This window comes from Advenella sp. FME57 (assembly GCF_014897675.1).
Classification (GTDB): domain Bacteria; phylum Pseudomonadota; class Gammaproteobacteria; order Burkholderiales; family Burkholderiaceae_B; genus Advenella.
Genome location: NZ_JABUXU010000004.1, coordinates 230,685 through 279,687, shown reverse-complemented (window position 1 = coordinate 279,687; position 49,003 = coordinate 230,685). Strand labels below are relative to the sequence as shown.

Genomic DNA, 49,003 nt, shown 5'->3' with positions numbered 1-49,003 from the left:
CCCAGGCCTGCTACGCTGGCGGGCCCGACAAGTTCCGCTACCTGCTGTACAAGGACGTCAATCGGCACATGAACCTGACACTGGGCGCGCCGCGGTAAGCGCCGACGCGCTACTGGGCCGTGCCCTGGGCAACGTGCCTGTCGGGTTCGGGTATGAAGCGACCTGGGGGCGCAATGTCTGCGGGTGTACACATTCAGAATGACTATCCGCGATCACGATTGTCATTGCCGCATGCCCTGCGACGCCCTGCCTTCATACCGGCGCATTTGTCTGAACAGCCGCATTCGCGGCAGAAGATGCGTTAATCGATTAAGGCTCGATCTCGGGCAGGTCTGCAGCCAGAATGCTCAACCCGGTGCGCAGGGCCTTATCGTAGCGGGCCCGCTCCACGGCAATCTGCTCTGGTGTCCAGTCGTAAAACCCCTGACCCGACTTCATGCCCAACTGGCCCTGGCCGGGCTTGTCGGCCAGCACCGGGGGCGGTTCGCTTACATTGGAGAGTGTCGGATAGATCGTAGCGGCCGCAGCAGCGTGCACATCCAGGCCTGCATGCTCTTTTTGCATGATCGGGCCAGCCGCGATGTAGCGAAAGCCAAAACCGAACCGCACCGCATTGTCGATGTCCTGCGGCGTGACGATGCCTTCCTGTATCATCGAAAACGCTTCGCGACCCAACGCATGTTGAAGACGATTGGCGACAAAGCCAGGCACGTCCTTGCGAACCATGATCGGCACCGACCCGCAACGACGCATCAGCGTGGCAAGGCCGTCGGCAACCTGCTGATCCGTATCGGGACCCAGTACGACCTCCACCAGCGGCACGATGTGCGCCGGCATGAAAAAATGCAACCCGATCATCCTCTCCCGTTGCGGCAGGCCTTCAGCGATCTGGCTGATGGGAAAGCTTGAGCTATTGCTGGCCAGCACCGTATCCGGCCGCGCAAGGGCCGACAAAGACTTGAAAAGTTCACGTTTGTAATCGAGTTTTTCCGGGATGCATTCGATGACCAGTTGAACATTCTGCCAATCCACTGCCTCCAGCGTCGCCACCATGGTCAGCAGTTCCAGATTGCCGGCGCAGTTGATTTGCTCCAGATTGGCGGCAATGCGTTTCCTGATCTGCTGATGAGCCTGGGTACGGGTCTCGATAAGATGCACCGGGCAGCGTGCGCGCAGCAGCACGACAGCGACATCTGCCCCCATGGTGCCGCCTCCTACCACTACCGCTGGTGTTGACGATGGAGCGCCGAGCATAATGCCGTTTGTCATGAAATCTTCCTGTTAACGTTAACTCAAAACAAGCATCATAATCGGTAGCTCGCGTCGTATCAAGATAGGCTGGATTTGCCATTGCATCGTGTCATGTAATGTTGGCGATTTATAAACCTGCAGTAGTGCGCGGCAACATATGACGATAGCGATACAAAGGAAAGGAAAGCGAGTATCAGGCACCTGGCGATGTGATTACCTGTCAGCGGTTCAATAATCTGTTCAGAAATTTGTACATGCCTGTCCTGGGTCGCGAACCCAATAAACCGCTGAAAACACTCCTCAGATCTCGTTTGCACTTTGCCGGCCTGTTGCAAATTTCCTTCCCGCAGTAAGGATCGGGTAATAGAAATAGCCAGACAATCTGCATTCCAAGTTGATCAGGGGAAATATATGCAACCGCGAAACGCTCGCACAACACGAATTCTGACAGCCGCTTTGCTGGCCTGCGTCGGCCCGGCAGCGGTTCAGGCCCAAGGCCTGCGAACCCCTGACTATACGCAGGAAAACGAATCGCAATGGAGCCTGGGCGCCGGCGTTGGCATAGAGCGTAGTCCGTATCGCGGCGTGGGAAATGATACCAGCGCAATCCCCCTGCTGGGATTTCAGAATCGATACGTACGGCTTTTTGGCACGACCTTCGACGCCAAACTACCCTCTGCCGGCCCCGTCGATTTTTCGATCCGGGCCAGATACGCGTTGGGCGATGGTTATAAATCATCTGACTCTTCCTTCCTTTCAGGTATGGACAAGCGCGAAGGGGGGTTATGGCTGGGACTGGGCACCACATGGCATAGCGGCGTTGCCGATGTTTCACTCGAATGGATGCGCGCCCTGGGCAAGAGCAAGGGGAATCGTATTAAACTGGCGGTGGAACGTTCGTTCGAAGCGACCAATCAAATTCATATCACGCCTTACGCCGGTGTTCAATGGTCCGATAGCAAGGATGTGGATTATTACTTCGGTGTCAAAGACAGTGAAGTCAATGCAGAGCGCGCTCGTTACGAAGGAAAATCCAGCACCAATGTCAACGCGGGTATCAGAATAGATTACGCCCTCACCAGACATCAGAATCTATTCCTGGACGTTGGGGTAAAGCGTTGGGGTTCCGGTGTAACCGATAGTCCGCTGGTGCGGCGCAGTACCTCTCCATCTCTACGAATGGGCTACCTGTATAGATTCTGAAAAAGACATGTCATCGAACCGTATTGCAATCCTGGAAGACAATCCGCGCATGGCCGTGCTCATGTGCAAAGCCCTGGCGGCTGCCGGCATTGAGGCAGACGTTTTCGAACGCCTGGACTCCGTCTGGCCAGCCATGGCACCTGGCTTATACGGCGTATTCGTGGTTGATCGCAGTGTGCCGGATGGCGATGGCCTTAACCTGGTCAGGCGCCTGCGTGCCGATGGCAATGCAACGCCCTGCCTGATGGTCACGGCAAGGGATGCCATTCATGATCGCATTGAAGGACTGGAGTCGGGTGCAGACGACTATCTTCCCAAACCCTTTTCGTTAGAGGAACTGGTCGCCCGGGTGCGCGCACTGATGCGTCGTCCACTTATATTGGCAAGCCTCGAGCCGGCATTTGCCGGTATTTCCGTACACACGGCGCGCGGCTGCATGAACTACGGGAACGTGTCTACGCCTCTGGCCCCGGCAGAACTGCAGATCCTGCTGGCATTAGTTCAGGCTGCGGGCCAGGTGGTCCAGCGAAGCCGTCTCGAAGCGGCCGGCTGGGGCCTCGGAGAAGGCGTCACACCCAACGCACTGGATGTCGCGGTACATCGTCTACGCCGCAAAATTCTGGCGGCGGGGTCCTTCACGCAAATTGTAAATCTGCGCGGCAAAGGCTTTGCCCTTCAAAAGACTGACGATGAAACTCGATAGCCTGACCGGAAAGCTGCTTTTTACCACCACCATTGCACTGATTATCACAACAGCATTTGTCGCAATTCTTTCTCACGTAGTCATTACCTATTTCCCGCGAGTGATGCTGGAAGCTGATTTTGCCGGAAACGAACGGCAACTGACTGATAGCCTGGTCTTTGACTCTGCAGACAAACCGATTGCAGTCAACGTAAATCCAGGCTTATCCAGCGTTTTCGAGGTTCTGAAAGATGATGCCGTCTATCGCGTGGTTGATGCGCAAGGTAAAGTGCTGCTTGCATCGGACGACGGCGCCCATGCGTTTGCGCCCACTGGACAGCCTTTTAACCCGCAGTTAAAAAGATTTGACCTGGCGCCGGACAGCAATTTACTCCATGTAGCCACATTCGCGCTCACCAGGCCTGGTCCCCAATATTATGTGCAGGTTGCCCGCAGCGAGCGCTTTCAGCAGGCACTGACTCAAAATGACGGCGGTACCGTGCGCCTAACAACGCTGATCATGACCCTCGTTGCCTTGTTAATTTTCAGTGCCATCGTACTATGCACCATCTGTCGCCTGATGAAACCGGTACAAAAGGTATCGCTGGCCGCATCGCGTATCAATCCCGGAAATTTGCAAGCCAGACTGGCGACCGAGAGTCTGCCCTGTGAGCTGGTGCCGCTGATCACTGCGTTTAATGGCGCCCTTGATAGACTTGCCAACGGCTATCGCGTCCAGCAGGAATTTCTGGCCACCACTGCCCACGAACTCAAAACGCCGCTGGCACTGATGCGTGGCACGGTCGAACTGGGCGACTCAAGCGACCGTGCACAGCTACTTTCCGACATCGACGCCATGTCACGCCAGATTCAGCAGTTGTTGCAACTGGCCGAATGCAGCGAACCCCATAATTACATCATGGCCGAAACAGACCCGGCCATGGTGGCAGCAGACGCCATCGCCAAGCTTGACCGGCTGGCCGACAGTCGTGATGTGGCGATCAATACCAATGCGCTGGCAAAACCGATGCTGATCAAAGCCGACAGTGCAGCACTGACCATTCTCATCCGCAATCTGCTGGAGAACGCCATTCAGCAAGCACCACCCGGAACCAACGTACAGGTTCTGCATGATGAAAACGGGGTTACTGTGCGTGATTACGGGCCTGGCATTGATCAAAATGACTTACCCATGGTATTCCGTCGGTTTTGGCGAGGTGCAGACAGCGATGGTCGATCAGGGCTGGGACTGGCCATTTGCCAGCAGATTGCCCAGGCGCATGGCTGGACCATATCGGTCGATGCAGCCAATCCTGGTGCGGTTTTCCGGGTTATTTTTGATGGTTCCGGACGGCCGTCGCCCGACCAATATCACTTGACACCCTCATCTGATCTGAGCGGTATTGGCGAACACGCAACCTCATATAGGTAGCAGGCTGCCATTGCCGCATTTTTTTAACGCAATCGTTGCAGAAATAGCACCGTTTCAGTATGTACAACACGATGAAAACTTATCTTGATCTGATTCCCCTCATGGATACACCTTCTGTCGCCAGACATCCGGGGAGTACGAAGGCGCCGGACTTGCCTGGTTGCACGCATTCTCCGATGTCCTTGCCAAAGAACGCACAAAGCGCCACCGAGTCCCATGTACCCCAGGTAGAAGGCCTGTGCGAACGCACTGTGTAAAACCATAGCGCAACGCACCGTATCATTGCACTTTGGGCACCAGTCGCATGATCAGCACGTACGCAACAATCGCCCCCGCCCCCAAAGCCATGGTGATTGCCAGCGCCCACTGAATGCCAATATTGATCATCCCGAATGCCAGGGCGAAAGGCGCGACGGCGGAAACGGTCAAGCGTGCGGACGTGATTTTCCCCTGCAATCTGCCGTAGCCCTGGCTGCCAAAAAGCACCAGTGGCAAGGTACCTGCAACGATACTGAACAAGCCGTTGCCCAGGCCGAATAAAATTGCAAAAGTGATCGCGCCGGCGACACTGGGCGCACTGCTGTTAAGCACGGCGATGGCAGTACACATGAGCGCAGAGGCAACGGTGGCAAGCGTCACTGGCGACAGATTGCCGCCAAAGACCATATTGGTGAGCCGGCTGAGCACTTGAGCGGGACCAAAGAGCGTGCCCACCAGGGCAGCCGTTGCGCCCAGTCCCAGGCCTGACAGCAGCGGCACCATGTGCACCAATATGGCCGATGCAACCAGCGATTGCAGCGCGAACGCGATCACCATCAGCACAAAGCCGGTGTGCCGGGCCGGGCCCACCAGCCGGCCTGACAACACTTTTACTTCGGATTCTATTCTGGCCTTGCCTTGCCGGGCGCCACGCGCCAGCCAGGCATGGATGGGCAGGCAGACAAGCAGATTGATGGCCGCAAAAATATAATAAACATTCTGCCACGATAGCTGCGCATGCAACGCCGTTGTGATGGGCCAGAAAATAGTGGAGGCAAAACCGCCGATCAACGTCAGGTAAGTTATGCTGCGCTGAGCCGTCAGCGGATACTTCTGCACCAGTAGTGCGAATGCTGCCGCGTACTGCACCAAATTTGCGGTTATTTCAATTGCGATCAGAGCAATCACAAATACAATATGATTCGTGGCCGTTGCACACGCAATGAGCGCCACGGCGGCCAATCCCGAGCCCAGCGTCATGACGCGTCCTGCTCCGAACCGGTCTATCCATATGCCTATCCAGGGCGCCATCAAGCCGCCAGCGAGCAGCGCCGCAGACAGGACGCCAAAAACCCACTCAACCGACCAGCCCAGGTCTGCAGCCATATCCGATGCGAGAATACTGAAGGCATAGTACAGGGTGCCATAGCCGATGATTTGTGTCAGGCCAAGCGAAGCAATAACCGCCATCAGATGACGATCCCATTCCCTTGTTTGTCCAGGGAGGGCCAGTTTTATTGCCATGGGAATGAATCCTTGCTGCCGTTCGCGTCGGTATCGGCTGGGCTATCTGATTCAGCCCGGTCAGCGCGCCCCCCGACGTGGGCAACGCGATGATTGGCAATTTAACACTATTTTTGCTCGTACCAGTGCTTTGTCCGATTCATGATGCGCGCAACCAACAACATGCTGGCTTGACGCTTTGCAGAAGGATCCAGGGCTTATGACATCTTGCGCTGCGCGACGGGCGCATGTGCCGCCATGAGCTGTGCAACCCAGTCAATAAACACGCGCAGCTTCGCACTGACATGCCGATTGGGTGGATAAGCGACATACATGGGCATCGGATCCAGCTCCCATTCCTGCAACAAGGGGATCAACTGGCCCGTTGCCACATGCTCGCGGGACATGTAATCTGGCAGCCAAAGTGCTCCCAGGCCGGCCAGGCCGGCTGCCAGGTAGGCATTGCCATCATCAACGGAAAGGATGTACCGACCCTGTATGGTGACGCGTTCATCGCGATAGCGCAGGGTGGGCGACAGCGCCTTGCCAATGCGAGCCCACAGGAACGCCACGACGTGATGGTCCGGGGTATTCAGTTCCTGCGGATGCTGCGGTACGCCGACCCGCGCCAGATACTCCGGCGCGGCATAAATACCAAGTTGCAAGTCGCCTATATGCCGGGCCATCAGGGACAGATCGGTGAGTTCGCCTCCACGGACAACACAATCGACATTGTCATCAATCAGATCCACCACACGGTCGCTCACGCCCATATCGAGCTGTATATCAGGGTACCGGGCATGAAATGCCGGCAGCGCCGGCACCAGCACCATGCGTGCAAACGGACTGGGGACATCGACTCGCAGCCGCCCCCGGGGCAATGCCGCAGCACTGGACAGGCTGGTTTCAGCATCGTCCATATCGGCCAGCAACCTGATCACGCGCTCGTAGTAGGCAGCGCCATCGGCGGTCACGTTGACCTTGCGTGTGGTCCGGTTAAGCAGACGGACACGCAGCCGCGCCTCCAGCTGCTGCACCAATTGCGTGACGCTGGTTCGGCTCATGTGCAGCGTCTCTGCCGCCTTGGTAAAACTGCCGGTTTCCACCACTCGGGCAAATGCCCACATCGCATCGAATCGGTCCATGTATGTTCCCAGGTAATAGGATTGTTTGTATTTTACAAACAGTGATGGACAGATTTGCCTGTTTATCCGTCAAACCGGAAAACATAGAATCACTTTATTGTTGTTGTCGAGTCTGCCGGACTCATTAATGGAGAGAAGCTATGACAAAACGCGATGTCGTTTTTCCGCCTGGGCGTCAGGCACTGTATGACAGAAATCACTATTCACCAGCGATTCGGGCCAATGGTTTTTTATTCGTTTCGGGTCAGGTCGGCAGTCGGGAAGATGGTTCACCTGAACCGGATCTGGAGGCGCAGGTGCGCCGCGCATTTGATAACCTGAACGGTATCCTGAAGGCAGCGGGCAGCAGTTTCGAAGACGTGATTGACGTGACGGTTTTCATGGTCGATCCGCAATCGAAATTCGAAACCATCTGGAAAGTCGTACCGGAGTATTGGGGCCAGGCCCCTTATCCGACACTGACTGCCGTTGGCGTCACCTGGCTCTACGGCTTTGACTTCGAGATCAAGGTCATTGCAAAGCCGGCGCAACCGGCCGATCAATAACCCGATAGACGGCGAACCGTTTGGCCAGCGGCTATATCCCTGGGTCGAAAGCAGAGGCTGGTGGCCCCGGAAAGCCACCGATCGCGCCGGGATATCCCGCCAAAAGCAATCAGCGAGGAGTGCCGGAGACTGCAGAACCCGCTTTAGCGGCCAGTTCCTGCAGGCTCATTTTCTCGGCATTCAGCGTGATTTGTTCTTCTGGTTTCATGGCCGAATCGTAAGCGATATCGCTGCTGATCACATCGTTCTCGAGTTTTCCAAGGCCCGACATCTGTGCCATGAGCCCAGCCATGCTGGCAAGATCATCCCCTTTCTTGTCGGCCGCTTCCTTGTCTTTTACTCCGCTGACCTGTGCACTGCCCGAGACCACATCACGGATCAGATGGGTGTCGGCTTTCAGAGCAAATTGCACTTTTTTCAGCGATTCGGCCAGAAACTGGCTGTCTTCCATGGTCTGTCCCTCAGGCTGGCCAGCTCCATCAAAATTGGCGGAAGCCTCCAGTGAACCTTCCCCGTTTACTGTCTTCCATGAGAAAGGAGAAACACGTACTTGCAGCTTCTGGCGTATCAGGGTGGTGAACAGTTCTGCATAATACTGTTCAATTTGCTCGCCCTGCTGCTCAATGTTCTCTGGCGTAAGATTGAGCGAGCCAGCCTGTTGCCTGAATTTTTCCACGGCCTGGCGGTCAAGATGATCGAAGGCTACGTTTAACTTGATGGCACCAAAATCGACATCGTTTACCAGTATGTTGCCAAGATCGTAGCCGACGTTCAGGTTCAGGAAATCATCCACTTCTTCCGTTTTCACATCGACCTTGAAATCGGCTATTGACAGCGTTTTATCGTTCTTTCGCTTGATTTCAAGCCTGCCAATATTCAACACTGCCGGTCCAACGAACAGTCCTGAAGCAGTTTTGCTGGAACTGCCCTGGCCCGTCACGTTTTCCAGAGAAAAATCGACGTCGGCGTAGTTAAGCTGGGTTGCCCCTGGCATATCGAACGTCATGTCAACCTTGGTAAAGTCCTTGTTTACGAACGTTGTTGCCGTAACCGGCTGGGATTTCACAACAGTCTTTCCAAATGTCGCATCCAGTGCCTCTAACTTGGCGATGGAATGCACATTTCCGGAAAAATCAATGCGATCGCTTTGCGCGTAGGGCTCTTTGCCGCCTGCTGCGTCATACAGTGGCTTGGTCTTTTCGTCGTTGACCAGCGTTGTGGAGGCGGTTGCGTATCCGGTGACAAATTCGCCCCGCAACAAGGCACTGAGCGATATCGGCCCATGTTCAATGTGGCTGTTGAGCAGAACTTCCTGTGGCAGGGCTGACATTTCCGGAAAGGTCATATTGACTGTATATACCGCGTCAGACGAGAAAACGCCCTTGTCATAACTGACCGCTTCTACACTGATTCGTCCTTCGCCTTCTTTTTTCAGATAGTCGTTGGTTTTAACCAGATAGTCGTCAAGCCGCTCCTGGATCTGCGTACCCAGATACCAGCTTGATCCAGTCCAGACTGCGCCGGCAGCAATGACAACACCGGCTACGATTGCGGCTTTACTCATCGAATTAATCCCTATAGATCGTGAACTGCGAATGGTTGGAAATGTCGGCACAATTATAGCTGCCAAATCCGTCCCAGTCGCTTGCCCGATGGTTACCTTGACGTTATTTTACTCAACAGAAAACTGCGACCAGTTTATGGTTGTAACTCCCGTGATCACCACCGATTTATTCAGTAAGACATTAACAAAATTGGACACGGCCTCATGACAGGCCGTGATCTGACTATAATTGACTGGCACCGCAGGCCTGCGGCGTGCAGCACGCGAGCTTGATCAAAACAACAGGAGACACTAATGCGGCTATTCAGATCATGGATCAACAACAATGACAACGCCACCGATAACGAGGTTGCGTCATCTGGCAGACGGTACTTTCTGGCAGCCGGCTGCGCCTGCTGCGCAACCTACGCGTTAAACATTTCACCTGCTGCAGCCCAGTCGCCTGATGTGCAGCGCCATCTGGCTGCAGCGCGCACCGCCGCCGGCAGCGATCTCAAACAGTTACTGAAGCTGGGTGACGTAGCCTTGCCAGCCAGCGCCAAAAAACGTCCGTCGATCGAAGAGCTCATGGCGCAACCTGCGCCGCCGCCAGGCCAGGCTTTCGATAATCTGTATTTCGTCGGCGGCAAATGGGTCAGCGCCTGGGCCATTACCACATCCGACGGCATCATCCTGATCGATGCAATGAACAACGCTGATGATGCCGAACACGTGATCGTCGCCGGCATGCGCAAGCTGGGCCTGGATCCGACGCAGATCAAGATGGTCGTCATCACGCACGGCCATGGTGATCACTACGGCGGCGCCAATTATCTGGTGGAGCATTTTCATCCGAAAATCATTGCCAGCGAGGCCGACTGGACCATGATGGAAACCAAACTGGAGTTCGAAGTGCCCAGTTGGGGACGCCCGCCCAAACGTGATATGGTTGTTGAAGACGGCGCCAAGCTGACACTGGGCGACACCACGGTCGACATCGTGATGACACCGGGCCATACCATGGGCACCATCTCGGTGGCGTTTGACGTCAAAAGCGGCAGCAAAAGCCACCGTGCCTTCCTATGGGGCGGCACATCGTTCAATTTCGGCAAGCAGCCTAACCGCATGGAACGGCTACAGGCTTATATTGACGCGACAGCCCGGGTGCGTGATATGGCAGGCAAGCAGAACATTGACGTATTCCTGTCCAATCACAGCGGCATGGATCTGGCCGACATCAAACTGGCACAGATGAAAAAGGGCGAGCCCAATCCGTTCGTGATGGGCGTTGATACGACACAACGTGCGTTAACGGTGATGCATGAGTGCGCGCTGGCGACCAAGGCAGCGTGGAGCGTGTAAGAGGCTCGAGCACGCGATGACGGCATTCTTACCTCATCGTGTGCCCAGGCAGGGTCGATACTTTCGGTTGCTCCGGGCCCTGTGCTACCGATGCTGATCCGTTAAATCACAAAAAACGTTTCACGCGTTGTTCTTTGCCCGCATTTCAGTCGTTACCCCATCCCGCTCAAGCAGGATTTACCGTTAGAAATTCACAGCTGTGTTATTTCCACTCCAGGTGAGCCCCGGTTACCATTCACAACAACGTCACCAGAAGGCAACGGCTGCCCCGCCGCGAAACGCTTCATATTATTGAAACAATGCAGCGCCATATTTTGTACGTTATCGAAAACGGCTCCACCAATATGAGGGGTCAACATGACGTTATCAAATCCGAACAAGGCATGGTCTTTGGAAAGCGGTTCATTCTGGAACACATCTAACCCGACCCCCAGCAAATGGCCACGTTTTAGTGCTTGAACCAAATCGCTCTCTACGACAAGGCCGCCACGAGCCGTATTAATAAGTATCACACTTGGTTTCATTCTTGATAATTGAACGGTATCAATGATCCCACTTGTGTCAGGCGTTAATGGCAAATGCAACGATAGAATATCCGCTGTTGCAATCAATTCATCAAAGGTGCAGTATCGCACATTCAATTTCGCTTCCTCTTCGACACCAAGGGGAGTCGGGTTATGATAAATGACCTTGGCGCCAAACGCCTGTACGCGTTTGGACACTGCCTTGCCAATCGCACCTAACCCAAGAATGCCAAACTTTTTATCTCGCAACGAATGCGCTTTGGCTCGCATTTCGGACTTCACCCACAGACCTGCCCGAATGGTCTCATCCAGGTACCTGATTTTCCTATACAGACCCAGGACCAACAAAACTACCAACTCAGACACGGGATCGGCATTCATTCCATTTGCAATAGCCACGCTAATGCCTTTGGCCCGAGCCGCATTAAGATCTATTTTGTCGTAGCCTGCACCGAATTTCTGTACGAATTGCAAATTTGGCCCATCAAACATCCATGCAGGCACCGAAGCCCATCCGGTCAATATCATCTGGGCATTCGCAATCAGGCTCTTCTGATGCGTCTCTTCGTAAGAGTCCGCCAGCTTGATATTCCAGCCTTCCGGCGCGCAACGAAGTATCACTTCCCTGACTGCACCATCATACACATCCAGACACGCAACGGTGTGGCTCGTAGTTCGCGATTTCATCGTCATTTTAATTCAAGTATCCCGTTTCACTGGCCCCTGAGGTCTCGAAGAAATGCCCGTCGTACGGAAACCTCATCCCGTACATGCTTCTGCATCTGTTCAACTGTCATGTTCTGTGCAGTCTGTACGTTTTCGGTCATGAATCTTTTCCATTGCGGGTTGGCTTCCACCCGGTCCATGCCTTCCGACAATACTTTGATTACCTCGGGCGGCGTCCCTTTTTTTACCATGACGCCTCTCCATAACGTTTCGACCACATCGTAACCCTGCTCCTTGAATGTTGCCACGTCAGGGAAGTATGCGTCCCGCGTCGGTGTACTGATCGCAAGCAAACGAAGCTCTCCGCTCTTTAGCTGCGGTAACGCGGAACTCGGCGTGATTGCCGCCGCCTGGATGTGGTCGCCAATCAAGGCAAGAACCGCCTGGTTTCCTCCCTGGAATGGGACCCAGACGCCCTTGAATCCTGCGGCCTGTTGTAAACGGTAATAAGAAAACTGATGAAAACCCGCAGTTGCATAACCTCCGACACTCACCTGGTTGGGCTTTGTCTTCAGCGCATCCACCAGTTGGGGCAGTGATTGGAAAGGGCTGTCTTTGCGTACTGCAATGGCCGACGGCTCGGCTTGCAAACCACGGATGAAAATGAAATCGTCCAATGTGTACGCCGACTTCCCATCTGCAATTAGAAACGAAGTGGATCCGGTTGCCGAGACAACGGTATAGCCATCAGCCGGAGAATTCATTGCATTTGCCATACCTACCGCTCCGGTCCCGCCAGGCCTATTCTCTACAACAATCGTCTGTTTTAGTTCCTCGCCCAGGTATTGGGCAAGCGTTCGCATCATCAAATCCAGCGGAGAGCCGGCTGCCGACGTGCAAATGAACCGTATTGGCTTATCTGGGTAAGCGGCCAGACTTAGTGGGCTCCATGCAAATAGGGCCGTAACACACAATATCATTCCAGCAATCATTTTTTTCATTTTTTTGTCTCCTTATCACCTGCTCTTGGTCTGCCTGGCAGAGTATCAAAGTGGTAGTGGTTGGTCATATTCGCTCATACGGAACGTACGAGCGGGATAGCTTTGGGCTGGGCGTGAACGCACTACTTCTTCGATCACGTCCAGCCCTAAGCCGGGTCCTTTGGGCAGGTCGATATAGCCATTAACTGGCACCAGCGGGTTCCTGGTCACCACCGACCCGAACTCTTCATAAGGCAAAAAGTACTCTGTTATAGTGAAATTCGGCATGCAGGCGGCTGCATGCACGGTGGCTGATAAAGACAATGTGGTCGAGTTGTAGTTATGCGGTGAAACTGCCACCATTTCCGATTCGGCGGCGGCTGCAATAAATAGCATTTCCAGGATGCCGCCACAATTTGAGATATCCGGGTTGATGATATCGACGGCACGCTCGCGAAACAGACGCCGAAAATCTGCTCTTCCATACATGGCCTCTCCGCTCACAACCGGTATCGGGCTGGCGGCCCGAACTTCGGCCAACGCTTCCAGATTCTCTACCTGACAGGGCTCTTCAAACCAGTAAGGTTCGAATTCAGCCAGGGCATTGGCCAGGGTAATCGCACGCGCTGGAGCCAGCCGCCGGTGGATATCAAGCAATAAATCGACATCGTCGCCCACTGCATTGCGTATCGCTCGCACGACTTCCACGGAATGGCGAATGTGCTCCTTCGGAATATAGGTTCGCCAGGGCCTTGGAAGCGGATCGAACTTGATCGCCGTAAACCCGCTACGCACCACCTGCTCGGCAGCTCGAGCAAAATCGGCGGGCTTTTGCATTTTGTAGCTCCAGCCATTGGCGTATACGCGAATTTTGTCGCGGCACGCGCCACCAAGCAAGTTGTAGACGGGCTGATCCACCGCTTTTCCAGCAATATCCCATAACGCCTGTTCAATGCCAGACAGGGCACACCAGTACTCTAATGAAGATCTGCGCTGCGCATAATCATCAAAAGCAATTTGCATAAAGTGACGTATATTTCGCGCCTCACGGCCCACAAGATATTGACCCAGGGCCTCGATCTGGGCCGCGATCGCGCGGTCGCGATCATACTGACTATATGCTTCGCCCCAGCCGACAACACCATCATCCGTTTCGATGCGGACAAAAATCAAGTTCTTTCGCCAACCGGGGTGCACCGCCAGACATTCAACTTTTTTAATCTTCACAAAAGATTCCCTTATAAATTGACGTTCGCACTGCCGCGAGCGATTGGTCCCAATTTATCGGAAATCAATTATGCTGTAAATGATATAAATATTTGATAATGTGATGCTAATAATCACATCACTCACTTGATTGGAATTTCGATGACTTTCTCCCGGCGCAAACAATTACAACGACGGCATATTGAGGCCATTACATCGATTGCTGATCATGGGTCTGTCCATCGAGCTGCTTCGCGCCTGGGAACATCGCAACCCGCTTTATCCCGACTGTTGACCGAAGCCGAGTCTATGCTTGGCACGCGTATCTTTGAGCGATCTGTCCGGGGCAGCATCCCTACGGTGCGAGGCAAAGCTATTATCAATCAAGCCCGATTCCTGCTAAGCAGCTTGGGCCGATTGGACAATATCGTGGATACCCTTGGCTCTACCATCAGACTTGGCTGCATTCCACGCGCAATGCATTCGGTCATGCCACATTTACTGAACCGGGTGTATGCCGATCAGTCTGCATCCGATTCACCGATTGCATGGAAACTCATGGTCGTCGAAGACAGTTCTACTCAATTGCTGGCAGCGCTGGAAAGCGAGAAGCTGGATTTTGCCATCATGCGCCACGTCGCTGGCGCAGCCGGCATAGGAACCGATTATGTCACCGAACGCCTTTACGAAGAGCGCCCATTGATCATCTGCAGCGCAACAAACTCCACTTTCACAGACAATACTTATACGCTGGAACAGTTAACGAAAAGAGAATGGGTTTTGCCTTCGCCCGGAACCACTTCACGCGCGGTCCTAGACCGTTTCTGGCACGAAAACGCATTACCCCCAATCAAATCTGTCATTGAAACGAGGACTTTTGAATCCAACCTTGCCTTGGTCGCCAAAACATCCTTTATTTCAATTGTCCCAGAGTCAATTGCGCGGCATTATGAAAGCCTGAATTTGGTAAAAATCATTGACGTCTACCCAACATTGCCTGCTAGCACTGTCATGCTGGTTTTTAACCAGGCAATTATGGACGATGCAGTGTGTGAGCCATTTCGCACGCTCGTCCATGCCGCCGCGCAAGACGCGCTGACGCAGATGGAGTGAGCTGTCATTCGACATGCATCAAAATAACGAAGAAAATACAACGCTAATCGATATCCCATAAAAGAATTTATTGTCTTGCATAGCCAGCCAATAAGCTTTTGGGCATTTTGAATAGAAGCGCCATTTGGCCGTAACTTCTTGCCAGCGAAAACGGGGACATTCGGTCATGACACAGCCGTCCCAGCCACAATACAGAATTATTCTTCAAGGATATGGAAATGGTACCTAATGTGGACTTGCGAAAAATGCAGCAGTTTCTCACGATTGTCGAGCAAAATAGCTTTACCAAAGCAGCAGAAAAACTCCATATTGCGCAACCGGCGTTGTCGATTGCTATCAAAAAGCTGGAAGATGCGGTGGGTGTCCCGCTTATTGACCGAAAAGCCAATTCATTTGAAATCACGGCAGCCGGTAAGGATTTCGTCAAACACTGCAAGATCTGCCTTAACCATGTTGAAAGAGCGGTATGGAGCGCCCGATCTATAAGCAATGGCAATATAGGAACGCTGGATATCGGGTTCGTGTCATCGACTGCTCACACCGTCCTCCCTCAGAAGCTCCCTATCCTGCTGAAGAAGTATCCTAACATCAAGCTCAATCTGATGGAGAGTACGTCCAATGACATCATCAGGATGCTTCTTGATGCCCAGATTGATGTAGGGCTGTTGCGCGGTCCGTTGGATTTGCCGGCCGAGATAGAAATAATCAAACTGGCTCGCGACGAGTTCGTGTTAATGGTGGCGAATAATCACCGCCTTCTCGATTGCCTGCAAGTTACACCAACGGTGCTAAGCACCGAAAATTTCATCATGTACTCCACCAATAGTCCTTTACGAAACTCCGCATTAATGTTTTGCAAGGACAACCAGTTTGAGCCAGCTGTCGCGCAGGAAGCGATCCAGATACAAACTGTGGCGGTCATGGTCGGCTGCGGACTAGGGGTCGCGCTGGTGCCCAAGACCACCGTTCCCGGCATAAAAGGCGCTGTTGAGTTTATCAATCTTGATTACTTCTCACACCAGTTCAATACGGAAATCTATATGGCAAAGAAAAAGGACCATAATTCGACTCTGTTGGATGAGTTGTTCTCGTTCAGGTAGCCGGTAAAACCTGCACCATATATTTAATATATGGGTGCAGAAAAATTTAATATTATGCAGCAATCTTAGTCTGCCCTATCATCGTTTTACATTCCGGGTTTCTCCGGCAAACAAGCGATAGGGTTAGTACATGACTCAGTATAGAAATTTGATCGGCGGCAGGCTTGAAACCGCTGACGCAACCATACAGGTTATCAATCCGGCAAACAGGAACACCATTGCCCATGTTCCTGATCTGTCTCAGACTCAGCTTGAACAAGCTGTGGTCGCTGCGACAACCGCCTTTGCGACGTGGAGCGAAACAGCCCTGAAACACCGACAGACTTTGCTAAGCCGACTGTCCAAAGCTATTTTGGACAATAAAACAGAACTGTCGACCTTGCTCACCACCGAACAGGGAAAGCCCCTGGCCAATGCACAGGGAGAGATTCAGCGTTGTGCAGACTGGCTCTCCTACTTCTCCAAAATACCGGAGCTGGTCGGGCTGATGGAACGCCGAATCGATGACCATGCGTTCGCCAGTAAAGTGCCGCTTGGCGTAGTGGCTGCCATCGTGCCCTGGAATTTTCCCATGTCCCTTGCAATCTGGAAGGTCGCCCCGGCCATTCTCATGGGCAACACCGTCATTTGGAAACCTTCGCCCTTCACGCCATTGACTTCGCTGCGCCTGGGAGAAATCATAAAAGATCTCGTACCCGCAGGCGTAATTAACATTATTACGGGCGGTGACAAGCTTGCCCGGGCGCTGACGGCGCACCCTCTCATTAACAAAATTGCGTTTACCGGCTCAACACAAACCGGTAAAGCGATCATGGCCACAGCAGCCCAGTCGATCAAGCGTATCACACTTGAGCTGGGTGGCAATGACCCGGCCATCGTCATGGATGACGCTGATCTGGAAAAACATATACCCGGCATATTCTGGGGTGCTTTTGCCAACAACGCGCAATTTTGCGTGGCCATAAAGCGCCTGTATGTGCACGAAAAAATCAAGGACCAGTTTCTGAAACGTTTTATCGAATACGGCCGCAATGTCATTGTCGGCGACGGGCTGGATCCCGCTGTCGGCATCGGGCCTATCCAGAATGAATCTCAATTTTTCAAGGTGAGCGCCATGATCAACGCCGCAAAGGAGCGGGGATTGGAAATGATAACGCTGACCGAGACCGTCCCGAGTGCCGGCTACTTTGTGCCCGTCACGCTGGTGATCAACCCAGCAGACGAGGACGAGACCGTGGTCACTGAGGCATTCGGGCCTGTACTTCCCATCCTGTTCTTCAACGATGTCGAAGAGGTAATCAGGCGGGCCAATGATTCGGCATATGGCCTGGCCTCCTCTGTCTGGGCTCAGGACACCACCCTGGCTCAAGGCATTGCGAAGCGATTGCAGAGCGGTACGACCTGGATAAACACCATCCACGTGATCAAGCCGCAGATCCCCTTTTCCGGTCACAAACAGTCCGGACTCGGACTAGAAAATGGAATTGAAGTGCTGTCTGAGTACGCCAACACTAAGTCCATTGTCGTCGGCCAGTGAGGTAATGGATGCAAGCAGAATATGATTACATTGTCGCTGGTGGCGGCGCCGCCGGCACGGTGGTGGCAGTCCGGCTCGCGCAGCAGGCGCAATGCCGCGTGCTGTTGCTTGAGGCGGGCAAAAACGACAACTGGTTATGCTTCAGAATTCCCATTCTAGTCTCCAAGACGATGTTGGGTAGCAGAGGAAACTGGCGCTTTTACACAAACCCGGAAGCGGGCCTGAACCAGCGGCCGGTTTATTTTCCTCGCGGAAAAGTCATCGGCGGCTCGTCTCGAATTAACGGAATGTTGTGGGTCTGGGGCAACCCCCAGGAGTATGATTCATGGAGCAACCTCGGCATATCCGGGTGGCGCTTTTCAGAGATAAGCAAACACTACAAATACGCTGAAAACTACCAACACGGAACGCATCAGATCAGAGGCAGGCAGGGCAACGTGAACATCGTACGCCATGTGGCCTGCGATGCGCTGACCCGTGGATTCATAGACTCCTGCGTGGATTCCGATATCCCGTACAACCCTGACTACAACGCCGGCCAGTTCGAGGGAGTGAGCCCCTTGCAGTTCAACATCCTTAACGGATATCGACACAGCGTCAAGGAAGCGTATCTGGATGCGCAAAAAAACCGGAATCTGGACGTTATTTACGAAGCGCACGTCAGCCGGATTCTGTTCGAAGGCAGTCGCGCCGTCGGCGTTGAATACCTGCAAGGCGACCAGCGCAAGACAGTCAGGACAGCCAGGGAAGTGGTTGTTTCGGCCGGAGCCATTCAATCTCCACAGATTCTCGAGTTATCCGGCATTGGTAATAGCGCTCGTCTCGGTTCGCTTGGTATCAAGCCAATAGCCAATGTGCCGGGCGTCGGAGAAAATCTGATTGATCATCTTAACTCCCGCATGGCCTTTCGCACGTCGACCCGGGAAAGCTATAACCTGATTCAGCATAGCCTGGTGCAGAAGGTAAACGCAGCATTGCGATGGCTGGCATACAAAGACGGGCCGTTGACCAATATTGGCGCCATGGCGCACGCCCTGGTACGACTGGACGACACGCGTGCCTCTCTTACCAAGATCCAGATGCTCAAACTGAGCTCGGCCAACAATGCCCGGGAGAAGAAGTATTCACTGGATCGCTTTGCCGGTTTCACCATATCGAGTTTTCTGGTCCATCCGCAATCGCGCGGCAGCGTCCATATCAAAAGCGCCGACTGTTTTGAAAAACCGCTGATTAACGCCAATTACCTGTCCAGCGAATCAGATCAGCGCTATGCCGTGCAATCCATCCATAAGATCCGACAAATCGCCGGATCCGCCTATATGCAGGCGCTTGTCGACGACGAGATCAGGCCAGGCGTCCAATGCGTTACCGATGATGAGATTCTCAGCTGGATAAAGGAGAACTCATTAACGTCTTTTCATCCGGTAGGCACCTGCAAAATGGGTAGAGAAGAAGACGGCGCTGTTGTCGACAGTCGATTGCGTGTGCATGGCGTGCATGGCCTGCGCGTCGTTGATGCTTCAGTCATGCCCACCATGCCTTCCTCAAATACTCATGCCCCCGCGATCCTCGTCGCAGAAAAAGGGGCAGAAATGATTCTTAACGATACCTTCAAACAGGAGAAATTATGATAGATATGCGCTTGAGACCCCCTTTGCCCAGCTGGAAAAACTCCCGCATTTTCTCGCCAGCCACCTTTGCCGCATTTGATCACCCGGACTACCCGAAACCCCGCTCGTGCGAAACACTGGCGCTGGCCGATCTGATTACGGAAATGGATGAAACCGGAATTGAAACCGGCGTCGCCATGGGTCGGCAGACACCAACGGCGTTCGGAATTATGCCCAACGAAGAACTTGCCGATTTTGCCAAAGCAAACAGCGATAGATTTGTCGCCTGGGCCGCGCTGGACCTGACGCAGGACATGGACAAGATTCTTGCGGATTTCAATCATGCTGTGGCGCTTTACGATTTCAAGGGCATTTCCATTGAACCCACGCTGCTGGACAAGTATTCGCATGCCGGCGACAAGCGCCTGTACCCACTCTATGAGGTGGTACAGAAATCGAGGCTGCCCATCAACATTTCCTTGAGCTGTGCATTGCAAGCAGCTTGCATGCAGGAAATCGATAAGGCACGACCGGGCCATATGCTATTGGCGACCAAGGACTTTCCCGAGCTCAATTTCCATATCGCCCATGCCGCCTGGCCTTACACACGCGAAGCCGTGGCATTGGCAATCTCCCGCAAGAACGTGTGGTTATCGCCTGACATGTATTTTGTCCCCCAGTTCCCTGGCGCAGAAGACTATTTCACAGCAGCAAAAAACTATTTGGGCGACCGTATTCTGTTTGGCAGCTCATACCCCTTCAAGCCATTGAAAGCGTCTGTGGACAACTTCAGGTCATGGGGATTTTCCAAGACACAGTTTGACGCTATAACTTCCGAAAATGCAAAACGACTGATGAGGCTCTAAAAAATGAAAGTGATTGATTTCCGGGTTAGACCGCCCTTGAAAGGTTTCCTGTCCCATTTCATCTATAAATCGCATACACAGGACAGACTGGATGCGGATCAGCAGTCGCTTCCGGTTCTGCACCGAAACCGGCATGAGTCCAAGTCTGCCCTTGAACGCTCTCTGGACCTGTTTATTGAAGAACTCGACCGGGCAAAGATTGATCACGCGGTTGTGCTGGGCCGCGACAGCAGTGAGAACTATGGCGCATCGGATAACGGCGAAATTGCGGACTTTTGTGCATCAAGCCAGGGACGTTTTTCCGGCTTTGCGGGCATTTCGTCTACCGATACGAAGAAAGGCTACCAGGAAATCCGCAAGATCAGGCAAAGGGGTTTGCTGGGCGCCTGCTTTGATAGCGGATTCTCCAATATTCATCAGGACGATCCTTCACTGTGGCCGTTATATGACGCCGTTGCCCAAGAGGGCCTGCCTTTGGTGCTTACCGCCAGCATGCTGCTGGGCGAGGACATGACCTACGCACATCCTGATCGTGTTCGGACAGTTGCAAAACGCTATCCCCAGACCAAAATTATCGTGGCCCATGCCTGCTGGCCCTGGACAACGCTGGCCTGCGCAATTGCCTACGAGAATCCGAATATCTATTTGCTACCCGACTGCTACATGAATACCAACGCGCCAGGAACAAGCGATTATGTCCACGCAGCAAACACCTTTATGGAGGACCGCATGCTGTATGGCAGCGCGTATCCGGTGCGGCCTCTGGCAGATAGCCTGCAGGTATTCAACTCGCTACCATTAACGGAAACCGCCCGGCGGCGCTCGCTTTGGGACAACGCTGCCGGAATACTGAACATTTCATAAATTATAACTACAGGGTGGAGAACATGAATCGCAGAAATTCGATAAAGCTGATGGCAGCGCTCCTTGGCGCCAGTGTATTTCCAATGCGTTCGGCCTCGTCGGCAGCACTGGACGACGGCGTCATCAAACTGGTGGTGGGCGTTCCGCCCGGCGGGCCGACAGACATGCTCGCCCGGTTGATCGCCCCAAGACTGGCAGACAAATTGGGTGCCAATGTCATAGTAGAAAACAAGCCCGGAGGCGGTCAGACCATTGCTGCCAATATGGTCGCCAATGCCCCTGCTGACGGACGCACCCTGTTCTTCTGCACCCAGACATTGGCGGCCAACCCATTTGTCTATGAAAAGCTGGCTTATGATGCCAAGCGTGCATTTCGCGGTGTATCGCTTGTCGCCACTTTGCCCTATGGTCTTTTTGCGTCACGCGATACACCCGCCGATGATCTTCAGACCCTGATTGAATTCTTCAAAAAAAATCCAGGCAAATACAATTTTGCCTCTTCCGGAGCCAGTTCAATGCCAAGATTTTCTGGCGAACTTTTCACACGAAAGCTGAACCTGGACATCGTCCATGTTCCTTACGCGGGATCCGGTCCGGCACTGGTCAGTCTGGCATCAAATGAAACGCAAATTTTTTTCAGCGATTTCCTGATGCTCGAGCCGTTGATGAAATCAGGGCGGGTCAAACCCATCGCGGTTGCCTACAAGCACCGGTTAGAAATGGCCAAGCACGTACCTACTTTTGAGGAAGAGGGCGTGAAGGATTTCTCTTTGGCCGCGTGGTTTGGAATCGTAGCCCCGCAGAAAACCTCCGATGCCATTGTGAAGCAGGTAAGCAGCGCCATCAACGAAATCGTCAATGCAAAGGACATTAACGCCCAGATTGTCCACAAAGGCGGAATTCCGCGCGGAGACCTCACGGCAGCTCAGTTTCATGATTTTGTGGAGGAAGAAACCGTGCGTTACGGGGAGCTTATCAGCGATATTGATTTGTGAAAACGATCAGCCCGGTCCGCAGCATCCGTTTTTTGCACCAATGGTTTGTCCTGCCGGGCTTCCTTCCTGATTTGAATCATATGCGCAGCATCAACATCTCAGACAATGATCCGCGCTTGTTTGCACTCTACCCTGGACAAACTTCTAGCCATAGAACAGCGGCGAATATCCGGCCAATCGTTCAGCCGTTCAGTCTATACAGCACCTTTAGCCAGGCACTGTATTGGATAGCGTCACCGAAGCAATTTATCAAAAAATACACAACTGAAGCCGCTCTCTTCACGCCGTGCCACTTCTGCGTAGCCCAGTCGGACATACATTTTGATATTTTCGACCATCATCGCCTTACAAAGCGCGAACCCGTACTGCAGAGCTGCGAATATGTTCCCCAGCTCTGCAGTGCATCCCACAATGAAAATAGCCAGCCACGCCGCCAATGAGCCTTGCACCACGGGAGATTGAGGGCCTCGGCCAAGGGATGCGCAACTGGCAGGCGCGTGAGCGTTTCATTAATTCCAGGCACCATCAGCAGAAAGAAACTGAACATGAATCCGAACTGGGATAGATAGGGTGTACGCGCGTTAATCGGGACAGCCTTGGCGCGTATAGGGCGCCTCACACCGCCAGTAACGCCAGGATGCCCAGCGCGTGGCCGACGTTGAACCCGCCAGAGCTCGACAAACCAAAAGCAGTGACCACGGACAGCACTAGACCAATTAGATAAACCTTGCCGGAACGCACTGTGCTGTCGATCCGACGGTAACGGGCACCAGGCTGATCAGGGTATGGGCTGCGCCCAGGAGTGAAATGGGATGAGGCATGAAATGGCAACTCCTTGATAACATTGGCAGCATCGGGTCGGTTTGATGTCTGCGAGGCTGTAGTGGGACTCAAAGGCTTTAAAAATCTGTGCTGCCCTGAGCAAAATATCTATCAACTAGTTGATAGATTACGATGGCAAAAAAAGTTGCGTTACTCTGCACGCAACGACATTGAATCAGGTTGAAGCAGTTAGCCGACTGAGCGCTGCATGCGATATCGCCTCGAATGCCTGCGAATTATTCATCACCCGCGCAGTTAGCATGGCGCCATGCACCATGGACAAAAAGGTTTGGGCTTCGACAAAAGCGCTTTCTTGCAAGTGAAATTGCCCCAGCTTCGCGCCTTTGTCCAGCACGGCCTCCAGCCAGTTGGTCAATTCCTCGAAATATCCGCGAACCTCATCGGCAATCTCCTGCGGGATCATGGGCAATTCAGCAGCCAGCATGGCGCAAACGCAAATGGGCGTGGTACCGTCGCCGATGCACTTGGCCCAATAATCGGTATAGGCCTTCAGTTCGGCCAATGGGTTATTGATGTGCCGATCAAGCGCGGCAAGCCCCTCCCGCGCCTGTTCCCGGTGGCGCACCACCACGGTATGGACCAGATCTGCCTTGCTGGGGAAATGGTGATGGATGCTGGCCTTGCCGATATGCACCCGGTCGGATATATCGGCATAGCTAAAGCCGTTGTAGCCGCCTGCGGCGGGCAACTGTTTCGTATGTTCGGCAATTTCGGTTGCCCGGAGAGAGAGTTCCACGTTCATGTAAATTTTCTTAACCTGGTGAAGACGCGTACTCAATCCCATTGAAAACAATAGATCGAGCGTGCGCCAGTCTTTAATCCAAAACCACTCTACTAGTTGGTTTGTTTTTATGTCAAGCATTTTCATGAATCCATGGTGAGGGATATTCTCTTGCACAAAGCCCGTATGAGTCACAGCCAGCCTGGCGGTTATTGGCTCACATCAGTTGAACGAGTCAGTTGTTCCCAAGCATCGATTTGCGCTGCATAAGCCTTCAGCTTGCTGCGTACCAATTCAAGTGCGTCGCTTCCCAGTAACAAATGCGCCGGTGGTGTTTCAGTGTTCATGATCGCCAGTATGGCGCGCGCCGCCTTGATGGGGTCTCCCAGTTGCTGGCCGCTTTTGTCCTGACGCGCCTTGCGTATTGGATCAAACACTGCGTCATAGTCCGGAATGCTGCGAGGCGCTCTGACCATCGATCTTCCAGCCCAGTCAGTACGAAAAGAGCCTGGCGCCACGGCAGTAACAGCAATACCAAAATGGCTTACTTCTTTACTCAACACTTCAGAAATTCCTTCCAGTGCAAACTTGCTGCCACAGTAGTACGCGATACCGGGCATGGTAATGAATCCGCCCATGGACGTAATGTTGATAATATGTCCGCAACGACGTTTGCGCATACAGGGAAGTACCGCCTTTATCATTGCCACCGCACCATAGACGTTGACGTCAAACTGACGCTTCATTTGGTCCAGCGCGGATTCTTCCAATACACCTTCATGCCCATAACCTGCATTGTTGACAAGTACGTCAATCGGGCCAATATTGGCTTGAACCTCATCGATTACCTCGTCTATCGCTGCAAAGTCTGTCACGTCGAGCAATCGTGCGAAAGCGCCAGGGCCGTGTGCTTCAAACGACGCCTTTGCTTCTACATTGCGCACCGTTCCCACCACGCGATGGCCGCTGTTGAGTGCTTCCCGAGCTAATGCACGGCCAAAGCCGCTACTGACACCGGTGATGAAAACAATTTTTGATGTGGACATGGAAATACTCCCTTTTGTTAATACATGCATGCATACTATTCTCAAATGGCATTGAGTTTTAGTCCAAATCTTCTCTTTTTATTGCCTATTACTATGATTTCGTTGTTCCATGCACCATCAAAAAAACACTTCTCTCTCCCCGCCTTGCACTCGAGAGCGCTTGACCAGCCTGCTTTTGACGTTGGCGCCAAAGGAAGGCTATAACCTGAGCAGCCTTCCCGACGTACGCTTTCTGCGCTCGAATCGCCCACTTGCACGCACACCGGTTCTTTACGACCCGGGCATCGTTATTGTCTGCCAGGGTACCAAAAAAGGCTATTTCGGCAATCAGACCTATCTGTATGACGAACAGCATTATCTTGCCGTCTCGGTACCGGTTCCCTTTGTGATGGAAACGGATGCGTCGCCAGAGCACCCACTTCTGGCCATCTATATACACTTGGATTTTCAGCTTGCCGCCGATCTGTCGATAGAGATCGACAATCATGGGGCACCATTGTCAATAGTCGCCCCCGAGAGCATGATGTCCAGTCCCATGGATCCGGCAATGCGCGCTTCACTACTGCGTTTCCTTGAAGCAATGAGCACACCTGTGGAGGCCGCAGTACTTGGACCCACTCTGATGCGTGAGCTCTACTACCGAATACTTACGGGCGCTCAGGGCAATGTCCTGCGTTCGGCGCTGGCAATGCGCGGGCAATTCGGGAAAATTGGCAAAATCCTAAGCCGTATTCATACCACCTATGCGCAACCGCTGAATCTTTCACAACTGGCAAATGAAGCCGGCATGAGCGTCCCAACCTTTCATAGCCATTTCAAGGCCATTACTCACACTTCCCCCATGCAATACGTTAAATCGATAAGATTGCACCAGGCCCGATTGCTCATGGTTCGACAAGGCGTTACCGCGTCTGCGGCGAGCCATTCAGTGGGATACGAAAGCTCGTCGCAGTTCAATCGCGAATTCAAACGTCTGTTCGGGTTACCGCCATCCGAAGAGGCAAAGCGCATGCGGGAAAGCTTTGCCGTACCGCCCTCGCATCCGGCGTCGGAATTTGTGTCGTCGCACTAGACAACGAATTGACACTGGCATTTCTTGCATGAACGAGCCTTTGCCTTTTGTATGCCCTGGCCGCCATGCACACTGCACATAACACCTGTTAATTACGTCGTTGTTCTTCGCTGACAAATCCGGGGCTGTCGGCCACATCGGTGTTCTGTGCCCACCATTGAATCTGCCTGGAACGGTGAGCCGGCGCAGCGCTGCCTATGCAGCCGACTCAAATACCTTATCTCGCCCTCACACGACCTACAGTTCCAGCGCCGCTTTGAGCAAATCCACCCGGGGATTGACCGCGCCTGCACGACAGATCAGGGCCACGGCACTCGAATGGGGCTCGGGCACCACGCGCAACTGCCTGACCGGCCCTGTCTGCAGTGTGCTGTGATGAAGCAGCGCAACATCGGGCACGATACCGATGCCCAAGCCTGCCGAGACAAACTGCAGACTGGTAGTCGGGCTGGTCGATTCGATCACCGGCAAAGGGGCAGGCACGCCGGCATGGGTAAAGCAATCTTCGATCAGCTTGCGTCCCATCGATCCTTCGGCAGGCATCACCCAGCGCTCCTTTGCCAAACGGGCCCAGTCCACGCGTCGCGAACGGACCAGTGGATGTCCCACGGATGCCACCACGGCAAACTGCACCTCGAACAACTTGATGTATTCAAATGCGTCAGCGTCGCTGGCCAGCATTTGCTGGGGGAAGGTGGTGATGAGCGCATCCAGTTCTCCTCGCTGGAGCGCGCCGATCAGGGCTGGCACTCGTTCTTCAAGCAATTGCACCCGCACGGGCGCTTCACCTTGCACCAGCTTGGCAATCACGCCCGGCAGATAGGTTTGCGCCACGAATGGCGGTGCACCGATACGGATTTTGGTTGCAAAGCGATCGGCCGAGATGGCCTCTGCACGAAGATGAGACAGCTCGTGCAAAAGCATCGTGGCGCCGCGCAGCACCACTTCACCCTGCGCTGTTGGCGTTAGACCACGCGCAGTGCGTGAGAACAGGGCAAAACCAAAGGCACTCTCGATTTCCGTCAACGCCTTGCTCAATGCCGGTTGCGTCAGGCTCAGCGCCTGCGCTGCGGCCCGCAAACTGCCTCGGTTATGTACTTCCGTAAGCAGACGCAGGTGCCGAAAGCGCAGCTTGGCGACCAGATAGTCAGGTTCAATCAATATTATTGTCCAAAGCTATCAAACATAAAGTTATCGGTATATGAAAATATATCACTTTTTCTATTCACTGCGATCGTCTACTCTTGATGCATTATAAGGAGACAACCATGCATCGCCGGAAATTTTGCCTTGGCGCCCTGGGCGCAGGCCTGTTGGTCGGAACTGCAGCACCGCAGGCTGCGCAAACCTATCCTTCAAGAGCAGTACGTGTCGTTGTTCCCTACCCGGCCGGAGGCGGGCCGGACATCATGATGCGACAGTTTGGCCCTGCGCTGGGCGCTGCTCTGGGACAACCCATCGTAGTGGAAAACAAGGTGGGTGCGGGCGGTGTACTGGCTGCCCAGCATGTTGCCCATGCGCCCGCCGATGGCTACACAGTGCTCATGGGATCCAATTCTCACTTAATTCAGAAGATACTGCAGCCCAAACTGAACTTTGATCCTGTCAACGATTTCATTCCGGTCACCATTATGGGCACATCCCCCAGCGTGCTGGTCGTGGCAGCCAGCTCACCGTACCGTACCGTGCAGGACCTGATAGCCGCATTGACGGCCAATCCCGGTAAAATGAATTACGGTTCCGGCGGCGTTGGTTCGGCAGCCCATCTTGGCGGCGCGACCTTCGTGTCTTTGCTCAAGGCAAAAGCCACGCATGTGCCATTTAAAGGATCAGTGGAAATTCCGCTTTCGCTGCTGCGTGGTGATACGGAATTTGCGTTCACCATCGCGGGGACGGCCATTCCGCAGACCAAGGGCGGCAAGCTGCGCGCGCTGGCTGTGACCAGTAGGGAGCCATTGTCCGAGCTGCCTGGTGTTCCCACGCTGCACGAGGTCTTGAACAGCGATTTGGCGGTGCAGGAATTCTGGTTTGATTTCTGGCTGCCCAAAAACGCCCCAAGACAAGCGGTCGATACGCTTTACAGCGCGACCACGAAGGCGCTGGCCGATGAGGCCGTCAGACGCCAGTTTGCAGCAGGTGGGATTAACGTGGCCCATAGCGCCAGCCCGCAAGCCGATGCCGCGTTTGTGCGCAGCGAATATCAGAAATGGGTCAATATCATCAAACTTGCCGGCGTGACCGTCGGCTGACCGGAGTCATACATGTCCAAACCGCTAGAAGGCGTCCGTGTACTGGATCTGTCGCATGTCATCGCCGGGCCCCTTGCTTCATTCTATCTAGCGCAACTGGGCGCAGAGGTCATCAAGGTGGAACCACCGCTGGCCGGTGAAGTGCTGCGCTCGATGAAGGACGCAACGGACACAGACACACCTACCGGGTTTGCCGCCATCAACGCCGGCAAGCAGTCCCTGGCGCTGGACATCCGGACACAACAGGGCGCCGAACTGCTGCGTACACTGGCCGCATCGGCCGACGTTTTCATAGAAAACTTCCGTCCCGGCGTTGTCGCCCGGTATGGTCTGGACTATGCCAGCATCAGGCAAGTCAGGCCAGACATCGTGTACTGCTCCATCTCGGGCTTCGGACAACACGGTGCCTGGGCGCAACGTGGCGCTTATGATCACGTCGTTCAGGCCCTGACCGGTATGATGATGATGTCCGGAGAAGGAGAAGACGCGCCACCCATCAAGGTGGGTTTCCCCGTTATTGACGTGGCCGTGGGCGTACTGGCCGCGCTGTCAATTGTCTCGTCGCTGCACCGCAGGGCGCGCGAGGGCGTTGGCCAGTACATCGATGCATCCATGGTCCAGGCCTCGCTGATGCTCATGTACCCCAACACCTGCGCCTATCTGAGCGACGGCACGCCTACTCAACGTGTGGGCAATCGCGGGTATACCGGCAGCCCGGCAGCCGATACGTATCGCTGCTCGGACGGCTGGCTGGCCGTTGCCGCCAATACCCCCGCGCAGTTTCGCAAACTCACCGCTGTGATTGGCGTTGAGGATTTGTGTGAGGATGCACGCGCGCTTGACCTTGTTGCCTTCAACGCCCCCAGCGGATTTGTCGTGCCCAATGACACTCATTATGTGACGACGCGTCTGCAAGCGGCTTTCGCCACCCGCAGCGCAATACAACTGGAAGTGCTGCTAAGCGACGCCGGGGTCCCCGCAGCCAAAGTCAGAAAGCTCGAAGAGTTTCTTCACGAGGTCGATACCACCGACTGCGTCGATCTTCCAGACCATCGGTTCCATCAGGGCAACACCCACGTGCGCACCCGAGGCATCGGCTTTGTTTTCGACCAGGACGGACAGCCCACGGTTGACGGTGCCCCTGGCCTGGGCCAGAATACCCATTCGATATTGGCGCGAGCGGGCCTGAGCGAGGACACCATCGCACAGCTTGAGCGCGCCGGGGTCATCCGAACCGATGCCGAAATGGCTGCATCCCTGACCCCCTGAACATTTGTATAACACGGAGACCCCATGACACCTCTTCTACACAACCGCATTGCCATCGTGACCGGCGCAGGCCGCGGTCTTGGCCGTTCCCACGCGCTCGAACTTGCCCGTCACGGCGCCAGGGTCTTGGTCAACGATATGGGCGCAGATCGGCCAGATTCGGATGCGCAGGCCGTTGTCCAGGCCATCGCAGCGGCCGGCGGAGAGGCCATCGCCCATGCTGCGGACGTGACTGATCCCGACCAGGTTGGCGCGATGGTCGAACAGGCGGTTGCGCAGTGGGGTCGTGTCGATATTCTGGTGAACAATGCCGGCATCCTGCGTGACAAAAGCTTTGCCAAGATGACCCTGGAGGATTTCCGGCTGGTGCTGGACGTGCATCTGATGGGGTCGGTACACTGCACCCATGCCGTGTGGAACAGGATGCGCGATCAGAACTATGGCCGTATCGTGATGACGACCTCTTCTTCGGGACTTTACGGTAATTTCGGGCAGGCCAACTACGGTGCCGCCAAAATGGCGCTGGTCGGCCTGATGCAGACACTGGCGCAGGAAGGCGAACGCAATGGCGTGCATGTGAACTGCCTTGCCCCCACGGCAGCCACAGCCATGACAGCGGGGCTGCTGGAGCAGCAAACCCTGGACATGCTGTCGCCGGCATCGGTCAGCCCGGCCCTGGTTGCGCTTGTCGCAGAGAACGCCCCCAACCGCACCATCCTGATGGCAGGAGCTGGCAGCGTTGAACAGGCGAACATCACCATGACACATGGCATATATCTGAACGAGAGCGAACGCTCGGCCGACGTGTTGCTGGATCGGCTTGAAGACATTGCCGATCGCCAGAACGAAACGGTCCCAGCCACCGGATTCGACCAGTTACGCCACGAAATTGCCAAGGCGCAGGCATACAGCCGGACACGCGGGCCAACGACGCGCACTGCGTCGTCAGACTCTGTCAGTTAAAAGTAAAGACAAGCCATTCGTCCAGCCCGCAGAGAGCCTGACTGCCGCCTGCGCCAAAATCTGCGCAGCGCCCACTGCGCTCTGCTTACTGATATTCTTGCCATGACAACTGCCCCCTCCAGCGCTTGCGCCATACAGAAATTCGATTGCGTTGCCGCACTTGACCGATTTGTCGGGCAGCCGGCGATCGCATCGGCACCGCTGCTCATTGAGCAGGAGATGATTAATCGATTTGCGCACGTGACGCACGATCACCAGTGGATTCATGTAGACCCGGAGCGGGCCAAGACGCAGTCACCGTCCCAGCACACCATTGCACACGGTTTTCTCGTACTGTCGCTGCTGACCTACTGGCAGACAAGTTGCATGGCCTTTCCCGGCGCTGTCATGGCATTGAATTATGGTTTCGACAAGATCCGCTTCACCGCCCCGGTTGTGGCAGGATCGCGGGTATCGGCCAGTTTTGCATTGACACAGGTGACCGAAACAAAACCCGCGCATGCCCGCTGTACCTGGGAGGTCACGGTAAACGCCGAGAATGCGCCGCGACCATCGGTCTACGCCGAATGGCATATCCTGGTTCAATATGAAGGCGGGGAAGCGACGTGATCGGACTTGCTACTGGCCATGTCCAAGAACACAGAAAGAACCTCATCGGAGATCTCTTACTGGATTACGAACAACTCAGCGGCCAACATGGTGCAGATGCACAATGGGCAATGTACGGTCGCAGCTACACTTAGCCATTACTCGATATAGGGCTTCAGTTCTGCCACATGGTGGCACTCTTAAAAAGAACGGATTTCATGCTGCAACATTGCTACGCGGTGCCGCAATCTAATGAAGACACTCCGGATCTTATGGCGATCATGAGCCTGCCACTTAGTTCAAAAGACAATAGCCCCGACCCCACTCTCGGTAGTTCACGCTGAGAGCAAGGCCGGGGGTCGGGTAAGTCTACTCAACCAAGGCTGCGGCCCGGGATGACCCAAACGCGTTTGGGTTTGTTTGCGCTTGTGCGCGAGCGATGAATCGTTCCTCCAGATTGCTCACGGCCCGAAGCACTCGCGCCATATCTATGACTTCATCATAGACCGCAATGCCGGCTTGTCGTGCGATCTCGATATACTCGCGGCGCATGGCGTCCAGAGCTTCAGACCGGTCGCTTCTGAGCGCAAGCAGAAAATGAGTATTGTCGCCCCGTTCCGACCGTACCTCGGTGATCACGGAAATCAGGTTGGCTAGCGGATTACTGGTCCCGCGGCCGACAAAAGCAGCCAGGTTCAGATGCATTGCGATGGCGTGAGGCTTTGCCTTCTCATAAACAATATCCAGAATTTCTTTTGCGATGAATCCATCCTTCTCCTGCAGGCTTCTCACAGGGGTATCAATCGGATTCAGGACACTCGTGCCAGGCGGGAAACCCAGCGCCTCCAGGTCCTGCACTACTTGTGACGCAAAGGGCGCGACATTGAGTCCGGAACGGGCAAAAGCGTCTGCGCCAAGGACGCTGGATCCTCCTCCATTACCAAACAGCACCACATCTGTCGTGGGGGTCATTTTTCGCAATGCAAGGAACTGCAACGCTAATAGCAAGTTAATGAACTCGTCTACGGTGTCCACGAGTTCGACTATCGTTTGTTTCGCAAGCGCTTCCCATGCTTCCTGTCCCGAAGCCAAAGCACCCGTATGGGACTGGGCAGCAAGCTGACCCTGCTGCGTGGCACCTCCGCGAAGAATCACTACCGGTTTCGGGTTCGGTGCTGCGTGAAGCACTTCGAAGAGTTCGCGCCCGTTTTTGACGTCTTCAATATACATTCCTATCGCCTTGGTCGCAGGATCGGCAAGGTAGTAGCGAAGAAGCTCAACAGGTTTGACGTCGACACTATTTCCAATTGTTGCCAGCCCGCTAAAGCGCAGGCCGCGCCACTGACCACGCTTGATAATATCGGTAGAAAGCCCACCCGACTGCGAGACGACGCCAATGACTCCTGCTTCAGTTGGCGCATCCTTTGGAAAGGTGAGTCGGCCTGCCGGCGAATAAGTCCCCAGGCAGTTCGGACCCAGCAGGCGAATCCCTCCCTTGCTGGCCGTTTCAAGCAATCGGGCTTGCCCCCGTTTCCCCTCCTCGGTGTCTTCGAAACCTGAACTGATGATCTGGACGAAGCGGCATTTTCCCGGAGCAACGTCAATCGATGAACAAATGCGCTCGGCGCCAATGGCGACGTAGGTATAGTCGACACATGCCGGCGCATCTGCGAGGCTGGGATACGCCTTGACCCCCTCAATCTCTTGCGCTTTGGGATGTATCGGGTAAATGTCCCCGTCAAACCCGAACTCGCGCAGACGGCGGATAAAGGTGTTGGCGATCGTCACGTCCTTCGTTGACGCGCCCAGAACCGCCACTGTCTTCGGGAAAAATAGCGGCCTGAAATGTTCCAGTACTTCCTGATCGCTGCGCGCTCCACCGTGTGGGAGCATCACGCGGTCGGCTTTCCGGGAAATGAATCTGGCGTCTACCGCCACCAGCCTGTCGCCTGTGTGAATCAGAGGATTAATATCAATTTCCTCGATCTCTTCCTGGTGCGTCATGAACAACCCGGACTCGCCGCCGATTTTCATCAGAGCCTGTACCACCATCTCCCTATCGTAGGTGTCTCCCCCACGGAAACCATCAAAGAGCCTGGCACTTTGTAACCCGTCTACCATATTGCGGGCGTCATCCTCCGAGACAGGGCACAGACGAAACGTGACATCCTTCAATAGCTCAATGTATATCCCGCCTGCACCGAGCATGATGAGCGGGCCAAATTGAGGATCATAGAATCCGCCAATTGCAATTTCCAAACCAGGCGGAACCATCTCCTCGACCAGCCAGCCCTCGATCCGGGCGTCAACGATGGCGGGCAAGCAGCTCATGCGATCAATCGCTTCTGCAACCTGCTCCGCGGTCTGGAGGCCCAGCGTAACGCCCCCCGCATCGGATTTATGCAGGATGTCTCCCGACACAACCTTGACTACATAGGGCGCCCGAAGGGTACCGACGCGCTTGCGCGCATCCTGAGCGTTGTCTGCAACGAACGATTGTGGCGTATCAATGCCGAACTGCGCGAGAAGCTCCTTGCCGGCCTTCTCATTCAAACTTACTGGATTCACTAGCGCGCTCCTTGTTCTGTTAATAGCAGTGGACAATCAAAAGCTGGTCGGCCAGCTGCGCATTATTCTTTCGCCGACGCCGCCAGACAGCCGGCGCTCCTGCACCTGAAGCATCTTGATCATGAATGATCGTGTTTCCTGCGGTTTTATGACATCGTGGGCCGAGAAAATCCTGGCCATGTCCCAAATCTCAAGATCTTTTTGGATATGCGCCAGCGCCTCTTCAAAGCCATCGTCTTTAGCGGTTCGATTGTGAACAATGTTGGTGGCAAAAACAGGATCCATGAAGCTGACTTCAGCCATAGGCCAGGCGACCATCGTATCGTTATGCGCACCCCCACCCATGGCCACGTAGGCTCGTCCATACGCTTTGCGGCATAAAACCGTAATTTGCGGAACCGTTGTCAGGCAGGTGGCATTCATGAAATTCATAATCTGGCCTGGTGCGCCTTTGCGTTCCGCTTCAGTACCCACCACGAACCCAGGCGTGTCTACAAACCTGATCAGAGGTATGTTAAAACTGTCGCACAAGACCGTAAAATCGATCGCCTTGCGGCACGCCTCTGCGGAAAGCGCGCCTCCGCCCGTAAGCGGGTTGTTGGCGATGACCCCGACCACGCGACCGTCCAACCTTGCCAGGCAAGTGACCAGCGACTTGCCAAAACGGGCCTTCAACTCCATGATGCTGCCTTTATCGAAAACAATCTCCAGGATTTTTTTCATGTTGTACACCTGAGTCCGACTCTCCGGAATAACGTCCAGAATGGCTTCCTGATCAGAGACAGCGTCTTCGGCCACCACTGTCCTTGGTGATAGCTCTTTCGCGTTGGCGGGCATATAGGACAGGAATGTTCGAATTGCCGTCATTGCTTCTTCATCGCTATCGACAAAGTAATCAATGAGGCCCGTCTGTTCTGCATGCAGGCGCCATCCACCCAACTCTTCCAGATCGACTTTTTCGCCGATCGCCATTGATACCAGACGCGGGCTGGAGACCGACATAATGGAGCCTTTCTTCATCACCGCGAAATCGGAGCAGCAACATAGCCACGCAGACGAACCAAAAGACGTATTGAGTGCCGCAGACGCCCACGGCACGTCGCGAACGCGTCGAAATTGAGTCGTGTCATTGCCCAGCATCTGCCCCATGCCTTTTGACCCCATCGCGTCGGGTAGCCGCGCTCCAGTGGACTCTCCGATATGAACAAACGGGATACCTCGCTCATTGCAGGTTTTGCGGATATACCCCATTTTTTTTGAGTTTGTCGTACTGGTCGATGCTCCCTTGGTGGTGAAATCATTGACCACGACGCCCGCATGCCGTCCGTCTATCTTTCCGAAGCCGACAATCTTGCCATCGCGGGGAGTTACATCCTTATCCTGCTCAAATGCCGAGGCGCCCAGCAGGCCAACCTCAAAAAAGCTTCCCGGATCGACCAGCTGATCCAAACGTTCCTGTGCGTTAAGATCTCCCGATTCTCGACGTTTTTCAAGCTTTCGCTCTCCCCCCATCCCAGCGGCGGCATTGCGTCTTTTGTCCAATTCATTCATCAACTCACTATGCTTCATTTGCTTTAGTCCTCAATATTCGACAATGTGTTTTTCGACCGTGAGACGTTCTATCGCCTCGTCATCAAGTCTTGGCGTATAGCCGGCCTGCAACTGGATTTTTCCCTGGCTAAATGGCATAGGGTTTCGAAACAGCTTGTCCTTATGCTTCAGAAACCCATTGAACTCTCCCTTGGTCTTGATAAGGCGCGCAGCGATTGTGGCTTCCATCCAGTTATTGATTTCGCTGCCTAAACCATCGCCCAGGACGGCTAGCATGTCATGGTCATGGATACGCTGGATACCATCGGCCAGGGCCTGCAAGCTACCAAAGCGTTTTAGTTTGACTTTGCAAAAGCGCACGTTCTCAATAGCCGCGGCCCGCTCGATGTCAGCGATGCTGCATATGGGTTCATCAAGCATCAAGGGAACCGGGCTTTCGCGTGCTACAGCCGCATTGTCGTCCCAGCTATCTGCACCGCAGGGTTGTTCAAAGAGCTCCACACCGGCATACCTGAGGCCCTGGGTGAATCGAATGGCTTCTTGTCTGGAATACGCCCTGTTCGCGTCCAGACGAATGGTCGCCCGACCGTCAAGCAGACGAAGCGTCGTATTGGCGCGCACGATGTCCGCCTCCACATCCTTGCCCACTTTCACCTTGAAAGTGGTGAATCCTTCGTAAAGCAATTGGTCCACCTCGCGCTCTATCCCGGCCTCGTCCGTCGCATTGATCGGAACGATGAGCTCAAGGTCCCTATCGCGCTCAATACTTAACCATTCACTTCTTTCCAGGCACTCAATGGCTGTCATAAGCAGTGTGGTAGCGACCTTGCTTTGATCCAGATGCGCCACGACATCGCTTCTGAATTGATCGATGCTCTTGTCTCGCAATTGGGCGAGGCGTTGCTGGCAATATGCCCATGCACCTTCCCGGGTTTCGGCACTCGAGCCCGGCGAGACGTGAGCGTCGGAAAATGACCGCCTGCCGTCCGCATGCTCCAGCTCCAGAACAAACGGCTCAAACTCGGTAAAGGTGCGATATGAAAGCCTGTAAGGCTGATATAGCGGCAGCCGAAGCCATCGCAGTGTTGCTTTCGTTATGTCTCCCAATGCAATTCCTTTAGTGGTTGTCATTATTACCACTAAAGTTTAAACTAACATATAGTTAAATACAAGAGCGTGAAAAAGAGAGGAAAGTCATGAAACGAAAATTGCGTAGTGTGCTGTATGTCCCCGGAATCAATGAAAAAGCCATGCATAAAGCCGCGACGTTACCGGTCGATGCAGTGATTTTTGATCTTGAAGACAGCGTTCTGCATGAACGCAAGGCGCAGGCCACGGAAACCCTGTCACGGTTCTTGCAAGATAATCGCGATGAACTTCATGGCAAATATGTCGTGGTCCGGATCAATGGCCGCGATACAGAATTCTGGGACCTGGATTTGGATATGGTCACGACAGCGCAGCCTGACGCCGTACTGCTACCCAAAGTCGTTCACCCGAATATTCCCAGGCTAGCCCGCGAAAAGCTTGGCAATGGTGGATCCGAATCAACCAGAATTTGGTGTATGGTCGAAAACCCGATCGGCATTCTGAAGCTGGAGCACATTGTCGAAAATGGGTTGACCGATGGTGTTGAATGTCTGGTACTCGGTACCAATGACCTGATCAAGGACAGCGATATTGACCCAGGCCCTGCGCGTAGCAATCTTATACCGTGGCTGGCACATGTTACACTCGTCGCTAAGTCATTCAATATCCCGGTTATCGACGGTGTGTTGAATAACATTCATGACCTTGACGCCCTGAAGGCGGAATCTGAAATCGCCAAAGCGATGGGCATGAGCGGCAAGACAATTATCCATCCGCTCCAGGTGGAAACCGTTAATCTATGCTTCAGCCCCACTGCCGAGGAACTAGAAAACTGGAGGCGTATTGTGCAGGCTTATGCACAACCTGAGAATGCCGGCAAAGGCGTTATCAATCTGGATGGCGTTATGGTCGAGCGACTTCACCTCGAAATTGCCGAGAGACGGCTGCGGGATTACAGTCCTGAGGTATAGGTGAATTGCGAAGCAGTGGACGGGGCCGTAAGCCGGACCAGTCCTCCGCTGTTTTATCTGAACAAAAGATAAATTCCCTGTGCCAGATAGACCCCCCCGATCACGATAAGAATGAACTTGGTCCATCGTCGGAACTGGGCATCCGATAGCTTTTCCAGAATACTGCGGCTTAGCGTTGTACCCGCTACAGCCATAAGAATGCAAAGTCCAAAGACCCACGCATGGATGCCCTCGCCGCCCAGCGTATTGCCGGCATGGAGAAAATAGATCAACTTCGCGAAGTGCGCCCCCGTCTGGCAGACCGCTTTAGTGGCGACAACAGTACGCCGGTCAAATTCGGAACGAATGAAAAAGGCGTCCAGCACCGGACCGGACACGCCCGCCACAAATTGAAGTAAGGCGTTAAGAAAACCGCAAATCTCAGCCCCAAATGGGCGATCTGCCTGAGGAATCCACCGGGGTGGCACCAGCATGACCAGAAAGGGCACGCAACCCAGGCAAATCAGGACAGTGGCGCGATCAGGCACGTAACTTACGAAAAAAAACAGGGCACAGGCCGCCAGCAAACCGCCGGTAAAGCGCAGGAACACCTGGAAATCCGCATAGCGCCGCCAAACAACGGCACGCCACCCGTTGGAGGTCATCTGCGTCACACCGTGCAGCACCATTGCCGTTGGCACGGGCAGAACAAGCAGAAGCGCACCCATCAATATCATTCCGCCTGCCATGCCGAAGGCCCCTGAAATAAAACCAGTGGCAAGAACGGATACGCCAATGAAAGCGGCGATCAGTAAATCCATGTCAAGGCAGCGCATAGAGCGACGTTGGGGAAACGCAGCCCGGGTTTTACCAGAGCCTGGGAAACGGACGAAACGCGCCATAGCAAGCATGCCGGGCATCGGACTAATAGGGATCTTTTCATCATACGCGCCTCTTCCTGAGCTCTAGGCCGCTTTCGCGCGTGCCGGCAACAAGGAATCCTTGTGCTCTTCGATAAACCCTGTACTGACCCGTCCCTCGCGGAAAGATGCATTCTTCATGCAGGCAACAAGAAAATCAAGGTTGGTTTTTATACCTTCTATCCTTACACCTGCCAATGCACGAAGCATTATCTCGATAGCCTGCGACCGATCCGCGCCATAGGCGACGATTTTGGCAACCATGGGATCATAGAAAGGCGTAATTTCGCCGCCCTGCTCATAGCCAGTTTCGATTCGGATCTGCGCTGAGTCGACCGCCGACAGGTCAAACACGCTCAATTGGCCCGGGGAAGGCATGAAATTCTTCTCGGGATTTTCAGCGTACAGGCGGCATTCGATCGCGTGGCCACTTGACCGTATCTCATCCTGCCCCATGGCCTTTAACACGCCACCTGCGTATTGAAGCTGCATGGCGACCAGATCCAGACCGGTAATCATTTCCGTCACAGGATGCTCAACCTGGATCCGGGTATTCATTTCCAGGAAAAAGAACTCCTTCGTATTGACATCAAAAATGAACTCGACCGTTCCTGCACCTTGATATCCTACGGACACAGCCAGGTCAATCGCTGCTTTCTGCATTTTTTTCCGGACGGCCAGTGGAATGTCCGGCGCCGGTGCCTCTTCGATGACTTTCTGAAAGCGACGCTGCAAGGAGCAATCACGCTCATACATATGCACTGCAGTGGAGTCAAAGCCAAAAATCTGCACTTCCACATGACGCGCGCATGGAATGAATCTCTCCAGAAAAATTTCGTCGCTCCCAAAGGCCGATTTGGCCTGCGATTGCGTCGCCGCTGCCGCTGCAATGAGTTTTGAAGGCTCGAAAACCTGACGCATACCAATGCCGCCGCCTCCGGCAGCCGCTTTCACCAGCAAAGGAAATCCGACGGATTCTGCTTGCGCTTGCAGCGCCTCAGGGTTGGCAGCATCCAGCCGGCCTGTACCAGGCACAACGGGCACGCCGGCCTTAATCGCGAGTTCACGCGCATTTTGCTTGTTGCCCATCTCTCTGATGGACTCAGGACGAGGACCGATCCACGTCAAGCCTTGTGCAATAACCGCCGTGGCAAATTCGCAATTTTCGGCAAGAAAACCGTAACCTGGATGCACCGCGTCTGCTCCTGTGAGTCGGGCTGCGTCCAGAATTTTGGCGCTATCCAGATAGCTCAACGCACTTCTTGCTGGGCCGATATGTACACTCTCGTCAGCCAGACGAACATGCGGCGAGTCGGCATCGACATCCGAATATACGGCCACAGAGGCGACCCCCAACGTTTGGCATGCGCGTATGACACGGCAGGCGATTTCTCCCCTATTGGCAATCAGGACCTTTTTAAGCATTTCGCACTCCTTATGCCTCGATGCGGGCCACGACCGTTCCTTCGGTAACCGTTTCCCCTTCTTGAATGAGAATCTCTTTTACGATGCCGCTTTCTACCGCTATGACAGGAATCTCCATTTTCATGGACTCCAGGATCATGATCGGCTCATCTTCCTCAACGTGCGATCCGACTTGTTGAACAATCTTCCACACGTTGCCCGTTATCTCGGTCTTGATATCTACTATTGCCATGGTCTCCATCCAGTTTGTCGTTTATGTTTGCACGTCTCTGGCAGGATCACCAAGAGTGCTTTTGCCAGCGTGCTTGACAACATCATATCGAAAATTTATAGTAGTTGCAATCACAACAACCAAATTAGGAGATTACCCATGACCCGAACACATGAGCCTGACAGCCACGCCATGCAAGGCAATATTGAAGACTGGAAGGGTCGGCAACACATCGCGAAGGAAATAATAGAGCAGTGGCCGCTTAATGGCCTTGCCAGCCTTATCGGCGGCCGTTCGAACGTACCGACCGTTGACTTGCTGGGCGGAATACACCCCTGCGGTCACTGGCTTTACTTCGTCCCAGCCGTTCCGCAGCCAGAGGTAGACTTAGACGGTCACCCCAAGCGCGGCAAATTCATTCCACCGTTACCGCAAGCGAGACGGATGTGGGCAAAAAGCGTCATTACTTATCACCATGACCTGCAGGTCGGCAAACAAGTCGATAGAACTGCAACTATTTCCAGCATTGACACCAAAACGGGCAAATCGGGTGAGATGATATTTCTTGGGATTAATAATAGATACACGCAGGAAGGTCGCCTGCTTCGTGAGGAAGAACAAACCGTTGTTTACAGAGACCATCAGGACTATGATGACGATATTTTCACGCTAAGAGCCAAGTCTGGTTCCGATTGGTCGGTTCCAGAAAAACTCAATGCCACGGAATTGTTCCGCTACTCTGCTGTCACGTTCAACAGCCATCGTATTCATTACGATGCAGACTATACGCGGAATGTGGAGAAGTATCCGGCTATCATCGTACAGGGTCAGCTCATTGCGACGCTGGTGTTAAACCATGCTTTAGTGGCGGCTGGTGTTACCCGATGCAAGCAGTTCACCTTCAAGGCAGTCAAGCCACTTTTCGTAGACCGTCCATTTTTTATCGAAGGCCTGCGGCTTGGCGATGGCAAAATAGAGGCTTGGGCGCGGGAAGAGGATGGACGGGTCAATATGCTGGCTGAAATTATCTTGTAGATAACGCATGCAGCCGCCCTAATATGCTGAATATAGCCACACCGTTGCGTACAGCCAAGGCGTCCGGACGATGCAATCGACCACAACGGTGCTTCACTACCAGGCATATCAGTTGTCTTTGGTCGTGCGCTCCATGCCGGTATTCTCGTAAAATGAGGCGGCCTGTTCGGGCGTGTAAGCATCCAGCCGCAACTTGGCGAGATAGCGGCCGAATTCTTCAGTTATCTGGTCACCGAATTTGAGGAAAATCTCGGCCATATAGTAATCGTGCCGAATCAGAGACGACGCCATGGTGACAATAGCAGGACTTCGGGTACGGGCCCCAACATACTGGTCGGACGCGTTCACCGTAATCATCTCGTTAAAGTCAATGACAATCGTGAAAAGGTTATCTGCTTTCCCCATTCTGGTTCCGTCGTTTTCGTGAATGTACACACGACAGTTTGGGCTATATTCGAATTCAGATTTATCTTTACCGAACAGTACGATCATCACACGCATACCCTTCTTGCGCGCAGCTTTTTTTAGCGCGGCCGCATGGTTCCGCAATACACTGTCAGAAGCCTTAATCCAAATCGACGTAGTCGCCGAGGCGAGAAGCTTGTCTATTTCAGCCGAAGTACTCTCTTCTCCCCGCAGAATCCAGACATATTGGTTCTCTACCTTTGGTGCAAGTCGCTCAAGATTCGCCGCCGCACGATTACAGGTCGTCGCCGTCTGGGTAGCAAGCGATTCGAGCATGCTTCTGGGATTTGCAGCCACATAGCATGTCGGATTCTCCGTAACTGGCAATACAGCGCCCTTGCGTGCAAGCGCCTCCAAGGCGCTATAGGTGTTAGAGCGAGGAACCCCCGACGCCTTTGATATTTCATAGGCTGTTTTGGGCACCCCCACAGCCATCAACGTCTCAAGATAGATCTTTGCTTCATACTCTGTGAAGCCTAGAGACTTGAGATCAGCAATCATATTGTTATCACTAGCCAGTAACGGACTACTGGAGTCTTGCGATCGGTGCAAATTATACCCCTTTGAGCGATACCTTAATGTCTCGTGGACACGTACATGTAAAGGCTGTTTAATTAATTAAATAATTGTACATTGCCAGAAACGATTTTTCCTGCTGTCGGTGAAAACCCGCTCTGCAGCGGGCTACTTGCCGACCACGCAGATTACCCTGCAAAGCTGACGCCAGCATCTGGTATAGATAACGGCGCAAAGCAGCAGCGGACCGATACTGGCTACGTGGGTCTGCTTCGCAGGGAATGTTTCCACAGCCAACGTCAACTGTCAATTCTTTCTTGATTGCCGGTATCTCTTGATCAATGGCACCAGAAACGAAGAGGCAGCAGCAAGCAGAAGGACAAGACTGATCGGACTTAGAAAGAAAATGGTGTGACTGCCGTCGGCTACGACAAGCGCCCTGCGGTAATTGGCCTCCGCCATGGGAACGAGCACAAGCGCGAGAACAATCGGAGCGGTCGGGATATCCACCTTGCGAAGAACATAACCGATGATGCCGAAAACCAGCGTGACATACACCGGAAACATCGAGTTAGTAGAAGCAAAGGCGCCAACGATCGATATACCAATGACAAGTGCTGCCAGAAGTGATTGCGGGACTGCCGTTACCTTCACCCAAAGCCTGGCACCCAGCAAGCCCACAATAACCATAAGTGGAGTGCCGATAAGAATAGAGGCAAAGACTGAATAAGGAATCTCAGGGTTGTTCACAAACAGCATAGGGCCAGGCTGGATACCCTGAATCATTAATGCACCGATTAAGACCGCCGCAGTAGCAGAGCCCGGAACACCCAGGGCAAGCAAGGGCGCCAGTGCGCCCGAAACTGCGGCGTTGTTGGCCGCCTCCGACGCGGCAACACCCGCCGGATTACCCTCTCCGAAAGCCGGCTCATTGTTTCCATTGCGTCGTTTGGCATGGCTATAAGCAATCAAGGAAGCGATCGAAGCACCGGCGCCAGGTATAACACCAATAAAGTATCCGATGCCCGAGCTTCGCAAAATTGTCCCCATCAAGGGACGGTAGCGAGACAAGTGCAGGGACAACACGTTCCCTATGGTCACCTTCAGCGTTTTGGCAGTAGATCCCTCCAGCATGTACAATGCTTCGGACACGGCATATAAGCCCAGCAGCATTGGCACCAAGGGGATTCCTTCAAAGAACTCTGAGGTAATAGCAAATCGCGGGATCCCGGTGACAGGATCCATACCGATGACTGCTATTGCGACTCCGAGGAATAAAGAGAGCAGCCCGCGAAGAACCGAGCTGCCGCCGAGACTTGTAACCAAGCTGAGGCCAAAGAGCGCAAGCGCAAAATATTCCGGCGGACCGAATCTCAAGGCAAACTCGGAAAGCGGTATGGCTGTACCAATCAAAAGAATCGCACTGAGCAGGGCACCAATACCTGAACTGATGATTGACACGTGCAAAGCCCACCCTGCCTCGCCCTTTTTTGCCATCGGGTACCCGTCCCAGGCTGTTGCTACTGCTGCTGCCGTACCCGGGGTATTCAATATGACTGCGGTTACTGCCCCTGCGTATTCAGCAGCCATATAGAGGCCTACCAAACCCACCATCGCTACCACCGGATCAACACCATAGGTGAACGGAACCAAAAGCGCAACTCCCAGGCTTGGCCCCAGGCCTGGCATTGCTCCGATAATGTATCCGACTATCGTTCCGCCGAACAGCGCAAGTAGGACATAAGGGTGGAGCACCAGCCCGAACCCTGTAACAAGACTCTCTATCAAAGCAAACTCCTAAGGAAACTCGATGTCCAGCAGAAAAGAGAAGCACACATGCACGAATACAACGAAACCAATTGTTGATAGCACCAGCATCATCGGACGTCGTTCTCCCCCGGCCAGCATGATGAGCGGCACGACGACGACCGAAGCAAGATAAAACCCTATATGAGGCATCCCCCAAACCCATAGAATTGTCAGCGCTAACGCGACCAAAACGCCTAACGGCTTTCGTATGGCAATAGTTGCCATGCTGTCGAACTTTCGACGGATCGCGTGTACGATCAATCCGATGCTGGTCAGAATTCCACCGGTGCAAGCAATAAGTGGCACCCGAGCTGCGCCCACTTCCGCGCTATTAAACGCCGCAGGAAAAGCCGTACTCTGCCAGGCCATCCAGGTAAAGCAGCACAAACTAAGCAGTGCCACAACAACCAGCGCAACCCTCCCGTTTAACATCAGCACAGCGGGCGCTTTATCCGATGAATTGGTCAGCTCCGGACTCATTGGGTAATTCCCAGTTTGGTTAACCATTGTTGTGTTTTTTTCGTGGCATCGTCAATGAAGCTTCGGTACTCGCCGGGGCCCAGATCACCGGCTTCCAGGGCAGAACGCTTCATATACTCTTTAAAACGCGGCGTCTCCATGGCTTTACGGAAGCCATCAGCCAATTTTTTCTGAATATCTTCAGGCATGTCTTTCGGGCCGTACAGGCCTCGTATCTGTTTCCAGGAGGTATCGACGTCATAACCCGCCTCTGCGTAAGTCGGGACATCAGGAAGACTGCTGACCCGACTGTCACTCATCACCCCTAGAATCTTTATGCGTCCTGCGGCCACGAAGGCGAGCGTACCGCCCGGGTTGATACTGACAGCATCGATATGTTTGCCTAATACAGCAGTCGCGGCATCTCCCGAACCGGGGTAACTGACCCAGGTAACAGGCATATCAGCCTTGTCGGCGAATATTTGTACTGCGATATTGTGGGAGGCACCCACTGCACCATATCCTCCTATCTTCACTCGTTGCCCTCCTTTTGCCGCCTCAACCAAGTCTTTAAGTGATTTATATGGACTATCAGCATGGACGGCGAGAATATAGGGATCGATCTGATTGAGTACAATCCACGAAAAATCCGCCGGAGTGTAAGTCCCCTTCAGGTTCGTCAGCATCGCCGTGACGTGAGAACTGGTGTTCACCCCTACGGTATACCCATCCGGTGCCGCTGAGCTAATGAGCGCCATTTGAGTTGCACCACTTCCGCCCGGTCTGTTAACGACAACCACGGGTTTGCCAAAAATTGGGGTCGCTGCCTGGGCGAGCTCTCGTGCAAACAGGTCCGTCGACGAACCCGCAGCGGTATGAGCCACAATGGTAATAGGCTTGGTCGGAAAATCATCGGCGCGCGCCACAAACGGCAATAGCAATATGCTGGTTGCAAATAAAGCGAATGCGCACGCTCGCTGCAACTTGTTTTTTAAGCTTTTCATATGGATGGTGTCTCCTTTTTATACGACCTCCTCGCAGTTGCGATGTGCTTGTCCCGTCCCTGGTAGCAGAGAACGACCGAATGGAGTGAAGCCGCTAGAATATTAATTGGGGCTCCTGTCGCTTTAAATAGCACCATTAGAGCCAGCTACTGCGCCTGACCGGCGTCGAGCAAAGCTCAGAATACACAAGAGTTGCTGCATTTACAACCACTATAAAATAGGTAAAAACCCGCAATGCAGGTTTTTCTTCAGCGATAAGCCGATAAGTTCGGGAGGTCGGAAATGTCTTCTGGCAGTGTTTGAACGTGGACGCACGGGTCAGCGCTTGGGTTGACGCATGCCAGCGATTGCGGGCTTCGAGCGTATTACTTGTTCTAAGCAAGATGAATAAAGTGCAGCCTCACGACAGAGATCTGGCCACCATAAGGGGTGGCTGCCCGGGCATGTTGAAATTACCCGGCCAGGCATCGTGCCATTTCATTCCGGCGCGCAACGTGAGGCGCCAAAAGAAGCGTGCAGCAGCGGTCGGCTTTTTCAGTGGCAACGGCCCATTGTTCATAAACGAGGCTAATACACTGTACTTCGAACACATGGCACCATCATTGTCAGTATTGGAACCTTGCTTGTCGGAGAAATGCTCCGCGATTTGTAAATTGGTGTCACCCCATAGGTGTGCCGCCATGTCGATATCGCATTGCTTGTTCAGGAGATCTGAAGTTGTCAGTGTGTTTGCTGTAGCCCATATGTACTGCGACAGGGACAGCGCAAGCGCCGAGACAATCGAGCTTTATGCAAAAGCTCAATCATTCTGACCCATATACTGTTGTGTCAGTGCCAGAAACGCCGGCAGTCCCACTTCATCCTGCTGCAGCGCTTGCTGCAGGATGGCAGCGACCTGCGGGGCGACAGCCGCGGCCTGCCTGGCGTCAAGGAACAACAAGCGCGAGCGTCGCGCCAGGACATCCTCCACGGTGCAGGCATACTCGTGGCTAACGGCAAAACGCACCATGGCCTCGCTCAGGCCGTCGGTCAGCCAGCGGTCGGCACCGGGCAGCGCGTTTACGACAGCGGCCTCGCTGCCGTAGGAATGCAGGCCCTGCGGCATATGCATATTGTGCTGCGTGGTCCCGTCGGGTGGCGCGCCAACCAGTGGCAAATTTACAGTGACCCCGCCCGCACGGGTGGGCAACGCTCCCGCGGTAAAGCATGCTTGCAGGACATCCTCGGCCATGGCACGGTAAGTTGTCCATTTGCCACCCGTGACTGTCACCATGCCAGAGGCGCTGGTGAGTACAGTATGTTCTCGGCTGATACCCTTGGTATTTTCGCCATCGTCGCCCTGGGGCCGGGCCAGCGGGCGCAGACCCACCCACATACTACGCACGTCGGCCATAGTGGGACGACGGTTCAGGTAATGCCCCGCCTCGCTCAGGATAAAGTCCAGTTCGGCCTGGAAGGGCGCCGGCTCGCGGGCCAGGTCGTGACGTGGCGTGTCCGTGGTGCCAAGAATGACCTTGCCCAGCCATGGCACGGCAAATAGCACCCGGCCGTCTGCCGTCTTGGGCACCAGCAGCGCATGGTCGCCAGGCATAAAGTCCCGGTCCACCACCACATGCACGCCCTGGCTGGGGGCAACAATGGGTCGGGTGGCGCGACCCGATTCGGCGCCGTCCATCTCACGTAAGGCATCCACCCACGGACCGGTAGCGTTGACCACACATCTTGCGCGTACCTGGTAGCTGCAGCCCGAGTCACCATCTTCGCACACCAGCCCTGCCACGCGCCCGTTGTCGTGAATCAGTTTCGTAACCGGGCAGTAGTTCAATAGCAGTGCGCCATGGCGTGCTGCCGTTCGAGCCAGCGCCAGCGCCAGCCGGGCATCGTCGAACTGCCCGTCCCAGTATTTGACGCCACCCTTGAGCCCTTGCGGCTGTACAGTAGGCAACAGCGCTCGTGTCTGGCGAGTGCTCAGAAACTGGGTGTTCCCCAGGCCGGCCTTGCCCGCCAGCGCGTCGTATGCCTTGAGGCCAATGCCGTAGAACGGCGTGTCCAGCAGCTTATACGAGGGCATGACGAAAGCCAGAGGCTGCGCAATATGCGGTGCATTGTGCAGCAGCGTGGCACGCTCGTGCAGCGCCTCACGTACCAGCGCGATATTGCCCTGTGCCAGATAGCGCACACCGCCGTGCACGAGTTTGGTCGCCCGTGACGAGGTGCCTTTGGCAAAGTCATGCGACTCCAGCAACACCACCGAAAAGCCGCGGGCAGCTGCATCCAGCGCCACACCCAGGCCAGTCGCACCGCCACCGATGACCGCCAGGTCATAGGTTTTGGGTTCAGCCAGGCGGGCCAGCAATTGGGCACGCCCGGTTTTCAACGGCAAAGTATTTAATTCAACAGTCATACGACATCAATGGCCAGGTTATTAGGTAACTATGTCTTGTGCGTGGCAAGCCGCGCACATCATTGCAAACAGTCTGAAGTTAATGCATCGGCGTGTAAAAAACCCATCCGATTTTTCCAGCCTTCGTCACCTCGCCCACTCTCTTGTTTTGCGTTTCGCGCGCAGCATATGGTTCGCAGCACCGATACTTCGCATCGGTGCTGCGGCGTGCGAACAGACTTTTTGTATATGAACACGCGCAGACGGTCAGATACCCATATAGGCTTGCCGCAGGCGCTCGTTATTGAGTAGCTCCTGCCCCGTACCGGCCAGGACAATTTCGCCATGTTCCATGACATACCCGCGGCCCGATATGCTGAGCGAGCGGTGCACATCCTGTTCGACCAGCAAAATCGTGACGCCGCGACCCTGGATCAGGGGCAGTTTTTCAAAAATATCCTTGACCATAATGGGTGCCAGGCCGATGGAAGGCTCGTCCAGCAACAACAACCTGGGCGAGGTCATCAACGCCCGGCCGATGGCCAGCATCTGCTGCTCCCCGCCACTGAACGAGCGCGCCAGTTGGCGGCGACGCTCCTTCAGACGCGGGAACATGCTGTAGATCCATTCCAGGTTTTGGCGCTGCTGCGCCTTATCGTTCAGAATATCTCCACCAACCAGCAGATTGTCTTCCACTTCCATATGGCCAAACAGGCGACGCCCTTCCATCACCTGGGCAATGCCGGCCCGCGCAATCAGGTGCGATTCCTGGCCGTCAATGCGCTTGCCGCCAAAATGAATCTGCCCCTTGGTGACCGGCAAGGTGCCCATGATGGCGCGAATCAGCGTCGTCTTGCCTGCGCCATTGGCGCCAACAATACTGACAATCTCGCCCTCTTTCACATTGATATTGATGCCATTGAGAACCTGCACATCGCCATAGCCCGAACTTACGTCGTTCACATCAAGCAGCATGCTCGCCTCCCAGGTATGCAGAGATCACTTGCGGATCGTTGGCAACCTCTACCGGTGTCCCTTCCGCAATCTTTTTACCGTACTGAATAACCACGATCTTGTTCGACAGGCTCATCACTGCCTTCATATTGTGTTCAATGACCAGAATGCTCACGCCCGATGCGCGCAGGCTTTGAATCAACTCCAGCATTTCGGCAGTCTCGACACTGGTCAGGCCAGCCATCACTTCGTCGAGCAACAGCAGTTTCGGATGTGTAGCCAGCGCCTTGGCCACTTCAAGCCGCTTGCGGCCCGATAGCGTCAGCGTTTTGGCAACCTGCTCCTGACGGGCGCCCAGCCCGACCTGCTGCAACACCCTGGCAGCCACCTCGCGTGCGTCTTGTGGCCTGGCATGGTGCAAAAATGCACCAACCATGGCGTTTTCTATCACAGTCATCTCGCCAAACGGCTTGACGATCTGGAATGTGCGCACAAGGCCGGCACGGCAGATATGCGGAGGATCAAACCCGTCCACGCGTTTGCCTTGGAAACGGATTTGTCCGTCGGTTGGCTTCAGAAATCCGGAGGCCATGGAAAATAGTGTGGTCTTGCCGGCGCCATTGGGGCCGATCAATCCGACAATCTCGCCATCATTGACCTTGAAACTTACATTATCGATTGCGCGCAGGCCACCAAAGCTTTTGCCCACGCCGTCAAATTCCAGCAGTGTCGTGCTTGTCATTTCGTTACTCCCTGCTTGACCGGCCGCTTGAACCAGCGCTGAAAGATCGCGACCAGGCCGCGTGG

Annotated in this window: 47 protein-coding genes and 1 pseudogene (1 of these 48 running past the window's edge); 22 read left to right on the top strand and 26 right to left on the bottom strand. The window is 54.1% G+C overall.

What is annotated here, in order from left to right; all coding sequences use genetic code 11:
- Positions 1 to 98: pseudogene (locus INT32_RS07225) on the top strand ((S)-ureidoglycine aminohydrolase); the annotation flags it as partial.
- A 211-nt stretch (positions 99 to 309) separates the two neighbouring features.
- Here the strand turns inward: INT32_RS07225 and INT32_RS07220 are convergent.
- Entirely contained in the window at positions 310 to 1,269 is a 960-nt protein-coding gene (locus INT32_RS07220) for a 3-hydroxyacyl-CoA dehydrogenase family protein (protein WP_193088045.1), read from the bottom strand.
- Between the two features lie 393 nt (positions 1,270 to 1,662).
- Between INT32_RS07220 and INT32_RS07215 the strand changes: the two genes are divergently transcribed.
- The 4 genes from INT32_RS07215 (at position 1,663) to INT32_RS07200 (ending at position 4,825) form a co-directional block, all read left to right on the top strand.
- Positions 1,663 to 2,454 carry a MipA/OmpV family protein gene (locus INT32_RS07215; RefSeq protein ID WP_226816642.1) on the top strand — a complete coding sequence of 264 codons (792 nt, stop codon included), beginning with the start codon at positions 1,663 to 1,665 and terminating at the stop codon, positions 2,452 to 2,454.
- A 7-nt stretch (positions 2,455 to 2,461) separates the two neighbouring features.
- On the top strand, positions 2,462 to 3,157 hold the full coding sequence (locus INT32_RS07210; RefSeq protein WP_193088044.1) for a response regulator transcription factor: 696 nt from the start codon (positions 2,462 to 2,464) through the stop codon (positions 3,155 to 3,157).
- Positions 3,144 to 4,568: a HAMP domain-containing sensor histidine kinase gene (locus INT32_RS07205; RefSeq protein WP_193088043.1), complete on the top strand. Its 1,425-nt coding sequence runs from the start codon at positions 3,144 to 3,146 to the stop codon at positions 4,566 to 4,568. Before INT32_RS07210 ends, INT32_RS07205 begins: the two co-directional genes overlap by 14 nt.
- 71 nt (positions 4,569 to 4,639) lie before the next feature.
- Positions 4,640 to 4,825 carry a hypothetical protein gene (locus INT32_RS07200; protein WP_193088042.1) on the top strand — a complete coding sequence of 62 codons (186 nt, stop codon included), beginning with the start codon at positions 4,640 to 4,642 and terminating at the stop codon, positions 4,823 to 4,825.
- Positions 4,826 to 4,847: 22 nt separating this feature from the next.
- On the opposite strand, the gene arsK is transcribed toward INT32_RS07200, so the two are convergent.
- Both arsK and INT32_RS07190 read right to left on the bottom strand, forming a co-directional pair.
- On the bottom strand, positions 4,848 to 6,071 hold the full coding sequence (arsK, locus tag INT32_RS07195) for an arsenite efflux MFS transporter ArsK (RefSeq protein ID WP_193088041.1): 1,224 nt from the start codon (positions 6,069 to 6,071) through the stop codon (positions 4,848 to 4,850).
- Between the two features lie 197 nt (positions 6,072 to 6,268).
- Entirely contained in the window at positions 6,269 to 7,195 is a 927-nt protein-coding gene (locus INT32_RS07190; protein WP_193088040.1) for a LysR family transcriptional regulator, read from the bottom strand.
- Positions 7,196 to 7,335: 140 nt separating this feature from the next.
- On the opposite strand from INT32_RS07190, the gene INT32_RS07185 reads away from it, so the two are divergent.
- The gene (locus INT32_RS07185) at positions 7,336 to 7,740 is read left to right on the top strand and encodes a RidA family protein (protein ID WP_193088039.1); all 405 of its coding nucleotides are present in this window, start codon (positions 7,336 to 7,338) and stop codon (positions 7,738 to 7,740) included.
- Between the two features lie 109 nt (positions 7,741 to 7,849).
- Here INT32_RS07185 and INT32_RS07180 read toward each other — a convergent pair whose 3' ends face one another.
- Positions 7,850 to 9,304: a YdgA family protein gene (locus INT32_RS07180; RefSeq protein WP_193088038.1), complete on the bottom strand. Its 1,455-nt coding sequence runs from the start codon at positions 9,302 to 9,304 to the stop codon at positions 7,850 to 7,852.
- 294 nt (positions 9,305 to 9,598) lie between these two features.
- Between INT32_RS07180 and INT32_RS07175 the strand changes: the two genes are divergently transcribed.
- On the top strand, positions 9,599 to 10,645 hold the full coding sequence (locus tag INT32_RS07175) for an MBL fold metallo-hydrolase (RefSeq protein WP_193088037.1): 1,047 nt from the start codon (positions 9,599 to 9,601) through the stop codon (positions 10,643 to 10,645).
- A 191-nt stretch (positions 10,646 to 10,836) separates the two neighbouring features.
- Here the strand turns inward: INT32_RS07175 and INT32_RS07170 are convergent, their stop codons facing one another.
- The 3 genes from INT32_RS07170 to INT32_RS07160 are packed head-to-tail and all read right to left on the bottom strand — an operon-like array spanning position 10,837 to position 14,042.
- Entirely contained in the window at positions 10,837 to 11,862 is a 1,026-nt protein-coding gene (locus tag INT32_RS07170; protein WP_193088036.1) for a 2-hydroxyacid dehydrogenase, read from the bottom strand.
- A gap of 20 nt (positions 11,863 to 11,882) precedes the next feature.
- A complete protein-coding gene (locus INT32_RS07165; protein WP_193088035.1) occupies positions 11,883 to 12,836 on the bottom strand; it encodes a tripartite tricarboxylate transporter substrate binding protein in 954 nt (317 codons plus the stop codon).
- Between the two features lie 45 nt (positions 12,837 to 12,881).
- On the bottom strand, positions 12,882 to 14,042 hold the full coding sequence (locus tag INT32_RS07160; RefSeq protein ID WP_193088034.1) for a mandelate racemase/muconate lactonizing enzyme family protein: 1,161 nt from the start codon (positions 14,040 to 14,042) through the stop codon (positions 12,882 to 12,884).
- Positions 14,043 to 14,183: 141 nt separating this feature from the next.
- Between INT32_RS07160 and INT32_RS07155 the strand changes: the two genes are divergently transcribed.
- The 8 genes from INT32_RS07155 to INT32_RS07120 all read left to right on the top strand — a co-directional run bounded on the left by INT32_RS07155 (position 14,184) and on the right by INT32_RS07120 (position 22,546).
- Entirely contained in the window at positions 14,184 to 15,134 is a 951-nt protein-coding gene (locus INT32_RS07155) for a LysR family transcriptional regulator (protein WP_193088033.1), read from the top strand.
- A gap of 218 nt (positions 15,135 to 15,352) precedes the next feature.
- Positions 15,353 to 16,234 carry a LysR family transcriptional regulator gene (locus tag INT32_RS07150; protein WP_193088032.1) on the top strand — a complete coding sequence of 294 codons (882 nt, stop codon included), beginning with the start codon at positions 15,353 to 15,355 and terminating at the stop codon, positions 16,232 to 16,234.
- 130 nt (positions 16,235 to 16,364) lie between these two features.
- Positions 16,365 to 17,771, top strand: a complete 1,407-nt coding sequence (locus tag INT32_RS07145; protein WP_193088031.1) for an aldehyde dehydrogenase family protein — start codon at positions 16,365 to 16,367, stop codon at positions 17,769 to 17,771.
- A gap of 8 nt (positions 17,772 to 17,779) precedes the next feature.
- Entirely contained in the window at positions 17,780 to 19,402 is a 1,623-nt protein-coding gene (locus INT32_RS07140) for a GMC family oxidoreductase (RefSeq protein ID WP_193088030.1), read from the top strand.
- Positions 19,399 to 20,247: an amidohydrolase family protein gene (locus INT32_RS07135; protein WP_193088029.1), complete on the top strand. Its 849-nt coding sequence runs from the start codon at positions 19,399 to 19,401 to the stop codon at positions 20,245 to 20,247. Before INT32_RS07140 ends, INT32_RS07135 begins: the two co-directional genes overlap by 4 nt.
- 3 nt (positions 20,248 to 20,250) lie before the next feature.
- Positions 20,251 to 21,111, top strand: a complete 861-nt coding sequence (locus INT32_RS07130; RefSeq protein ID WP_193088028.1) for an amidohydrolase family protein — start codon at positions 20,251 to 20,253, stop codon at positions 21,109 to 21,111.
- A gap of 23 nt (positions 21,112 to 21,134) precedes the next feature.
- On the top strand, positions 21,135 to 22,106 hold the full coding sequence (locus INT32_RS07125; RefSeq protein ID WP_193088027.1) for a tripartite tricarboxylate transporter substrate binding protein: 972 nt from the start codon (positions 21,135 to 21,137) through the stop codon (positions 22,104 to 22,106).
- Positions 22,103 to 22,546, top strand: coding sequence for a hypothetical protein (locus INT32_RS07120; protein WP_193088062.1), 444 nt, complete (start codon positions 22,103 to 22,105; stop codon positions 22,544 to 22,546). The genes INT32_RS07125 and INT32_RS07120 overlap by 4 nt, the downstream gene beginning before the upstream one ends.
- A 175-nt stretch (positions 22,547 to 22,721) precedes the next feature.
- Here the strand turns inward: INT32_RS07120 and INT32_RS22350 are convergent, their stop codons facing one another.
- The 3 genes from INT32_RS22350 to INT32_RS07105 all read right to left on the bottom strand — a co-directional run bounded on the left by INT32_RS22350 (position 22,722) and on the right by INT32_RS07105 (position 24,716).
- Positions 22,722 to 23,000 carry a hypothetical protein gene (locus INT32_RS22350; protein ID WP_370540191.1) on the bottom strand — a complete coding sequence of 93 codons (279 nt, stop codon included), beginning with the start codon at positions 22,998 to 23,000 and terminating at the stop codon, positions 22,722 to 22,724.
- Positions 23,001 to 23,103: 103 nt separating this feature from the next.
- Entirely contained in the window at positions 23,104 to 23,691 is a 588-nt protein-coding gene (locus INT32_RS07110; protein ID WP_193088026.1) for a TetR/AcrR family transcriptional regulator, read from the bottom strand.
- A 188-nt stretch (positions 23,692 to 23,879) separates the two neighbouring features.
- Positions 23,880 to 24,716, bottom strand: coding sequence for an oxidoreductase (locus INT32_RS07105; RefSeq protein ID WP_193088025.1), 837 nt, complete (start codon positions 24,714 to 24,716; stop codon positions 23,880 to 23,882).
- Positions 24,717 to 24,825: 109 nt separating this feature from the next.
- Between INT32_RS07105 and INT32_RS07100 the strand changes: the two genes are divergently transcribed.
- The gene (locus INT32_RS07100; RefSeq protein WP_193088024.1) at positions 24,826 to 25,788 is read left to right on the top strand and encodes an AraC family transcriptional regulator; all 963 of its coding nucleotides are present in this window, start codon (positions 24,826 to 24,828) and stop codon (positions 25,786 to 25,788) included.
- Between the two features lie 237 nt (positions 25,789 to 26,025).
- Here the strand turns inward: INT32_RS07100 and INT32_RS07095 are convergent, their stop codons facing one another.
- The gene (locus INT32_RS07095; RefSeq protein ID WP_193088023.1) at positions 26,026 to 26,949 is read right to left on the bottom strand and encodes a LysR family transcriptional regulator; all 924 of its coding nucleotides are present in this window, start codon (positions 26,947 to 26,949) and stop codon (positions 26,026 to 26,028) included.
- Between the two features lie 107 nt (positions 26,950 to 27,056).
- On the opposite strand from INT32_RS07095, the gene INT32_RS07090 reads away from it, so the two are divergent.
- The 4 genes from INT32_RS07090 (at position 27,057) to INT32_RS07075 (ending at position 30,878) form a co-directional block, all read left to right on the top strand.
- Entirely contained in the window at positions 27,057 to 28,037 is a 981-nt protein-coding gene (locus tag INT32_RS07090) for a tripartite tricarboxylate transporter substrate binding protein (RefSeq protein ID WP_193088022.1), read from the top strand.
- Between the two features lie 12 nt (positions 28,038 to 28,049).
- Positions 28,050 to 29,306 (top strand): CaiB/BaiF CoA-transferase family protein, encoded by a 1,257-nt coding sequence (locus tag INT32_RS07085; protein WP_193088021.1) that lies wholly within the window; start codon positions 28,050 to 28,052, stop codon positions 29,304 to 29,306.
- A gap of 24 nt (positions 29,307 to 29,330) precedes the next feature.
- Complete coding sequence (locus INT32_RS07080; protein ID WP_193088020.1) at positions 29,331 to 30,269, top strand: SDR family NAD(P)-dependent oxidoreductase; 939 nt, start codon at positions 29,331 to 29,333, stop codon at positions 30,267 to 30,269.
- A gap of 102 nt (positions 30,270 to 30,371) precedes the next feature.
- Complete coding sequence (locus INT32_RS07075; protein ID WP_193088019.1) at positions 30,372 to 30,878, top strand: MaoC family dehydratase; 507 nt, start codon at positions 30,372 to 30,374, stop codon at positions 30,876 to 30,878.
- Between the two features lie 348 nt (positions 30,879 to 31,226).
- On the opposite strand, the gene INT32_RS07070 is transcribed toward INT32_RS07075, so the two are convergent.
- From INT32_RS07070 to INT32_RS07060, 3 genes are read right to left on the bottom strand one after another with little or no spacing between them, the layout of a single operon-like run.
- Positions 31,227 to 33,425, bottom strand: a complete 2,199-nt coding sequence (locus INT32_RS07070) for an acetate--CoA ligase family protein (RefSeq protein ID WP_193088018.1) — start codon at positions 33,423 to 33,425, stop codon at positions 31,227 to 31,229.
- Between the two features lie 36 nt (positions 33,426 to 33,461).
- A complete protein-coding gene (locus INT32_RS07065) occupies positions 33,462 to 34,994 on the bottom strand; it encodes an acyl-CoA carboxylase subunit beta (RefSeq protein ID WP_193088017.1) in 1,533 nt (510 codons plus the stop codon).
- Positions 34,995 to 35,006: 12 nt separating this feature from the next.
- Positions 35,007 to 36,107, bottom strand: a complete 1,101-nt coding sequence (locus tag INT32_RS07060) for a mandelate racemase/muconate lactonizing enzyme family protein (protein ID WP_226816639.1) — start codon at positions 36,105 to 36,107, stop codon at positions 35,007 to 35,009.
- 65 nt (positions 36,108 to 36,172) lie between these two features.
- On the opposite strand from INT32_RS07060, the gene INT32_RS07055 reads away from it, so the two are divergent.
- On the top strand, positions 36,173 to 37,036 hold the full coding sequence (locus tag INT32_RS07055; protein WP_193088015.1) for a CoA ester lyase: 864 nt from the start codon (positions 36,173 to 36,175) through the stop codon (positions 37,034 to 37,036).
- Between the two features lie 53 nt (positions 37,037 to 37,089).
- On the opposite strand, the gene INT32_RS07050 is transcribed toward INT32_RS07055, so the two are convergent.
- The 3 genes from INT32_RS07050 to INT32_RS07040 all read right to left on the bottom strand — a co-directional run bounded on the left by INT32_RS07050 (position 37,090) and on the right by INT32_RS07040 (position 39,592).
- Positions 37,090 to 37,836, bottom strand: a complete 747-nt coding sequence (locus INT32_RS07050) for a sulfite exporter TauE/SafE family protein (protein WP_193088014.1) — start codon at positions 37,834 to 37,836, stop codon at positions 37,090 to 37,092.
- A 144-nt stretch (positions 37,837 to 37,980) separates the two neighbouring features.
- The gene (locus INT32_RS07045) at positions 37,981 to 39,360 is read right to left on the bottom strand and encodes an acetyl/propionyl/methylcrotonyl-CoA carboxylase subunit alpha (protein WP_193088013.1); all 1,380 of its coding nucleotides are present in this window, start codon (positions 39,358 to 39,360) and stop codon (positions 37,981 to 37,983) included.
- A 10-nt stretch (positions 39,361 to 39,370) separates the two neighbouring features.
- On the bottom strand, positions 39,371 to 39,592 hold the full coding sequence (locus tag INT32_RS07040; RefSeq protein ID WP_193088012.1) for an acetyl-CoA carboxylase biotin carboxyl carrier protein subunit: 222 nt from the start codon (positions 39,590 to 39,592) through the stop codon (positions 39,371 to 39,373).
- 138 nt (positions 39,593 to 39,730) lie between these two features.
- On the opposite strand from INT32_RS07040, the gene INT32_RS07035 reads away from it, so the two are divergent.
- A complete protein-coding gene (locus tag INT32_RS07035; RefSeq protein WP_193088011.1) occupies positions 39,731 to 40,606 on the top strand; it encodes a MaoC family dehydratase N-terminal domain-containing protein in 876 nt (291 codons plus the stop codon).
- A 108-nt stretch (positions 40,607 to 40,714) separates the two neighbouring features.
- Here the strand turns inward: INT32_RS07035 and INT32_RS07030 are convergent, their stop codons facing one another.
- The 9 genes from INT32_RS07030 to INT32_RS06990 form a co-directional block, all read right to left on the bottom strand.
- A complete protein-coding gene (locus INT32_RS07030; protein WP_193088010.1) occupies positions 40,715 to 41,572 on the bottom strand; it encodes a TrmB family transcriptional regulator in 858 nt (285 codons plus the stop codon).
- A gap of 321 nt (positions 41,573 to 41,893) precedes the next feature.
- Entirely contained in the window at positions 41,894 to 43,375 is a 1,482-nt protein-coding gene (locus tag INT32_RS07025) for a tripartite tricarboxylate transporter permease (protein WP_193088009.1), read from the bottom strand.
- 9 nt (positions 43,376 to 43,384) lie between these two features.
- Positions 43,385 to 43,876, bottom strand: a complete 492-nt coding sequence (locus INT32_RS07020) for a tripartite tricarboxylate transporter TctB family protein (protein ID WP_193088008.1) — start codon at positions 43,874 to 43,876, stop codon at positions 43,385 to 43,387.
- The gene (locus INT32_RS07015; RefSeq protein WP_193088007.1) at positions 43,873 to 44,859 is read right to left on the bottom strand and encodes a tripartite tricarboxylate transporter substrate binding protein; all 987 of its coding nucleotides are present in this window, start codon (positions 44,857 to 44,859) and stop codon (positions 43,873 to 43,875) included. The genes INT32_RS07020 and INT32_RS07015 overlap by 4 nt, the downstream gene beginning before the upstream one ends.
- A 400-nt stretch (positions 44,860 to 45,259) precedes the next feature.
- Complete coding sequence (locus INT32_RS07010; RefSeq protein WP_193088006.1) at positions 45,260 to 45,541, bottom strand: hypothetical protein; 282 nt, start codon at positions 45,539 to 45,541, stop codon at positions 45,260 to 45,262.
- Positions 45,542 to 45,658: 117 nt separating this feature from the next.
- A complete protein-coding gene (locus tag INT32_RS07005; RefSeq protein WP_193088005.1) occupies positions 45,659 to 47,263 on the bottom strand; it encodes a glycerol-3-phosphate dehydrogenase/oxidase in 1,605 nt (534 codons plus the stop codon).
- Between the two features lie 246 nt (positions 47,264 to 47,509).
- Complete coding sequence (locus INT32_RS07000) at positions 47,510 to 48,217, bottom strand: ABC transporter ATP-binding protein (protein ID WP_226816637.1); 708 nt, start codon at positions 48,215 to 48,217, stop codon at positions 47,510 to 47,512.
- On the bottom strand, positions 48,207 to 48,938 hold the full coding sequence (locus INT32_RS06995) for an ABC transporter ATP-binding protein (protein WP_193088004.1): 732 nt from the start codon (positions 48,936 to 48,938) through the stop codon (positions 48,207 to 48,209). The genes INT32_RS07000 and INT32_RS06995 overlap by 11 nt, the downstream gene beginning before the upstream one ends.
- On the bottom strand, positions 48,935 to 49,003 hold the 3' portion of the coding sequence (locus tag INT32_RS06990) for a branched-chain amino acid ABC transporter permease (RefSeq protein WP_193088003.1). Its footprint extends 915 nt past the window's final position; 69 of the gene's 984 nt are visible here — the last part of the coding sequence; the start codon falls outside the window, past its right edge; it ends in the stop codon at positions 48,935 to 48,937. Before INT32_RS06990 ends, INT32_RS06995 begins: the two co-directional genes overlap by 4 nt.

Excerpts from the sequence above, each read along its gene's own strand:
- INT32_RS07190 (WP_193088040.1), bottom strand. The coding sequence starts at position 7,195 with ATGGACCGATTCGATGCGATGTGGGCATTTGCCCGAGTGGTGGAAACC.
- INT32_RS07110 (WP_193088026.1), bottom strand. The coding sequence starts at position 23,691 with ATGAACGTGGAACTCTCTCTCCGGGCAACCGAAATTGCCGAACATACG.
- INT32_RS07040 (WP_193088012.1), bottom strand. The coding sequence starts at position 39,592 with ATGGCAATAGTAGATATCAAGACCGAGATAACGGGCAACGTGTGGAAG.
- INT32_RS07135 (WP_193088029.1), top strand. The coding sequence starts at position 19,399 with ATGATAGATATGCGCTTGAGACCCCCTTTGCCCAGCTGGAAAAACTCC.
- INT32_RS07000 (WP_226816637.1), bottom strand. The coding sequence starts at position 48,217 with ATGCTGCTTGATGTGAACGACGTAAGTTCGGGCTATGGCGATGTGCAG.
- arsK (WP_193088041.1), bottom strand. The coding sequence starts at position 6,071 with ATGGCAATAAAACTGGCCCTCCCTGGACAAACAAGGGAATGGGATCGT.
- INT32_RS07075 (WP_193088019.1), top strand. The coding sequence starts at position 30,372 with ATGACAACTGCCCCCTCCAGCGCTTGCGCCATACAGAAATTCGATTGC.
- INT32_RS07145 (WP_193088031.1), top strand. The coding sequence starts at position 16,365 with ATGACTCAGTATAGAAATTTGATCGGCGGCAGGCTTGAAACCGCTGAC.
- INT32_RS06995 (WP_193088004.1), bottom strand. The coding sequence starts at position 48,938 with ATGACAAGCACGACACTGCTGGAATTTGACGGCGTGGGCAAAAGCTTT.
- INT32_RS07175 (WP_193088037.1), top strand. The coding sequence starts at position 9,599 with ATGCGGCTATTCAGATCATGGATCAACAACAATGACAACGCCACCGAT.
- INT32_RS07210 (WP_193088044.1), top strand. The coding sequence starts at position 2,462 with ATGTCATCGAACCGTATTGCAATCCTGGAAGACAATCCGCGCATGGCC.
- INT32_RS07220 (WP_193088045.1), bottom strand. The coding sequence starts at position 1,269 with ATGACAAACGGCATTATGCTCGGCGCTCCATCGTCAACACCAGCGGTA.
- INT32_RS07140 (WP_193088030.1), top strand. The coding sequence starts at position 17,780 with ATGCAAGCAGAATATGATTACATTGTCGCTGGTGGCGGCGCCGCCGGC.
- INT32_RS07100 (WP_193088024.1), top strand. The coding sequence starts at position 24,826 with ATGCACCATCAAAAAAACACTTCTCTCTCCCCGCCTTGCACTCGAGAG.
- INT32_RS07180 (WP_193088038.1), bottom strand. The coding sequence starts at position 9,304 with ATGAGTAAAGCCGCAATCGTAGCCGGTGTTGTCATTGCTGCCGGCGCA.
- INT32_RS07155 (WP_193088033.1), top strand. The coding sequence starts at position 14,184 with ATGACTTTCTCCCGGCGCAAACAATTACAACGACGGCATATTGAGGCC.
- INT32_RS07200 (WP_193088042.1), top strand. The coding sequence starts at position 4,640 with ATGAAAACTTATCTTGATCTGATTCCCCTCATGGATACACCTTCTGTC.
- INT32_RS07045 (WP_193088013.1), bottom strand. The coding sequence starts at position 39,360 with ATGCTTAAAAAGGTCCTGATTGCCAATAGGGGAGAAATCGCCTGCCGT.
- INT32_RS07150 (WP_193088032.1), top strand. The coding sequence starts at position 15,353 with ATGGTACCTAATGTGGACTTGCGAAAAATGCAGCAGTTTCTCACGATT.
- INT32_RS07090 (WP_193088022.1), top strand. The coding sequence starts at position 27,057 with ATGCATCGCCGGAAATTTTGCCTTGGCGCCCTGGGCGCAGGCCTGTTG.
- INT32_RS07215 (WP_226816642.1), top strand. The coding sequence starts at position 1,663 with ATGCAACCGCGAAACGCTCGCACAACACGAATTCTGACAGCCGCTTTG.
- INT32_RS07010 (WP_193088006.1), bottom strand. The coding sequence starts at position 45,541 with ATGGCGGCACACCTATGGGGTGACACCAATTTACAAATCGCGGAGCAT.
- INT32_RS07130 (WP_193088028.1), top strand. The coding sequence starts at position 20,251 with ATGAAAGTGATTGATTTCCGGGTTAGACCGCCCTTGAAAGGTTTCCTG.
- INT32_RS07065 (WP_193088017.1), bottom strand. The coding sequence starts at position 34,994 with ATGAAGCATAGTGAGTTGATGAATGAATTGGACAAAAGACGCAATGCC.
- INT32_RS07170 (WP_193088036.1), bottom strand. The coding sequence starts at position 11,862 with ATGACGATGAAATCGCGAACTACGAGCCACACCGTTGCGTGTCTGGAT.
- INT32_RS07050 (WP_193088014.1), bottom strand. The coding sequence starts at position 37,836 with ATGGATTTACTGATCGCCGCTTTCATTGGCGTATCCGTTCTTGCCACT.
- INT32_RS07030 (WP_193088010.1), bottom strand. The coding sequence starts at position 41,572 with ATGATTGCTGATCTCAAGTCTCTAGGCTTCACAGAGTATGAAGCAAAG.
- INT32_RS07005 (WP_193088005.1), bottom strand. The coding sequence starts at position 47,263 with ATGACTGTTGAATTAAATACTTTGCCGTTGAAAACCGGGCGTGCCCAA.
- INT32_RS07205 (WP_193088043.1), top strand. The coding sequence starts at position 3,144 with ATGAAACTCGATAGCCTGACCGGAAAGCTGCTTTTTACCACCACCATT.
- INT32_RS07055 (WP_193088015.1), top strand. The coding sequence starts at position 36,173 with ATGAAACGAAAATTGCGTAGTGTGCTGTATGTCCCCGGAATCAATGAA.
- INT32_RS07185 (WP_193088039.1), top strand. The coding sequence starts at position 7,336 with ATGACAAAACGCGATGTCGTTTTTCCGCCTGGGCGTCAGGCACTGTAT.
- INT32_RS07105 (WP_193088025.1), bottom strand. The coding sequence starts at position 24,716 with ATGTCCACATCAAAAATTGTTTTCATCACCGGTGTCAGTAGCGGCTTT.
- INT32_RS07060 (WP_226816639.1), bottom strand. The coding sequence starts at position 36,107 with ATGACAACCACTAAAGGAATTGCATTGGGAGACATAACGAAAGCAACA.
- INT32_RS07015 (WP_193088007.1), bottom strand. The coding sequence starts at position 44,859 with ATGAAAAGCTTAAAAAACAAGTTGCAGCGAGCGTGCGCATTCGCTTTA.
- INT32_RS07165 (WP_193088035.1), bottom strand. The coding sequence starts at position 12,836 with ATGAAAAAAATGATTGCTGGAATGATATTGTGTGTTACGGCCCTATTT.
- INT32_RS07035 (WP_193088011.1), top strand. The coding sequence starts at position 39,731 with ATGACCCGAACACATGAGCCTGACAGCCACGCCATGCAAGGCAATATT.
- INT32_RS07020 (WP_193088008.1), bottom strand. The coding sequence starts at position 43,876 with ATGAGTCCGGAGCTGACCAATTCATCGGATAAAGCGCCCGCTGTGCTG.
- INT32_RS07085 (WP_193088021.1), top strand. The coding sequence starts at position 28,050 with ATGTCCAAACCGCTAGAAGGCGTCCGTGTACTGGATCTGTCGCATGTC.
- INT32_RS07080 (WP_193088020.1), top strand. The coding sequence starts at position 29,331 with ATGACACCTCTTCTACACAACCGCATTGCCATCGTGACCGGCGCAGGC.
- INT32_RS07125 (WP_193088027.1), top strand. The coding sequence starts at position 21,135 with ATGAATCGCAGAAATTCGATAAAGCTGATGGCAGCGCTCCTTGGCGCC.